The following is a 52,620-nucleotide window of genomic DNA, read 5'->3' as shown; positions in this document are numbered from 1 at the left end:
ATTCACTATCTTGTTCATAACTGTGAGAAAGCTCAATTATGAGAGCAATTTAAGATTTTTAATCAGCATACCCTTCTACTTAGGAAAACTTGCCAACAACACTGATTGTGAGCTTCCAAAGGATGCCGTTTCCACATACTCAACCTACCATTTCATCTGGAGAGCACTCGTTCCGGTAGACATTTTCTTTCCTCACTCTGAGGACTTTTCGAATGCTTCTTTGGCACTCCAAACTCCAGCTTTATTTGAGAATGAAAAAGGAGTCAGTTCTCTCTCTTTACATGCTTCAAGGTAGTCAGCCCACCATTGGAGCATAAGTTTCCTTTCTTCGAGATGTTCTGCTTTGTGGATGTATGCAGCTCGAACGGAGTTTCGTTCTTGATGGCTCATTTGACGCTCAACAGCATCTCTTGACCACAACCCTGACTCAATCAAAGCACTACATGCCATTGTTCGAAAACCATGCCCACACACTTCCTTTTTCGTATCGTAGCCCATAGCGCGAAGTGCCTTGTTAATAGTATTTTCACTGATTGGTTTGTCATCACGACTAAACCCTATGAACATAAGATCTTTATCGCCACTGATACTATGAAGTTTTTCGAGTACGGTTTTGGCTTGTTTGCTCAATGGCACAATGTGAGGTGTTTTCATTTTAGAACCTCTGCCAGAATACTTAACCCCTTCTAATTCTTGACGTTCTCCAGGAATCGTCCATATCCCGTTTTTGAAATTCACTTCGGACCAACGAGCAAATCTTAACTCGCTTGAACGGATGAAAGTCAGCAGAGTCAATTGAACTGCTATTTTAGTGATGCCTTTGCCTTTATAAGATTTAATCCGTTTAAGAAGGTCTGGAAGTTGTTCAAGGGGAAGGGCAGGGCGATGAGTGCTTTTTGCTGTGGTAACAGCTCCAGCAAGGTCATATGCAGGATTTTGGTCGATCAATGCATTGTGGACAGCATACCGCATGATTGCTGTAATTCTTTGTTGTAGTCGGGCTGCAAGCTCGAGGTGTCCTGCTGCCTCGGCTTTTTTTAATGGGAGTAACAAATCGCGGGTTTTGAGTTCAGTGATGTTCCGTTTGCCTATCACAGGAAACAAGTGTGAAATTAAGCTGTTTAGGACAGTTGTCCTGTGACTATCAGACCATGTCCTGTTGCTCGAATGCCACTCTCTGGCAACCGTTTCGAATGTGAGCAAACCTTTTTCTTCAACCTTTTCAGATTTTCGCTTCTCACCAGGATCTATGTTGTTTGCGATTAGTTTTCTTGCTTCGTCTCTTCTAAGGCGTGCAGTGGCAAGAGAGATTTCAGGATAAACACCTAACGCCAACATTTTTTGTTTACCGGCAAAACGGTATTGCAGACGCCAATATTTCGAACCGCTGGGCTGAATCAGAAGGTGCATACCACCACCATCAGTCAGCTTTATCGGCTTCTCAGCAGGTTTAGCGTTCCTGACTTTTACCTCAGTGAGTGCCATAGAAAACCTCCCATACTGATGGTATCTGCATTATCGAACTTACCATACCAACTGTTATACCAACAAAATGTGCAGGATGTTGATAAAAGTTATTGGAATTTGGTAGACGAAGTGATGGGGTTAACTTACTGATTTAGAGAATAAAATTGACTTGAGTGGACGTTTGTAGACATTGAAATGGTGTCCCCTACAGGAATCGAACCTGTAACTAGCCCTTAGGAGGGGCTTGTTATATCCGTTTAACTAAGGAGACACGGGCGCCTGTGGAAAGCGCCCGCGTAGTATACCCATTTTTCTGGTAATAATAAGATACCAAGCTGTCGTTTGGTTGTTTCCTCGCCAGTCAGGGTTTTGCGGCCTCTTTTCTGGCGGTTTCCTGTTCCTCTTTTTTCGCTTCGGCTTTCTTCTGATTACTCATGTCGTTACGGATCTGCGCGTGGCTTATCAGCGCGAAGATAAAGGTGCCGCCGAAGATGTTGCCAGCCAGCGTCGGCAGGGCGAACGGCCAGATAAATTCGTACCAGGGGATGGCGCCGGAGAATACCAGATACAGGATTTCAACCGAGCCGACGACGATGTGCGTCAGGTCGCCGATCGCCACCATATAGGTCATCAGCATGATTACCCACAATTTGGCGGTACCGGCGGAGGGGATCATCCAGACCATGGTGGCAATCAGCCAGCCGGACACCATGCCGCCGACAAACATGCCCTGGGGGTCTTTCTTCATGATCTCCATACTGATGGTGCGAAACGCTTCGTCGGTCGCCGTGTCGAAAAAGGGCACCAGATGAAACACCAGCGCCGCCAGTCCGCCGCCGATGACATTACCTGCCAGCACGATGCCCCATAAACGCAGCAGCAGCAGAATGTTTCTGCCTGTCGGTTTTTGCATAATAGGTAAAACAGCAGTCACCGTGTTTTCGGTGAATAACTGCTGACGCGCCATGATCACGATAATGAACCCGACGGTATAACCGATGTTCTCAATGAAGAAGCGTTCCGGTGTATCGGGCAGACGGGCATGAAGAATACCTTTCGCCATCAGCGAGGCGCTGATCGACAATCCGGCGGCAACCGCTGACCACAGCAATGCCTGTCCGTCGCGCTCAAGCTCTTTTTCTCCTTCCATGCGGATAACTTCGTGAACCGCTGCCGCTTTTGACGGCAGGTTCTCTTCGCCGGTCTCGATTTCTTTTCCCTGCGTATGTTCGTCGCTGTCAACATCCTTGTCATCGTGATGCTGTTTTTCTCCGGCCATTATGATTCCCCAAAACTCAAGCAAAGTAATTGCAGATAGGTTCCTGAGTAAGCATAGGCGAGGCAGAGAAATTATGAGCAGGTATACAAAAAAGTTACAAAGCGTTAACCCATGAACCCTATGGAACATTGAGAAGATGTTTGCTGGATTTCAGGGTTTTCAAGCTTGTAAACTGCGCCTCCCTGAGCTGCGGCTCATCGGGTGCCTGTGATATGATACGCACTTGTGAAAAATAAGAGACATCACCATGTTTGAAGCCTTTAATCTGAGCTGTGTTCGTGATGAAAGAACCCTGTTTAGCGGCTTAAGTTTTACTATCGAACCGGGTGATATGGTGCAGATCGAAGGCCGCAACGGTGCCGGTAAAACCAGTTTACTGCGGATCCTTGCCGGATTGTCCTCTCCGGACGCCGGTGAAGTCCGCTGGCAGGGCGTAAGTACCCGCCGTCAGCGCGATATTTTCCATCAGCAGCTTCTCTATCTCGGTCATCAGCCCGGTGTAAAGTCAGTACTTACTGCGTTTGAAAACCTTGCTTTCTATCTGTCCGTGAATGGCCCGACGGTCAAAGGTAACGCCAGCGCAGAAGCGATTTATCAGGCATTGGAAAACGTCGGATTGCTGGGTTATGAAGATGTGACGGTGGCGCAGATGTCCGCCGGACAGCAACGCCGCGTCGCACTGGCGCGTCTGTGGCTGAGTGATGCGCCGTTATGGATCCTCGATGAGCCGCTGACCGCCATTGATAAACAAGGCGTTGCTACCCTGATTACGCTGTTTGAACAGCATGCGCAGCAGGGCGGGATGGTGTTGCTGACAACGCACCAGGATTTACAGGGTGTTAACCGCCACGTGCGGAAACTTCGTCTGACCAGTGCTGAGCCGGTGTGACGCGAAGGGGATACAAAAGGAATGTTTACGAAAGTCCTGCGCCGCGAGCTGAAAATTGCCTTTCGCAAAAGCGCTGAAATTATTAACCCGCTGTGGTTTTTCCTGATTGTGATTACGCTGTTCCCGTTAGGGATCGGCCCTGAGCCTAAACTGCTGGCGCGTATTGCACCCGGCATTGTCTGGGTCGCCGCGTTGTTGTCCTCCCTGCTGGCGCTGGAGCGATTGTTCCGCGATGACTACCTGGACGGCACGCTCGAACAGCTTCTTTTGTTGCCTTCGCCGCTGGCACTCACGGTTCTGGGGAAAGTATGTGCTCACTGGGTGGTAACAGGATTGCCGTTACTGATCCTCTCGCCGCTGATTGCGCTGCTGCTCTCACTGGATTTTGAAACCTGGCAAGCCGTTGCGCTGACGATTTTACTGGGCACGCCGACGCTGAGCTTTATTGGCGCGATTGGTGTGGCGCTGACCGTCGGGCTGCGCAAAGGCGGTGTTCTGCTCAGTCTGCTGGTATTGCCGCTGTATATTCCGGTGCTGATTTTCGCCACCGGCGCGATTGATGCCGCATCAATGGCGATGCCCGTCGGCGGTTATCTGGCCATTCTCGGTGCGATGCTGGCAGGCAGTGCGACATTAGCGCCTTTTGCGACAGCTGCCGCTTTGAGAGTAAGTATCCACTGACACTTTTTGCCGGTAAAAGGCGATAGCACAGCATTATTTTACGTGTCGTTACAATAGAGAAGAAAAAACGCAACCTTTGACTAACATCACACTTCTCTATAGTGAACAATAGAGAGGCCAATAATAAGTGCGGATGATTTATAACCGACCGCGCAAGAGCCCACCGAGGTTCCACGGCATATCACACAGTGACATTTTAGAGTGAGCAACGATAACAATGTGGAAATGGTTACATCAACTCGCAAGGCCTGAACGGCTTTACCACGTCTGCGGGCGGTTCATCCCCTGGCTTGGGATTTTAGGTCTTGCCTGCCTGCTGATTGGCTGGGTATGGGGTTTTGGCTATGCACCACCGGATTACCAGCAAGGTAACAGTTACCGGATTATGTATATCCATGTCCCGGCGGCTATCTGGTCAATGGGGATTTACAGCGGGATGGCGATCGCGGCGTTTATCGGCCTGGTGTGGCAGATGAAAATGTCCGACCTGGCGGTGGCGGCAATGGCGCCGGTCGGGGCTGTATTCACGTTTATTGCCCTGGTGACCGGCTCGGCATGGGGCAAACCGATGTGGGGCACATGGTGGGTGTGGGATGCGCGCCTGACCTCCGAACTGGTGTTGCTGTTCCTGTATCTGGGTGTCATTGCGCTGTATAACGCCTTTGACGACCGTCGTCTGGCCGGGCGTGCCGCCGGTATTCTGGTCCTGGTCGGCGTGGTGAACATTCCCATTATTCATTACTCCGTAGAGTGGTGGAACACGCTGCATCAGGGGTCCACCGACATGCAGCAAACCATCGACCCGAGTATGCGTTATCCGCTGCGCTGGGCGATTTTCGGTTATCTGTTCTTCTTTATTACCCTGACGTTGATGCGTTTACGTAACCTGATTCTGGTTCAGGAACGCCTGCGTCCGTGGGTGGCTGGCCTGGTGAATAAGGAGCGTCGCGGATGAGCCCTGCATTCTCAAGCTGGCATGATTTTTTTGCGATGGGCGGCTATGCCTTTTATGTCTGGCTGTCGGTCGCCGCGACGCTGCTCTCGCTGATTGTGCTGGTGGCGCATACCTTTATTCAGCACCGGCAAATCCTCGGCGAAGTCCGTCGACGCCAGGCGCGCGAAAAACGCATTAGTCAGTCCCAGTCTAAAAAACAGCCAGGCGCACAGACGTCACCGCTGGAACCGGACGCTTCCGGGGAGAAGTTATTGTGAATCCACGTCGTAAAAAGCGTCTGTCGCTGGCGCTGGTGGTGCTGTTGGGCCTTGGTCTGAGCATTTCACTGGTGATGTATGCGCTTCGCTCCAACATTGATTTGTTTTATACACCCAGTGAAATCTTGCAGGGCAAAGGCGAAGATCACGAGATGCCGACGGTGGGCCAGCGCCTGCGTATCGGCGGTATGGTGATGCCCGGCTCAGTGAAGCGTGACCCGAAAAGTTTGCAGGTTAGCTTTAAAATTTATGACGCACGGGGAGCGATTGCTGTGACCTATAACGGCATCCTTCCCGACCTGTTCCGTGAAGGGCAGGGTGTGGTGGCGCAGGGCGTGATGGAACCGGGGAATGTGGTGAATGCTATCCAGGTGCTGGCGAAACACGATGAAAAATATGTGCCGCCGGAAGTTGCCGACGCCATGAAAGAAAATCACAAAGGGCCTGCTTCGGCCTACGTGGGTAACAATAAAGGAAACGACCGTTCATGATGCCGGAACTGGGAACATTTGCACTCTGTCTGGCATTAGGTCTGGCGGTGTTACTGAGTATTTATCCGCAGTGGGGCGCGGCCCGTCAGGACAGCCGGATGATGGCGATGGCGCGTCCGTTGTCTTACGGCATGTTCGCCTGCATTGCGCTGGCCTTTATTATTCTGGTGCATGCGTTTGTGGTGAACGATTTCACCGTCGCCTATGTTGCCAATAATTCCAATACCCGCCTGCCGGTGTATTACCGCGTGGCAGCTACCTGGGGGGCGCACGAAGGGTCGCTGCTGCTGTGGGTGTTATTACTCAGTTGCTGGACGCTTGCCGTGGCGCTGTTCAGCCGCCGGATGCCGCAGGATGCCGTGGCGCGCGTGCTGGCGGTGATGGGCATGATCACCGGCGGGTTCCTGCTGTTTATTCTGCTGACGTCCAACCCGTTCATCCGCTCGCTGCCGAATTTCCCTGTCGACGGCAGCGACCTGAATCCGGTGCTGCAGGATATCGGGCTGATTTTCCATCCGCCATTGCTGTACATGGGGTATGTCGGTTTCTCCGTGGCGTTTGCTTTCGCGATAGCGTCGCTGATGGCGGGGCGTCTGGATACCGCCTGGGCACGCTGGTCGCGGCCGTGGACACAAGCCGCGTGGGTATTTCTGACCATCGGTATTGTGCTCGGTTCGGCATGGGCGTATTACGAATTAGGCTGGGGCGGCTGGTGGTTCTGGGACCCGGTTGAAAATGCTTCCTTTATGCCGTGGCTGGCAGGTACGGCGCTGATCCACTCGCTCGCCGTTACCGAAAAGCGCGGGACCTTCAAAGCCTGGACGGTGCTGCTGGCCATCACCGCCTTCTCGCTGTGTCTGCTGGGCACATTCCTGGTGCGCTCCGGTGTGTTGGTCTCGGTTCACTCGTTTGCCTCTGATCCGGCACGCGGCATGTTTATCCTGGCTTACTTAGTGATTGTGATCGGTGGCTCGCTGCTGCTGTACGCTTTCAAAGGGAATTCGGTGCGCGCGCCGGGCCGTCACGAACTGCATTCCCGGGAGAGTTATTTGCTCGGCAATAACGTTCTGCTGGTGGCGGCGATGCTGGTGGTGCTGCTCGGTACGCTGCTGCCGCTTATCCACAAACAGCTTGGGCTGGGCAGTATTTCTATCGGCGAACCCTTCTTCAACACCATGTTTACCTGGCTGATGGCACCGCTGGCGCTGCTGTTAGGTATTGGCCCGCTGGTGCGCTGGCGTCGCGATGAGCCGAGCAAACTGTGGCGTCGTCTGGGCGTGGCGCTGGTGGTGACGCTGGTGCTGTCAATTCTTCTGCCGTGGCTGTTGCAGGATAAAATCGTCGGCATGACCGTAGTGGGTATGCTGATGTCGGTGTGGGTCATTGTGCTGACGCTGATGGAACTGCACGAGCGTGCCACGCACCGTCACTCGTTCTGGCGCGGTCTGACCAAACTTTCCCGCAGCCACTGGGGGATGGTGCTCGGGCACCTCGGGGTCGCGGTGACGGTGATCGGCATCGCCTTCAGCCAGAATTACAGCGTTGAACGTGATGTGCGCATGAAGTCCGGTGATACCGTGGATATTCATGATTATCACTTTATTTTCCGCGATGTCCGTGACATCACCGGACCGAACTATACCGGCGGTGAGGCGAACATTGATGTCACGCAGAACGGCAAAAAAATCACTACGCTGCATGCGGAAAAACGCTTCTACAGCGTGGCGCGCAGTATGATGACTGAGGCGGCGATCGACGGCAATCTGGCGCGCGACCTGTATGCGGCGCTCGGCGAAGAACTGGACGACGGTTCGTGGGCGGTACGGTTGTACTACAAACCTTTTGTCCGCTGGATCTGGCTGGGCGGCCTGTTTATGGCGGCCGGTGGGGTGTTGTGTATTCTTGACCCGCGTTATCGCATGAGTAAAAAACTCAGGAAGCAGGGTCTGGCGGAGGCGGAAGAAGCATGAACCGGAAACTTCTCTTTATTCCGTTGATCCTGTTTCTGGCACTGGCTGCGGCTTTTCTGGTGCAACTGACCCGCAATGCAAACGGTGATGATCCGACGCTGCTGGAATCGGCTCTGATCGGCAAACCGGTGCCGGTATTCAAACTGGAATCACTGGCGCAGGCGGGAAAAACCTACGATCAGTCGGTGCTGCGTGACGGTAAACCGATGCTGCTTAACGTCTGGGCGACGTGGTGTCCGACCTGCCGGGCTGAGCATCAATATCTGAATTCGCTGGCAGCAAAAGGTGTACGTGTGGTCGGACTCAATTATAAAGATGACCGGCAGAAAGCGGTAACCTGGCTCAATACGCTGGGGAATCCTTACATGCTCAGCCTGTATGACGGCGACGGCATGCTGGGGTTGGATCTGGGCGTATATGGTGCGCCGGAAACTTTCCTGATCGACGGGCAGGGCATTATCCGCTATCGCCACGCCGGTGACTTAAACGAAAAGGTCTGGCAGACCGAGGTGTTGCCGCTGTACAAAAAATACGGAGGTCACCCATGAAACTGATTTCCTCGCTGCCCGCGTTGCTGCTGGGCATGCTGCTGAGTGTCAGCGCATTCGCTGCCATCGACACGTATCAGTTCAAATCGCCGGAGCAGGAACAGGCTTACCGCGAAATAACGGCGCAGCTGCGTTGCCCGAAATGTCAGAACACTAATATTGCCGCTTCGGATTCGATTATCGCCGCCGATATGCGCACCAAGGTATTTCAGTTACTGAACGAAGGGCAGAACAAACAGCAAATCGTCGCGTATATGGTGGCGCGTTACGGCAATTTCGTCACTTACGAACCGCCGGTCACGCCCTCTACCTTTATTTTGTGGCTCGGGCCGGTGCTGGTCATCGTTATTGGCGCAGGCATGATTTTTATGCGTTCCCGCCGTGGTATTGCGCGCACTGAACACACAACCATATCTATGTCAGAACAAGAGAGACAGCGCCTGGCGCAGTTACTTAAAGACAGTGACGGGAAAGGATCATGAGCATTTTTTGGCTGTGCATTGTGGTGATGCTGGTTATCGCACTGGCGCTGTTTATCGTGCCGGTTATCCGTGGCGACCGCGCAGAACAGACTTCCCGCGATGCGCTGAACAAAGCATTTTACCATCATCGCCTGAGTGAACTGGAAGAAGACGAAGCGCAGGGCGTGGTCGACGAGCGCCCGGCGCATATTCAGGAATTACAGGAAAACTTACTGACGGATATTCCCGCCGGGCAGATGCCCGTCGCCATGCAGCCGATTGGACGCTGGACGCTGGTGCCGGGCGGCATCTTGCTGGTGATCATCACGTTGGGTGTGTATCTGTATGCCGGTGGTCTGGGGCAGGTCAGTGCATGGAATCAGGTGATGCAGCGTATGCCCGATTTGCGTCAGCGGATTGCCGATGATCACGGTGTGCCACTGACCGCCATGGATGTACAGGATTTAGGGCTCGGATTGCGTACTGATTTGCAGGCAAATCCGGATAATATCCGGGACTGGGTGATGCTTGGCCGTGTCGGAATGGCGCTCAATAATGCCGCTACTGCCACACAGGCCTACGCCCATGCCTATCAGCTTGCACCAGACGATATGTCAGTCAAACTCGGTTATGCCGAAGTATTAACCCGTTCGTCTGATCCGCAGGATAACCTTACCGGCGGAAATCTTTTACGCAGTATGCTGGAAAAGTCTCAGGGTGATCTGCGTGTGTTAAGTCTGCTGGCCTATAATGAATATGAACAGGGGCATTATCCGCAAGCCATTGGTGCGTGGGAAGTTATGCAGAAAATCCTGCCTGCCGGTGACAAACGCCTGGAGATGGTTAACGCCAGCATTGCGCAGGCAAAACAGAAAGCCGGTCTGGATCAGGTTAAACTGACGGTAAATGTCACGCTTTCTGCTGAGGCTCAGCAGAAACTTTCGCAAAATGGCACGGTCTTTATTTCAGTGACTGACGGCAGCAGTCCGGTGCCGGTTGCGGTGAAAAAACTGCCGCTCAGCCGCTTCCCGCTGACGGCCACCGTCGATGACAGCAACGCAATGATGCCGGAACGCTTGCTTTCTTCGCTGCATCAATTAAAAGTACGCGTTCGTATTTCACAAGATGGTCTGGCAACGCCAGCCTCAGGTGACTGGTACGGCGACAGCCCGCTGACCGATTTTGCCGGTAAAGGCCAGGTCAGCATCGACATTAATCAGCAGGTTCCATAATAAGGAACCGACGATCAAAAACAGGGAGATATCCATGAACTTACGCCTGACTGGGCTGGCGTTTGCAACAGTTTTACTGGTCGGTTGTGCCGGCACGTCCGGATCATCGGACAGCGAACAGCAGGGACGTTCTGATCCGCTCGAAGGTTTCAACCGGGTGATGTTCGATTTCAACTATAACTATATGGATCCGTACCTGGTGCGGCCTGTGGCGGTAGCCTGGCGTGATTATGTGCCACAACCGGCGCGTAACGGCACCAGTAACTTCCTGAGCAATCTGGATGAACCGGCCAGCATGGTTAACTCCCTGCTGAAAGGTGATCCGTACCGTGCGGCAATCCACTTCAACCGCTTCTTCCTGAACACGATTTTAGGGATGGGCGGTCTGATCGATGTTGCCGGAATGGCGAACCCGAAACTGGCGCGTGAAGAGGCGCAGGGCTTCGGCAGCACACTGGGTCATTACGGCGTCGGCTACGGTCCGTATGTGGTTCTGCCAGGTTACGGCAGCGCGACCGTCCGTGACGAAGGTGGCGACCTGGTTGATGATTTGTATCCGATGCTCAGCTATCTGACCTTCTGGATGTCAGCCGGTAAATGGGTACTGGAAGGGGTGGAAACCCGTGCGGAACTGCTCGATTCTGATGGCCTGATCCGTAACTCTTCGGATCCGTATCTGTTTATACGTGAGGCTTACTTCCAGCGTCATGATTTCCTGGCAAGAGGCGGTCAGCTGACGCCACAGGAAAATCCGAACGCGGCACTGATTCAGGGCGACCTGAAAGATATCGACTCGGAATAACCGTTCCGGACACACAAAAAAAGCGCCTTCCGGCGCTTTTTTCATATCAGGCGTATCACTCAGTTCATCAGAAGCTGTAGTTAAAGTTCGCGCCGTACAGCATGGCGGTCCCTTTGGCCTGGTATTCGTAATTCGGTACACCGTTAGCGACTTTCTCACTGATATTCACGGTCTGACCATGCATATAGGAGACACCCACATCCACAGACGCGTCTTTATTGAAGGCGTAAGTCGTACCGGCGGAAACCCAGAAGCGGTCCTGATCCGGAATAGAAATGGTGCGGTTATCTGCCGGAACCGGGCTGTCATCGAAGGCGATACCGGTACGGAACGTCCAGTTATCGTCGTAGTAATAGGTGGTACCCAACGCGATGCGGTAAGCATCATGATAACCTTCGTCTTTCTGGAACAGCGTCTGGCCGTTAGAACCGGTCGCTTTCAGCTCCTGGAACTGGCTCCAGCTGGTGTAAGCCAGGCTGTAGTGAATCGCCCATTTTGGTGCCACGCGGTTATAACCGGACAATTCCCACATTTCAGGCAAGTTCAGGGTCAGGGATCCCGGCACGGTCTGGCCACCCGTTCCGCCTAACGCTTTCGGAATGCCGTTACGGTATTCGCCGTCGAAGTCAATTTTCACTTCAGAACGGTAGGTGAAGCCGTAGCGGTTATTATCATCCACTTCATACAGGATACCGGCGTTCCAGCCGTAACCCCACTCATTGCCTTTCAGCTTGGCGGCTTCCGTATCCGCAGGCAGCAGACCGCCGGTTTGAATCGGCACCAGTTCACCGGCAGTACGGCGAATTTTCGCTTTCGCGTAAACGGCATCGAAGCCCAGGCCGAAGCTGAAATGCTGGTTCAAACGGTAAGCAACACTTAAGTTAGTGTTAACGGTGGTAAGGTCAGTTTCACCGCCGATCGGGCCAGCCGGATAATTATCGCTGAACTCAGTCGCCAGACCGTAGTTTGACGTAGCCGATGCACCGACCGCCCATTGATCATTGAGTGGCATAATAAAGTGGATATTAGGCACCCACTGATTCGGCGCAATGTTATCCGCATCAGTGCTCCTGCCTGTAACCGGCGAGTTGCCTGTTACTTTGACATCCGGGTCGACATAAATCGCACCCGCTGAGAAAGAGGGACGATCAAACATGGTCATGGTTGCCGGGTTACGGCTGCCGGATGCGGCAGTATCAGCGATGGCACCTTCACCCGAGAAAGAGCGGCCTAACCCCGCAGCGGTATATTCATTTAACTGAAAACCTGCTGCATAAACGTTGGAGGAAACAATTGCCACTGCAGCTGCCAGAGCAGATCTTTTAAACAGGTTTTTCTGGTTCATGACCAAAACCTCAATTTTATGTTTTTTATCAAACAATGTTACATCAAGTAACAATGAGCGCGGGATTGTAGGGTCCGTTATCAGTCTGACAAATCAGACCAGTGAGCGAAGTATAGGTCTGACCTGTGGTGTAGTTGCAATAATGTTTCATAGATATTTCTTATTTGATGCAAGAAATTGGATCCACTTAACAAAAAACAAACAATAAAAGTTCAATTAAGAAACGTTAAAGTGAGAACAGTGACGAAGTTATAAACGATTACTTACATATACGTGATCTGGATCACCTGAAAGGCACATAATAAGTAAGCACTAGTGTGTTGTCAGAACGGTGGCGTAAAATACAGGCTGGAAATAAAACCTTATTCGCAATCAGGCCAGACGGTGGACGTTGCCGCTGATGCCGGGGAGAAAATTATGTCTGACGTAACCATGTCCTCTAAATCCACCCAACCTCTGCATTCCATCAACAAATGTGGTGCGGAAGAAACCGCAGCCTGCTGCTGTGTCGATGTCGGAACCATCATGGACAATACGGATTGCACCGCTTCTTACAGCCGTGTTTTTGAAACCGAAGCTCAGGCGAACGAAACCCTGCAAGCCCTGACCGAACGCGCACGCGGCGTTGAATCTGAGCCATGTGAAATCAACAGCCGTATCGAAAAAGTGGATGGCGGCGTCGAACTGAATATCGATTTCACATTTAGCTGCCAGGCTGAAACGATGATCTTCCAGTTAGGCTTGAGATAATCCCCGTCATACTTTGAGCCGCAGATGCGTTGGCTGCACTCCGTAACCGAATTACTGATGTATATCAGTTCATCGGAATGGCATTGATTGCCGCGTGACTCATTCTGCGACTCAAATTATTGAGAGGAAGTTCTAAGTTGTCATACCGCTTAAATAAGCGGTATTTCTTTGTCTGCTATTTCTGCCTGCCGCCTTTCTTCTCATTCTTATTTCAGAAAAATTTGCTGTTGCTCGCACTTCACTCCCTTTCGCTTTGCCAAATGTAAATACATAGTTAAAACTGAGTTATCAGGTCTGACCTCTTAAGACCCTATTTTTCTCAGGAGCTTGTATGAATAAAGTCGTTCCACTGGTGACGCGTGAGGGCGATCGCATTGCGATTGTCGACGGCTTACGTACGCCGTTTGCTAAACAGGCCACCGCCTATCACGGCATTCCTGCTGTCGATCTCGGTAAAATGGTGGTCAGTGAGCTGCTGGCAAAAAGTGGGATTGACCCGAAGGACATCGACCAGCTGGTTTTCGGTCAGGTGGTCCAGATGCCGGAAGCGCCGAATATCGCCCGCGAAATTGTGCTCGGTACCGGCATGGATGTATCGACCGATGCCTATAGCGTCTCGCGTGCCTGTGCCACCAGTTTTCAGGCGGTTGCTAACGTGGCCGAAAGCATCATGAGCGGGATGGTGCAGGTCGGGATCGCGGGCGGAGCGGATTCTTCTTCGGTATTGCCGATAGGTGTCAGCAAACGACTGGCCCGCGCCCTGGTGGATGTTAATAAAGCACGTACGCTGTCGCAGCGTCTCTCCATTTTCAGCCAACTCAAACTGCGCGATTTGCTGCCGGTGCCGCCTGCTGTGGCTGAATATTCTACCGGTCTGCGCATGGGCGATACCGCAGAGCAGATGGCGAAAAGCCATAACATCAGCCGCGTGCAGCAGGATGAGCTGGCGCACCGTTCTCATACGCTGGCCGCGCAGGCATGGGAGCAGGGGTATTTAACCTCGCAGGTCATGGCCGCACAGGTTCCGCCTTACCGTGAAGTGCTGCAAAAAGATAACAACATCCGCCTGAATTCTGAAATCAGTCAGTATGCCAAATTGCGCCCGGCTTTCGACCGTAAACACGGTACCGTCACCGCCGCCACCAGCACGCCGCTGACGGATGGTGCCGCGGCGGTATTAATGATGAGCGAATCCCGCGCACGTGAACTGGGCCTTGAACCTCTCGGCTATCTGAAAAGTTTTGCGTTTGCCGCTATCGGCGTCTGGGAAGACATGCTTCTCGGGCCTGCCTACGCCACGCCGCTGGCGCTGGATCGCGCAGGGCTGACGCTGGACGATTTGGATCTGATCGATATGCATGAAGCGTTTGCTGCACAGACGCTGGCGAATATCAAAATGTTAGCCAGTGATGAGTTCGCCCGTGAAAAACTTGGCCGTAGTCAGGCTGTAGGCGAAATAGACTGGGATAAATTCAATGTTCTGGGCGGTTCACTGGCCTACGGGCATCCTTTTGCGGCAACCGGCGCACGAATGATTACCCAGACGCTGCATGAATTACGTCGTCGTGGCGGGAAATATGGGCTGACCACTGCCTGTGCCGCTGGCGGCTTAGGCGCAGCAATGATCCTGGAGGCCGCGCAATGAGAGAACCTATGGAAAACCTGAATCCGGCAGACACTCAAGCAACCGAACCGGTCTCTGCTTTTTCACTGATATTTACCACGGAACATGTGGGGATTATCACCATCGATGTTCCCGGCGAAAAAGTGAATACCTTAAAGGCTGAATTTGCTCAGCAAATCAGCGCTATTTTGCACAAAGCACAGCAGTATCCCGGTCTGAAAGGTCTGGTGCTCATTTCGGGCAAAACAGATTCATTCATTGCCGGTGCGGATATCACTATGATTTCGGGCTGTCAGACAGCCGTCCAGGCCAGTGAACTGGCGCAAAAAGGCCAGACGGTGATGGCTCAAATCGCCTCGTTTTCTGTGCCGGTGGTGGCCGCTATTCATGGTGCCTGTCTCGGCGGTGGTCTGGAACTGGCGCTGGCGTGCCATGCCCGTGTGTGTTCGCTGGATGAAAAAACTCAGCTCGGCCTGCCGGAAGTACAGCTGGGTTTACTGCCGGGGTCCGGCGGTACGCAGCGGCTTCCGCGGCTTATCGGCGCGCCGAAAGCGCTGGATATGATGCTGACAGGTCGCAGTATTCGCGCGAAACAGGCGCTGAAAATGGGGCTGGTGGATGACGCAGTGCCCTATTCTATTTTGCTGCAAACGGCGCTGGAACGTGTGGCGAAAGGGCGTAAATCACGTCCGCCATTGCCGTGGCAGGCGCGTCTGGCCGGTGGGCCGGTGGGCAAAAGTTTGCTGTTTCATTTTGTGCGTAAACAGACATGGGCGAAAACACACGGCAATTATCCGGCCACCACAAAAATCATCGATGTGGTAAAAACCGGGCTGGACCAAGGCAGCGGTATCGGCTACCAGGCGGAAGCCAAAGCTTTTGGCGAACTGGTGATGACATCAGAATCGGCGGCATTACGCGGCCTGTTTTTCGCCTCCACCGCGCTGAAAAAAGAAAAGGGCGGTGATGCAGAACCTTTGCCGGTACGCCGTGTGGGCATTCTCGGTGGTGGCCTGATGGGGGGAGGTATCGCTTATGTGACTGCCACCAAAGCCGGACTGCCGGTACGTATTAAAGACATTAATCACGACGGTATCCGCCATGCGCTGAAATACAGCTGGGATTTGCTGGAGAAAAAGCTGCGCAGCCGGAGGCTGACCCGCAGCGAACAGCAACGTCAGATGCTGCTGATTTCCGGTACTACCGGTTACAGCGGTTTTGCGCAGGCTGATATTGTGGTGGAAGCGGTATTTGAGGATTTATCGCTCAAACAGGCGATGGTGGCGGAAATAGAGCAAAACGCCGCACCGCACACGATTTTTGCATCAAACACCTCTTCTTTGCCCATTCAGAAGATTGCAGAGCGGGCTGACCGGCCGGAACAGGTGATCGGGCTGCATTATTTCAGCCCGGTCGATAAAATGCCATTGGTTGAAGTCATCCCGCATGCGGGCACCAGTGCACAGACTATTTCAACCACGGTTTCGCTTGCCAGGAAACAGGGGAAAACGGCCATTGTGGTAGGTGACAGCGCCGGATTCTATGTAAATCGTATTCTTGCGCCTTACATCAATGAAGCTGCGCGTTGCTTACTGGGCGGTGAACCGGTCGATCATATTGATAAAGCGCTGGTGAATTTTGGTTTCCCGGTCGGCCCGATCCAGCTGCTGGATGAGGTCGGTATTGATGTCGGCACGAAAATTGGTCCGATACTGATTGATGCTTTTGGTGAGCGTTTTGCCGCTCCTGCCGGTTTTGATGCGGTGCTTAAAGATGACCGTAAAGGCCGTAAAAATGGCAAAGGTTTCTACCTTTACGGGCAGAAAGGGCGGACGGCGAAGAGAAAACAGGTCGACCCGGCGATTTATCGTCTGCTGAATGTCACGCCAAAAGCGCAGCAGTCAGAAGATGGGATTGCACAACGCTGCGTGATGCTGATGCTCAACGAAGCGGTGCGTTGTCTGGACGAAAAAGTCATCCGCAGTGCGCGCGATGGTGATCTTGGCGCTGTGTTCGGAATAGGTTTTCCGCCCTTCCGGGGGGGACCGTTCCGTTACATAGACCAGCTTGGCAGCGCCACTGTGGTGAAAATACTGGAGCAACTGGCGCAGCAGTACGGCGAGCATTTCACGCCATGCGAAGGGTTAATACGACGGGCGCAGCAGGGTGAACGGTTCTGTTCAGGTAACAGGGCGGGCGAAAAGGTCAGTGAAGTGTGATTGTGATCACTGCTTATTGCTGAGTTTCGCGAGAATCTGGAACAGATCCTGCTTAAAGCCAGGTACATGCCGGGGATCATTTTTATGGTGAGAATAACTTTGTACAGAAACAATCCCAAACGATTGATCTACAACCTGAGTGGTTAAATAATCGCCTGAATGGTTTACAAGCGGTAAGGGTTGGTGTAAAAAACAGCGTTTTATTTACGTGAAGTTTCAGGCAAAATGCCCGACCGCTGATGCTCATCATGCAGGGCATGTGGGCACAGCGTGTTAAGTGGATGTAATGCCTGACAGCTATCTTGTAATGAAAAACTTCAATCTGACAGTGATTGAAATGCTGGGCAATGGGTAATACAGCACGCAAGGCGTTTCTGTATAGCGCTATTTTTGTTAACAAAAGCGGTGCAATATGCAAGTTGTAATTATGCGTCACGGTGATGCGGTTCTCGAAGCTGCCAGCGACTCAGTTCGCCCGTTAAGCGAATGCGGATGTGACGAATCAGTACATATGGCTGCCTGGCTGAATGGCCGTGGCATCAAAATTGACCGCATTCTGGTCAGCCCGTACCTGCGTGCGCAGCAGACGCTCGAAAAAGTGCGCCAGTGTCTGGCGCTGCCCGGAAATGTTGAGATTGATATTCTCAAGGAACTGACACCGGGCGGAGATCCTGCTCTGGTCGCCAGTGAACTGCAGCATCTGGCACTGACCGGCGTCAACGCGGTACTGGTGGTGTCGCATCTGCCGCTGGTCGGTTATCTGGTAGCAGAACTGTGTCCGGGCGTTTGCCCGCCAATGTTCGCCACTTCCGCGATGGCAAGTGTTGAACTGAACGGCGAAACCGGGCAAGGTACCTTTGACTGGCAATTCAGCCCATGCCAGGTGATGGCTAAGGTCTAATCCCGTTTATTCATCATACTTCGAGCCGCAGATGCATTGGCTGCGATAAATTACCCGGATCACTTACCTGAGTAAGCTTATCGGGATAATTTTTCTTGCCGCCTTGCTGCAACTCGAATTATTTAGAGTAAGGCTTCGGTGAACAGCGCCAGACAAAAGAAAGGCACAGCTCCGGCTGTGCCTTTCTCGTTTATGAAGGTGGGGAGGAAGTCAGCTGATTTTATCGTCCAGCTCAACCAGTACCAGCAAAGCGGCGCTGCCACCCAGTTCTTTAGGAGCCTGATGGAAAGCCTCGACGTCCGGATGCTGTGCCAGCCACAACGGGGTTTGTTGCTTGAGGATATGTTTGCCGTGACCGTGCATCACACAGGCGCAATGTACATGTTCACGGCGGCAGGCTGCGATCAGCGCGCCCAGTTCCTGTTTGGCTTCTCTCTGCGTTAAACCGTGTAAATCCAGAAACAGCTCGGGCGAATAATCGCCGCGACGCAATTTTTTCAATTCAAAATGACTGACATCTGGCCGGATATGGCGAACCGGGCCTTCTTCCTGCAACATTGGCTGGAATTCATCAGAAAAGTAATAGCTCGCGTCCACCTGCTCCTGAATCAGCTTTTTAGGCGACAGGGTGACCAGCTTTTTTCGCGGCGGGCGGTGAGTAATCGTATCGTTTTTCAGGCGCTTGATGCCCGGAACAGCCTCGCGGAATAACGCCGCTTCCTCGGGGCTGAGCAGGTGTTTTTTCTTCATCTTTTTATCGTCATTATCGCTCAATACAGACAGTGTACCTTCCGTCACCCTGCGGTTTAAAGAAAACTCAGGGTTAAATTCTTCGGGACATCGCGCAAGTGCGTTGACTAGCTGCTGATTTGTGGCGGGCTTCGTGGCAAACTATGCGGCAAATAATGGGTTAAACGTCTGTTAAAAACCCGTGCACTGCCTGGAGAATAAAATTGGACAAAATTTTCGTCGACGAAGCTGTCAGTGAGCTGCATACCATTCAGGATATGCTGCGCTGGACCGTCAGCCGCCTGAACGCGGCCAATGTCTATTACGGTCACGGCACCGATAACCCGTGGGACGAAGCCGTGCAACTGGTTCTGCCAAGCGTGTTTTTACCGCTGGACATCCCTGAAGATATGCACACCGCACGCCTGACATCCAGCGAGCGCCACCGCATTGTTGAGCGTGTGATCCGCCGCGTCAACGAGCGGGTGCCGGTGGCCTATCTGACCAACAAAGCCTGGTTCTGCGACATGGAATTCTATGTCGATGAACGCGTACTGGTGCCACGTTCGCCTATTGGCGAGCTGATCAGCAACCGTTTCTCCGGCATTCTGAACGAACAGCCGCAGCACATTCTTGATATGTGTACCGGCAGCGGATGCATTGCTATTGCCTGTGCTTATGCGTTCCCTGAAACCGAAGTTGACGCTGTCGACATTTCTGCCGATGCGCTGGCGGTGGCTGAGCGCAATATCGACACACACGGCATTGAAAACTGGGTCACGCCCATCCGCTCCGACCTGTTCCGTGAATTGCCGGCCTTGCAATATGACCTGATTGTCACCAATCCGCCGTACGTGGACGAAGAAGACATGTCTGATCTGCCGCAGGAATACCGCCACGAGCCGGTTCTGGGGCTGGCTTCCGGCAGCGACGGTCTGAAACTGACCCGCCGTATTCTGGCCTGTGCACCCGATTACCTGACCGATAACGGCGTGCTGATCTGCGAAGTGGGCAACAGCATGGTACATCTGATGGATCAGTATCCTGAGATCCCGTTCACCTGGCTGGAGTTTGAAAACGGTGGTGACGGCGTCTTTATGCTGACCAAACAGCAACTTCTCGATTGCGCCGAAGAATTCCGCGCATACAAAGACTAATTCACTTTGACAATAATGACCGGCATTGCGCCGGTCATTGAGCATCCATCAACATAATGGTTAAGGAGCCGTGATGGCAGGGAACAGTATTGGGCAGTTTTTCCGCGTCACCACTTTTGGCGAATCCCACGGTGTGGCACTGGGCTGTATTATTGACGGTGTACCGCCGGGTATTGCCCTGACCGAAGCTGATCTGCAACACGATCTCGACCGTCGTCGTCCGGGCACTTCGCGTTACACCACACAGCGCCGTGAAGCTGATGAAGTAAAAATTCTTTCAGGTGTGTTTGAAGGCGTCACTACCGGCACCAGCATCGGTCTGATTATCCAGAACACCGATCAGCGATCCCAGGATTACAGCGCAATCAAAGATGTGTTCCGCCCGGGACATGCCGATTATACCTACGAGCAAAAATATGGCGTGCGCGATTACCGTGGCGGCGGCCGTTCGTCTGCCCGCGAGACCGCGATGCGTGTGGCCGCTGGCGCGGTGGCTAAGAAATACCTGCTGGAGAAGTTCGGTGTCAAAGTACGCGGTTATATGTCGCAAATGGGTGATATCACCTGCGAGCTGAAAGACTGGGATCTGGTGGACACTAACCCGTTCTTCTGCCCGGATGAAAGCAAGCTGGAAGCGCTGGATGAGCTGATGCGCGCGCTGAAAAAAGAAGGTGATTCGATCGGTGCCAAAATCACTGTGGTGGCGGATCATGTGCCTGTCGGCCTGGGTGAGCCTGTGTTTGATCGTCTGGATGCGGATCTGGCGCATGCACTGATGAGCATTAATGCCGTGAAAGGTGTGGAAATCGGCGATGGTTTTGCGGTTGTCGCCAAACGTGGCAGTGAAAACCGGGACGAAATTACGCCGGGCGGTTTCGAAAGCAACCACGCGGGTGGGATTCTCGGCGGCATCAGCAGCGGCCAGCCGGTTATCGCCCATCTGGCACTGAAACCGACCTCGAGTATCACCGTACCGGGTCGTACGATTAACCGCGACGGTGAGCAGGTCGAGATGATCACCAAAGGGCGTCATGATCCGTGCGTCGGTATCCGTGCGGTACCGATTGCCGAAGCAATGATGGCGATCGTACTGATGGATCATTTACTGCGTCAGCGTGCTCAGAACGGCGACGTCCATTCCACCGTGCCACGCTGGTAATCTGTCCGATGAAACCTTTACGCACGTTCCCGGCGTTTCGTGCTGTTTGCGCCAGTCTTCTGGCGCTTGCACTTTGCGCACCTGCGATGGCGGCAACGCCGTGGCAGAAAATTACTCAGCCGATTTCCGGCACGCCGGAAGCGATTGGCAGTTATGCCAACGGTTGTCAGGTTGGTGCACAGCCCTTGCCGCTGAACTCTCCGGCCTATCAGGTGATGCGTACCGACCAGCGCCGCTATTTCGGCCAGCCTGATTTACTGGCATTTATCACCCGTCTGGGCACGCAGGCTCAACAAAAAGGACTGGGTACCCTGCTGGTCGGTGATATGGCGATGCCGGCTGGCGGGCGCTTCAGCAGTGGTCACGCCAGCCATCAGTCCGGGCTGGATGTGGATATCTGGCTGCAACTGCCGCGTCAGCGCTGGAGCGAACAGATGTTGCTCAGGCCGCAGCCTATCGATCTGGTCAGCGCCAACGGTAAATCCATTGTGCCCTCTCAGTGGCAGCCACGGATCGAAACGCTGATCAAAATGGCAGCACAGGATAAAGATGTGGTGCGGATCTTCGTCAATCCGGCTATCAAACAACAGCTCTGTCTTGATGCAGGAACGGATCGCGAATGGCTGCATAAGGTACGTCCGTGGTTTGGTCATCGCGCGCATATGCACGTTCGTCTGCGTTGCCCGGTAGGTAACCTCGAATGTGAGAATCAGGCACCACCGCCTGCGGGTGATGGTTGTGGCGCAGAGCTGCAAAGCTGGTTCCTGCCACCTAAGCCGGGCAGCGGAAACCCGGTGAAAAAAGAGCCCCCTCCGTTGCCGCCTTCTTGTCAGGCGTTGCTGGATAAACACGTTCTTTAACAGGTTTTACTTACTCTTCGCCACGCATAGCGAGCTGACAGAAAAATGGACTGGTTGATTGTTGCCCCGTGGGTTTTGGTTGTTTTATTTTTCGTTGCACTGTTTGCCGGTTTCATTGATTCCATTGCCGGTGGTGGCGGGCTGATCAGCCTGCCGGCGCTGCTTGCGGCAGGTGTGTCACCGGCACAGGCCATTGCGACCAATAAGCTGTCATCGATAGGCGGATCCTTCTCCGCCAGTCTTTACTTTGTACGGCGTGGTGTGGTGAATCTCAACGATCAAAAACTGAATATTGCCTGTACCTTTACGGGATCAGTGATCGGCGCGATCCTTATCCAGCATCTGCGCGCTGATATGTTACGTCAGGTTTTACCGCTGCTGATCATCTGCATTGGGTTGTATTTTTTGCTGACGCCGCGTCTGGGCGAAAGCGACCGGGCAAGGCGCTTAAATGCACTGCCGTATGCGCTGGTAGGCGGCGGTTGTGTCGGGTTCTACGATGGTTTTTTCGGTCCCGGTGCCGGTTCTTTTTACGCGCTGGCTTTTGTGACGTTATGCGGGTTTAATCTGGCAAAAGCCACGGCACATGCAAAAGTCCTGAATTTCACCTCCAACTTTGGCGGCCTGCTGTTTTTCATACTTGGCGGCAAAGTGGTGTGGGTGCTGGGATTTGTGATGATGACGGGGCAGTTTATCGGTGCACGTCTGGGCGCGCGGATGGTGCTGAGCAAAGGTCAGAAGATCATTCGTCCGATGGTGGTCATCGTTTCCGTGGTGATGAGCTGCAAGCTGATTTATGACAATCATGGCGCTGAAATCCAACAATGGATAAGCCTGCATTTATAATGGCAGGCGCTGCAAAATGCTTGCCTGAGGTCATGAAATCGGGTGTGTAAACAAGGGTATATTGTCGCCTTTCCCACTTACTGAGTTTTACCGTTTTATGTCAGATTCGACTGCAACACATAACTATCATCAACTGATCGACATTTTTGATTCCTGCTTCTTTGAGGAATTTAACGTTCGCCTGGTCAAAGGCGACGACGAGCCGATCTATTTGCCTGCTGATGAGCAGACCCCTTTTAACCGGATTGTGTTTGCACACGGTTATTATGCCAGCGGCATGCATGAAATTTCCCACTGGTGTGTGGCTGGCGCTGAGCGCCGCAAACGGGTGGATTTCGGTTACTGGTACTGCCCGGATGGCCGCGATGCGCAAACGCAAAGTGAATTCGAGAAAGTGGAAATCAAACCACAATCTTACGAATGGCTGTTCTGTGTGGCAGCCGGTTTTCGTTTCAACGTCAGTTGTGACAACCTGAGCGGCGATTGCGAACCTGACCGCGTGGGTTTTCAGAACAAAGTACGCGAAGAAGTGTTGCGTATGCTGGAACAGGGTATTCCTGAAAGACCGGCACGCTTTATTAAAGCGTTACAATCGTTTTACAATACGCCCCCATTGACGCCTGCAGATTTCCCTGCGTTGCAGCCGATCGAATAAGACCCCGAATACCTGTTACGAGAGGAAGAGTAATGATCGCAGAATTTGAAACGCGGATTTTAACGCTGATCGACGATATGGTCGAAAGCGCCAGTGACGACGAATTGTTTGCCAGTGGCTATCTGCGGGGCCATCTGACGGTCGCCGTGGCAGAAGCGGAAGAAAACGGTGAACACACTGCTGAAGCACTGAAAATCCGTGTTCAGGATGGCCTGGACAAAGCCATCAAAGCCGGTGAGTTGTCACCACGCGATCAGGCTTTAGTGCAGGGCATGTGGGAAAATCTGTATCAGGCTTCCCTGCCTCAGTTTTAGGGGACGCTATTTTGTGAAAAAGCGCAGCGACGGATTAACCGGCTGCGCTTTTTTATTGCCTCAGTGGCCGGTTAATGTGATTCGACCGGGCGGCCTTTCAGCAGTTTTCTGACCCACATCCGGTTTGGATTCAGCGCCGCCAGTGTATCGCTGTCGAGCGGCAATGGTTCACCGGCAATCTGTGCAGCCAGTATTTCTGCTCCCAGGGGGGCGGAGCTGAGGCCACGGGAGCCGAGCGCGCCAAACAGAAACAGGTTTTCATACACCGGCGCGTCTACAATCGGGCGATGGCGCTGAATATCCAGATCCAGTTTTTTATAGCTTTCCAGCAACGCGTCGTAATCGGACACCGAACCGATCATCGGCAGATGATCCCGCGTTGCACAACGCACGCCGTTCCTCGCCTCACCCTGACTGACATCCACCTCATGTGGCCATGGTTGTTCCGGCAGGCAGTTCAGCAGCCGCTGGCGATTTTCCTGCTGATCGTCTTCACGGTAATCCGTGCATTTATCCGCACGGTGATAGCTTGCGCCAATGCAATGATGCTGATTTTGCGGACTGACCGGGGTCATATAACCGTCATAACACAAGACCTGTTTAAGTTTGCTCAGTACAGGTGTGGTCGGAATATGCGAAACCTGACCGCTGACCGCGTAAACCGGCAGTTTTTCGGTCTGGCTGAAATCAGTGATGTCCGCGCCGTTGGCCAGGACAACGCCCTGATGACGGGCAACATGGCCATCGGCAAAGGTCAGCACCCACTGTGAATCTGCATCATAATTTAATGCGGTTGCGCGCTGGCGATAATGCACGGTTAAGCCCCGGGTTTCGGCAAGCGAAATCAGGGACGCGGTCAGTTCAGCCGGACACAGCCAGGCACCGAGCGGATAAGTTACGCCGCCGCTGCCGCACGGCAATCCGCATAGTGCTTCCACGTCTTCTTCACTCAATCCTGTTGCCAGTTCTCCCGGCCAGCCACCGTTAATGATGCCGTCAATTTTGCCCTGACTTTTTTCGTCATACCCGAGTTGCGTGACGCCACTCCAGCCGTGATCGAAAGATACATCCGCCTTTTCAAGTTGCGCATACTGGCGGCGGGCGAAAGTGAAAGCATGGGCAAAGAAGTTCTCCAGTGTATCGCCGCGGCCGTTGAGCAACGGATAAACCGCCCCCTGACGGTTGCCGGAAGCACCGAGTGCCGGTTTTTCATCGGCGCAATACAGCGTGACCGCAAAACCACGTCGAAGTAATGCCAGCGATAACACAGCACTGGCGACGCCGCCGCCGAGAAGGGCAAATTCAGTGACATTTTTCGCCGCCGGACGCACATACCACGGTGCGGGATGAGGTACGTCAATTCCTGCGGGCAGCACACCGGCTAACATATGTCGCTTTTCGCCGAACCCCGGTACCTTACTGATGTCAAAACCTGCGCTTTGCAATCCGCGGCGGACAAAACCCGCCACGGTGAAGGTGGCGAATGTACCCTGCGGTCGGGTCATTTTCGCCATTGAACGGAATAAATCCTCTGTCCACATGTCCGGATTTTTGGACGGGGCAAATCCGTCGAGAAACCAGGCGTCGATCTGTTGATTCATACTGGTGTCACATGCCGGAAGCAGGGTAGTGACATCGCCGAACCACAGGTCAAGCGTGATACGCCCGTCTGCGAGCAGCAGGCGGTGACAGCCGGGAAAGGGCATTGGCCATTGTTCGCAAAGTTGTGCCGAATACGCGGCCAGCTCGGGCCATTGTGTGTGTGCTGTCGCCAGATCACGGGCGGACAACGGAAATTTCTCGTAGCTGATGAAATGCAGACGTTGCAGCGTAGCGTCGGGCTGCGCTTCGCGGAATGTCCCGAAGGCTTGCCACAGCGACATAAAGTTCAGACCGGTGCCAAAACCGGTTTCGGCGATAATGCACAGCGGGCGAGGGTGACCGGCAAAACGTGCCGGAAAATGATTGCCATTGAGAAAAACATGTCGTGTTTCCAGCAGGCCGTTCTGATTGGAAAAATAGACGTCATCAAAATGTCGGGAAACAGGTGTACCCTGTTCGTTCCAGCTTAATTCTGCGGGCGTGATCGGGTTGTGGCTCACGTGAAACTCTCTCAGTTCAAGGCGATGCCGAAGTTTAACGCTGCCTTAGAACCCGCGCAAATTTACCACGATTTACACAAGGAATTGCTGATCGGACTTGTTCGGCGTACAACTGTACGCTAGAGTGCGTGACGAAATCCCAAATGGTGAATAGTACAAGAGGTATTAAATGAAACGTGCAGTGATTACTGGCCTGGGTATCATCTCGAGCATCGGTAACAACAAGCAGGAAGTTCTTGCATCTCTGCAGGAAGGTCGCTCTGGGATCACCTTCTCGCAAGAGCTGAAAGATGCCGGGATGCGTAGTCACGTCTGGGGTGATGTCAAATTAGACACCGCAGGCCTTATCGATCGTAAGATTGTGCGTTTCATGAGTGATGCCTCGATCTACGCTTACTTATCCATGCAACAGGCGATTGAAGACTCCGGTCTGACCCCTGAAATGGTATCCAACGAACGTACCGGCCTGATCGCAGGTTCCGGCGGCGGTTCTCCGCGCAATCAGGTCGCGGGCTCCGATGGTATGCGTGCCAAAGGCCTGCGCGGCGTAGGCCCTTACATGGTGACCAAAGCGATGGCTTCCGGCGTGTCTGCCTGCCTCGCAACACCGTTCAAAATTCGCGGCGTTAACTATTCCATCAGTTCTGCCTGCGCCACCTCTGCACACTGCATCGGTAACGCGGTAGAAATGATTCAGCTGGGCAAACAGGATGTGGTGTTTGCCGGTGGCGGTGAAGAACTGTGCTGGGAAATGGCGTGTGAATTTGACGCGATGGGCGCACTGTCCACCAGCTACAACGAAACGCCGGACAAAGCATCCCGTACCTACGACAAAGCGCGTGACGGTTTCGTTATCGCAGGTGGCGGCGGTATGGTTGTTGTCGAAGAGCTGGAACACGCTCTGGCACGTGGCGCGCATATCTATGCAGAAATCGTTGGCTACGGCGCAACATCTGACGGCGCAGATATGGTGGCTCCTTCTGGCGAAGGCGCAGTGCGTTGCATGAAAATGGCAATGAACGGTGTAGATACTCCAATCGATTACGTTAACGTTCATGGGACTTCTACCCCGGTCGGCGACGTTAAAGAACTGGGCGCTATCCGTGAAGTGTTCGGTGACAAAACGCCGGCGCTGTCTTCGACCAAAGCCATGACCGGTCACTCTCTGGGTGCCGCAGGCGTTCAGGAAGCGATCTACACCTTGCTGATGGCTGAATACGGCTTCATCGCGCCAAGCATCAACATCGAAAACCTTGATGAGCAGGCCGAAGGTATGGATATCATCACTCAGCCAACGCAGCGTGAACTGACGACGGTGATGTCTAACAGCTTCGGTTTCGGTGGCACCAACGCCACGCTGGTGATGCGTAAGCTGAAAAACGACAAATAATACTGTCCGTTAATGTCTGTATAAAAGCCTGCTTCCGAGCGGGCTTTTTTGTCTCCGCCATCCTTCAGGCCGCCTCTGCGTTGGCGTGCCGGGTTTCTGAGGAATTATTCGCCCGCGGCCGTGATAGAACCTGAATGATTTCGGGTGTATATCTCAACAATTCAGGTACAATTTCGCCGCTTCTTATTTTCACCTTGTTGACATAATGCTCTCACTCCGACACATCCATCATCGACATTTGCACTTCCCGGCCTGGCTCGGGATGGTGGCGATACTGATGTTGTTTATTGCGCCCGTGGTGTCTAAATCGCTGGTGGCAGAGGGTGTGCAGCATAGGATGATGCCCGGCATGATGATGTCCGGGATGGACATGTCGGACGGGGAAATGGCTGACATGGATATGTCAGTGCATTCTGTATCATCGGAGGAGCATTGCCAGACGCCTGCCTGTCAGTCTGCGCCGCAGGATACCGTGAAAGCTATGCTTTCTGGCGACATGAGCGATGCCGCGTGCGGTTATTGCGTGTTGCTGGTGCATTTACCCCTGCTCGATTTGCAGGCTATGCCCATGCAGTGGTCGCTGGATGTTTCCAGCCGTGCTCCACCGTGCGCTGCCATACCGCATCTTATTCCTTCGCTGATATTCACGGATTCCCAACCCCGCGCACCGCCTGTTTTTCTGTAACTGCCTCTGAATAATTTCTTTCAAGTTAACCGCGATTTTTATCGCTGTTGACAGCGTGTTATTTGAAATTCAGGAAACCAGATTTATGAATCAACCTGCAAACCTGCCTTCCAGCGCGGGTAAAAAAATGCCTGCGCAAGCGGCCTTTATGGCGTTGCTGCGCCGTGTGCATTTTTACATTGGCCTGTTCGTCGGACCCTTTATTTTTGTCGCTGCGCTGACCGGTACACTGTATGTGCTGACACCTCAGTTGGAAAATTATCTCTATGCCGGCGCATTATTTACCGCCTCAAAAGGAGAGGCGCAGCCGCTCTCCCGTCAGATAGATGCGGCGCTACAGGTTGCCGGTCAGGATAAAAAAATCTACGCCGTCAGACCGGCCCCCTCTGCGGGGGAAACGACGCGGGTGATGTTTTCTGATCCGCAACTCGGAGCATCTAAGAGCCGTGCAATTTTCATCGACCCCATCACGCTGGCGGTGAAAGGCGACATGACGGTGTACGGCACCAGCGGCATTTTGCCTTTCCGCACCTGGCTGGATGATTTACATCGCGGCTTATTGCTGGGCGATACAGGCCGGATATACAGCGAGCTGGCTGCCTCCTGGTTGTGGGTGGCAGCATCGGGTGGCGTCGTGCTCTGGTTCAGCGGTCGCCGGAAACCCCGACCACTGCGTAAGGTCAGTGGCAAGGTACAACAGCAGCAAAACAGCCGTCGCTGGCACAGCTCGCTCGGCCTGGTTTTGCTCGCCGGTTTACTGTTTTTCTCCGCCACCGGCCTGACCTGGTCACAATGGGCGGGGGACAATATCGGCGTGTTACGTGCCCATATGGGCTGGATGACGCCCGGCGTGAAAACCAGTCTGGATCCACAGACGGTCGCCGGACCGGTCAGTGAACATGCCGGGCATCAAGCGCCGATGGCTGATATGCCTGATATGCCGGGAATGAACATGTCGGCACACAGCATGCCTGCTGCATCACCAGCCGCCGTTGTTTCTGCACAGACTTTTGATGCGGTAGTACAGGCAGCGCGTGAGGCGGGTATTGCGGCGAACAAGATTGAAATCCGTCCGGCGTATAACACGGGGAAAGCCTGGACAGTGACCGAAGTTGATCGCAGCTGGCCAACGCAGGTGGATGCGGTATCGGTCAATCCCCGTTCCCTGCAAATCGTCGATCACGTGCGGTTTGCTGATTTCCCGCTGCTTGCCAAACTCACCCGCTGGGGTGTGGATGCGCATATGGGCATTCTGTTTGGCATCTGGAATCAGGCCATTCTGGTGATTTTTGGTGCCGGGCTTTGTGTGATGATTGCCTGGGGATATCGTCTGTGGTGGCTGCGCCGCAGCGTCAACAGTACCGACAGTCATCCGGCCACGACATTGCTACAAACCTGGCGGTCTGTGCCGTTCAGGCTGCAATGCCCGATTTTGGTGATCACGATCGGTCTGGCAATTTCATTGCCCGTGATGGGCGCGAGCTTACTTATTTTCCTGCTGATTGATGTTATCCGCTGGCAGCGGCGCAATTCTTCGCGTAACGTCAGCGAATTCTGAACAGTGAAGAAAAGACATGTTGATGGCGGCGTTCGGCTCTGTATTTAAGCCTTTTTTACGTGACAGATTTTTGCATCTGTTAATTCTGCTTGGTGTCATTCTGACCCTGTTTCAGCCTGAGGAAATCAGCCGGTTTCCGCAGTTTGTGGACTGGGACACGATCGTCACGTTGCTGGGTTTACTGATGCTGACCAAGGGCGTTGAGGTCAGCGGTTACTTTGATTTTGTAGGCCGTAAGATGATTAACGCCATCGACAATGAGCGGTGGCTGGCGCTGTTTCTGGTCACTGCTGCAGCACTGTTGTCCACGTTTATGACCAATGACGTCGCGTTATTTATCATCATCCCGCTGACGATCACGCTGAAGAAACTGACGTCGTTACCGGTGACGCGGCTGATTATCTTTGAAGCACTGGCGGTGAATGCCGGTTCACTGCTTACGCCGATCGGTAACCCGCAAAATATTCTGTTATGGAATAAATCCGGTCAGTCCTTCCTGCATTTTATCGGACAGATGACACCGCTGGCGCTGGTCACTCTGGCTGCCTTATTGCTGGTGACCTGGTTTTGTTTTCCGTCGCACAGCCTGAAAAAAATTGAGAACAATCAGGGATATCCTTTTCTAAAAGGTCTGCTGGTGAGCTGTGTTGTGCTCTACGCGGTATTTATCGCCTGTGTTGATCTGGGGCTAGCCCTGTATGGTTTGCTGGCGGTGATCCTGTGTTTTTTACTGCTGGCGCGAAATGTCCTGCTGCGCATCGACTGGCCGCTGATCCTGGTGTTTATCGTGATGTTTATCGATGTGCGTTTACTGGTCGGGATGAATGCCCTGCAGCCAGCGTTTACGCATATTCACGGGCTGCCGGATTACGGTCATTATCTGCTGAGCATCGGGCTTTCTCAGGTCATCAGTAATGTGCCCGCGACAATCCTGATGATTAATTATTTACCCTCCGGACCGTTGCTGGCCTACGCCGTCAATGCCGGCGGTTTCGGGCTGGCGATAGGATCGCTGGCCAATCTTATTGCGCTGCGCATGGCGAATGACAAGAAGATCTGGCTGCGGTTTCACTATTATTCTTTCCCGTTCCTGTTGTTCAGCGGCGGCGCGGGCTGGTTGTTATTGACGCTGTTTGTTAAATGACTGGCACCTTCAGCGACGCCAGACGGTTTACTGCGGTGGTGATTTCAGCCGGGGTTAATGCCGAGAAACCGAGCAGCCAGCCGTCCTGATGTTGGGTCACTAAACCGGCGCTGGCGGTAAACAGAGGTGAAAGCCGTGGCGTTTCGACACCGGCCTGGGCGGCAAGCGCGCTGAAATGCTGTTCCTGTCCGGCAGGCAGACGGGCGGCGAGTTGTAACCCCCCGGCGGCAACCTGAGGGCTCAGCCATTCAATTTTTTGCTTAATTTGCGTCAGCAGATGGTCACGTCGGCTGTGGTAAAGCTGACGCGAAAAGCGCAGATGTGAAGCGAAATGCCCGGCCTGCATAAATTCCGCCGTGACGGCCTGCATCAGCTGTGAAGAATGACCGTCATTCACGGTGCGCAGCGTCACCATCGGTGCCACCAGCGCAGGCGGTAAGACGGCATAGGCCAGCCGCAAAGACGGGAATAAAACTTTCGAGAAGGTTCCCAGATAAATGACCTGCTGATGTTTATCCAGCCCTTGCATAGCCGGAAGCGGCCGCCCGTCGTAATGCAGTTCACTATCGTAATCATCTTCGATGATCCAACTGCCGTGACGTTTCGCATAGCCGAGCAGATGTAAACGGCGTGACAAACTCAGGCTGACACCGGTCGGATAATGGTGCGACGGCGTCAGGTATATCAGGCGCGGCACAGGTGAATCAGCGCCCGGCACCATTCCCTGTTCATCAACCTCAATGGCGCAAATATCGGCTCCGGCGCTGGCAAACGCGTTGCGTGCCCCCGGATAACCCGGCTGCTCAAGCCACACCGTATCTGCGGGATCAATCAGGAGCATCGCCAGCAATTGCAGTGCCTGTTGCGAACTGGTGGTGATAAGGATTTGTCCGGCGCTGCAAATGACCCCGCGTGACTGCTGAAGATAGCTGGCAAGCGCCTCGCGCAAGGGCAAATACCCCTGCGGGTCGCCATATCCCAGCAGGCGTTCGCCCTGAGTCCGCAGCTGTCTGGCGGTTATTTGCTTCCAGATTTTCAGCGGGAAGGCGCGCAGATCAGGCGAACCGGCTGCAAAGGCGACGGGCGCTTGCGGGTCACGACAGCCGCCGTTGGCGATAATTTTCTCACCCCGCGCTGACAAGCGCGCAAACCCAGGCGATAAGACCTGGCTGTTTCGGGAGGACAGGGCGGTGGGCAGTGAGCGGCTGACAAAAGTCCCCTTGCCGGTATGGCGCTGAAGATAACCCTCTGCTTCTATCTGTGCGTAGGCGGCTTCTACGGTGACCCGTGAGAGTTTCAGATCAGAGGCCAGAATACGCGAAGACGGCAGGCGTTCTCCTCCGGTCAGCGCACCGGTATGAATAGCCTTGCGCAACGCTGAACACAGCCGGTCACGCAAACCTGCCGCAGCGTCTGAACCGGTGATGGCTGTGTTTTCGAAAAGCGTAATCAGTGCAGAGGGCTGAGACAAGATGCGCATAATGGGTCTTATGATTGGCTTGAAATTGGCATTAATCATAAGACCAAAAACGGCGATGATGGAACTGTTTTCAGTCATATCATTTAACGAGGAAGTGTTTATGCAACCAGAGTCTTATGTTTTAGGATTTGCACCACCATCACCTGAAATCAGTGCTGCATATCTGTTGTCGAAACTGAGCTTTTATACCGATGCCGCCGATGTCGCTGCGGATTTACAAAACGGTGTGAACACAATCGTGGTGATTGATACCCGTTCTGCTGAACATTATGCAGGTGGCCATGTGCCGGGCGCGGTCAGTTTTCCGCATAAACTGATGACGGCAGAAAGTACCTGCGAACTCAGTAAAGACGTGGTTTACGTAACCTATTGTGACGGAATCGGATGCAACGGTTCGACGCAGGGCGCGTATAAACTGGCCCGGCTTGGATTCAGGGTGAAGGAAATGATTGGCGGACTGGATTTCTGGAACCGCGATCAACACCCGCTTGCGGTGGGTGAAGAACGCGGACAGTATTCACGGAAACAGGCACCGCCAGATTGCAGTTGCTGAAAAGAGGTTAACGGCGTGCTTAAAACAGTAACCACAGCAGAAGCAGAACCACCACGAACGCAATAAATACCAGCGGCTTGCCGCCCATCGCCTGCATGGAAGGGGGCAACATCGCGATAAACGGGTTCATGATCGGTTGCGGATCGGTACGTGTCACCGTGGTGAAGGTATCGTCTATGTCTTCTGTGCGCGCAGAGCGGTCAACCCGCTGGCTGAACAGAACGCCAATCAGATCACTGACCTGAACCTGCGTCAGCGGCGTGGACAGCGTCGCGCTGAAACGATTTTCGGCATATTCCGTCAGTTGATGAATTTCATGGGTGCTGGCCGGCTGCTTGAGCACGCTCAGCAACGTGGTCAGCGTCGGTGCGGTGGTCTGCTGGCTGAGCGACGCTTTCACCTGCATAAACTGGCTGAGCACCTGAAAATGCTTCGCCGGTATCGGTTCGCCCACTTTCACACCAACCAGCGTAAACAGTTCCTGCCAGACTTTCACAGGGGCTTCGCCGGTAGCAGCGCTGAGACGGGTTACCAGTTGTTGCAGGCTGTTATGCTCGGCAGGCAGCAACGGACGATCGGTGACCGGTGTCTGCTGGGGCTGCGGAATATTCATCTGACGGGTCTGGATCAGATCCAGCACCTGTTGCAGTTGCGGATGTGTCAGCTGACTCAGTACGGTATGACCAAAATTCTGGCGGATAAAATCGCTCACCGCCTGACGGTTGTTACCCTGCGGCAGCAGCTCGGTCAGTTGCAGCATCAGCTGGCGTGAGGCAAGGCTGTCCTGGGCCTGTGTAAGTTTTCCCTGTAACAGCGCTTCGGCCTGCGGGAATTGCTGAGAGGTGATTTCCGCACCGTTTGGCAACGCAAGTTCGTGGCGCAGATTGGCCCAGATCTCAGCAGATTTGATGGGCGTCAGCGCCATCAGTTTGACGATCAGTTTTTCCAGCGTGGTGCGCTGTACCGGCGTTAAGGGCAGTTCAGCGCCCGTTTTAGCCGGAACGGTCTGACCCTGCGGTTGTGTTCTGTTGTCGCCAACCGGCATGCCCGGGCCGCTCAAAGGTTGCATATCACCGTCCTTCGCTGGAAATTTAAAACGTCGCTTAAACTCAATGATAAGTCAAAAGCACGGCGCAGAGCGCGGAAGCGCCTCATCATACCTGCAAAGTGTTTTAATCGACACCGTGAATAGCAGGCTGAGAAAGATTCTTCAGAATATTGTTTCCTAAAACAGCAGAGAAAAACGTCTGGCGGGGCGCGAAAGCAGAAAGTGGGGGAGGTGCCACCCTCTTATTAAGGATGGCATACCCTTTAGCGAATTTTGTTTTGTTCCGCAGGCGCGGCGCGGGTGAACAGCGGTTTACGCAAACGCTGCGCCAGAATGACCCCGACAAGCGTGATACCGCCGCCAATCAGATGGTAGCTGTGCAGGTGCTCGTGCAGGAACAGCACGGCGATCACTGCCGTGAAAATCGGCGACAGGTTCATGAAAATAGACGCTTTGTTGGCACCCAAACGGATCACACCCTGGATCCACAAAAACGGCGCGATGATCGACGCCGGGATCCCCGCGAAAAGCACCAGCGGAATATTATGTGCGGTCAGGCTGACATCCTTCGCGAGCAGAAAGTTTGGCAGCAATAATAAAACGCCGAAAATGATCTGCACATATAACGATTGCCAGTTCGGCAGCGGGATCGCCCAGCGCTTGGTCAGCACCCCATACAGCGCATAGGAGGCCGAAGCCGCAAACATCATCAGCTCACCGGTGCCGATACCGTGTTGCAGCAGCTGCGCCGGCGAACCGGCACTGACCAGCCAGACTAAACCGCCGAGTGAAATAATACTGCCCAGTGCGACGCCCACTGTTGGCACTACGCTCAGCACAAACAGGCCAATCAGCACGGTCAGCAGCGGGATCAGCGAATTCAGGATGCCCATAAACAGCGCACTGACGCTGTGTGCGGCGTAGTATGCCAGACTCTGATACAGCACCATGCCCAGCAAGCCCAGTATCAGCAGTTTCCACCCGTATTGTTTCACCGCCCGGAGGTTACGCAGCACACCGGGCAGCACGAAAGGTGTCAGCGTCAGCAGTGCCAGAAGCCAGCGGTAGAACGAAATGGCAGCAGGATCAATTGCGCTGGCCGAGGCTTTACTGACCACAGCATTCAGTGACCAGATCAGGACGGCAAGCAGGGGAAAGAGCACATTCATTGAGTCGTATTCCTGAATAAATCGTCACGCCAGTGTACGGTTGTCTTGTTTGTTATATATAACGATAATCAGACAACACATTGCGTAATTCAGACAATCCCCGTTTGGCGCACAGATAAAAGGTTTTTATGCCCGCACCGCGTCCTTCTTTACCCCGATATTACCCGCCGTTACCTGAGAAGATACCGGTTACTCTGCTTTTTCGGGGTGAAATTGTGGAGGGGAATTCTGAGTATGTTGAGCATTCCCATCCGTGGAGCCAGATTATCTGCGTAAAATCCGGCGTTCTTGCCATGCGCGTGGCCGGACAGCGCTATCTTGCCCCGCGCGAATTCGCCATCTGGATACCTGCCGGGGTTGAGCATTCAAGCTATAACCGCAAAACCACACGTTTTTGCGTCATTGATATCGCCCCCGAACTGGATATCCATCTGCCTGTTGAGCCTTGCCTGCTGACGCCGACAGCCATTTTTAACGCCATTGCTGATGACTGCTTCTCACGAAATATGACTGAACCGCAGAGTGAAACGGATCTGCGTATGTGTCGCGTTTTGCTGGATCAAATCAGTCTGGCACCCCGTCAGAACACTTATTTACCCACATCGGAAAATAAATTACTGTCCCCCGTGCTGAGCGCACTGGAAAAGAATCCGGCGGATAACACGTCGCTGGCACAATGGGCGAAGCAGGTGTATACCACCGAACGAACCCTGTCGCGGCGTTGCCAGCAGGAACTGGGGATGAGTTTTGCCCAATGGCGTCAGCGGCTGCGCTTCCTGCATGCTGTCTCTTTGCTGGAGCAGGGGAAAACGGTACAGGAGGTCTCACTCGAACTGGGTTACAGCTCGTCTTCGGCCTTTATCGCCATGTTCCAGCAGGTGTCGGGCACCACACCGCAGCGTTTTCGTAACGACAGGTAAACCCGTGCCCTGAAAGTTGGGATCTGACCCTGTATCGTGGCAAAATCAATGCCCTCTTTATTTTCTATTCTTTCTTTAGGCCATGCTGCCGGAGACAAACGTGAAAATCCTGGTTGATGAAAATATGCCGTATGCCGTCGAGCTTTTTAGCCGGCTGGGCAACGTGCAGGCCGTTCCTGGCCGTCCTATCCCGCAAGATGCGCTCAATGATGCCGATGCGCTGATGGTGCGGTCTGTGACCAAAGTGAACGAGAGTTTGCTGGCGGGAAAACCGGTGAAATTCGTGGGGACTGCCACGGCGGGCACCGATCATGTCGATGATGCATGGCTTGCCAGCGCAGGGATTGGTTTCTCGGCCGCGCCTGGCTGTAATGCGATTGCCGTGGTGGAATATGTCTTTTCTTCATTGCTGATCCTCGCACAGCGCGATGGTTTCCAGCTGCGCGATAAAACGGTCGGGATCATTGGTGTCGGTAACGTCGGGTCACGCCTGCATGCCCGCCTCGAGGCACTGGGGGTCCGCACGCTGCTGTGCGATCCGCCGCGTGCCGATCGGGGTGATGCCGGTGAATTCTGGCCGCTTGAGAAACTGGTCGCCGAAGCCGATATCCTGACATTCCATACGCCACTGAATATGTCCGGCCCTTATGCCACATATCATCTGGTGGATGCGGATTTACTGGCGCGTCTGCCTGCTGAGCGCATCCTCATCAACGCCTGTCGTGGCGAAGTGGTGGATAACGCTGCGCTGCTCGGCGCACTGAACGGCAGCAAAAAGCTGACCGCTGTGCTGGATGTCTGGGAACCGGAACCCGATTTGTCGCTGGCGTTGCTGGATAAAGTTGCCATCGGCACGGCACATATCGCCGGTTACAGCCTGGAAGGGAAGGCACGCGGCACCACGCAGGTGTTCGAAGCATTCAGCCAGTTTATCGGTCAGCCACAAACGGTGCCGCTGGAATCGTTACTGCCCGCGCCTGAATTTGCCGAAGTGACACTGAGTGGCGCGCTGAGCGAAGCCAAACTGCTGCGTCTTATTCACTTAGTGTATGATGTGCGCCGCGATGACCGGCCTTTGCGCCGTGTAGCCGGAAAACCGGGCGAATTCGACAAGCTGCGTAAGTTCTATGAAGAACGTCGTGAATGGTCATCTTTACGGGTGATTTGCGACGATGCAGCGACCGCCGGTGTGCTGAAAAAACTGGGTTTTAACAGCCAGTTAGCCACGGCGTAAATCATTGAGTTCCTGCCCTGATATTTCACGTTGAAATATGACGGGTAAAACGCGTTAAAACAGGGCGGTGATGTTCATCGCCCCTTTGTATTTTGTACTTTATATTTTCTGGAGAATACCAACATGTCTGATGGCTGGAATATTGCGCTGCTTGGCGCAACGGGCGCAGTCGGTGATGCGTTACTGGAATTATTGGCTGATCGTCAGTTCCCGGTTGGTGAGCTCTTCCCGCTGGCCAGTGAACGCAGTGCCGGTCAGACCGTGCGCTTTAATGGCAAAAGCCTGCGCGTACAACAGGCATCTGAGTTCGACTGGTCTCAGGTTCAGCTGGCATTCTTTGTTGCAGGCTCTGAAGCCTCTGCCTTGTATGCCGAGGAAGCTGCAAATCAGGGATGTCTGGTGATTGACAGCAGTGGCCTGTTCTCGCTTGAACATGACATTCCTCTGGTGGTGCCGGGCGTGAACCCTGATGCGCTTTCTCATTACCGCAATCGTAATATCGTGGCCGTGGCTGACAGCCTGACCAGCCAGTTGCTGACTGCCATCAAACCACTGACCGAACAGGCGGGTTTGTCCCGTCTGCACGTGACCTCTTTGCTGTCTGTTTCTGCGCTGGGCAAAGCCGCTGTTGACGATCTGGCCGGGCAAAGTGCCCGTCTGCTTAACGGAATTCCGGCAGAAGAGGGTATCTTCAGTAAACAGCTGGCGTTTAACCTTTTGCCGCTGGTCAGCGATGAAGAGGGCAGTGTGCGTCAGGAACGCCGTCTGGTGGATCAGGTTCGCAAAGTGTTGCAGGACGATGGCCTGCCGGTTTCCGTCAGCTGCGTGCAGTCGCCGGTGTTCTACGGTCATGCGCAGGTGGTACATATGGAAGGTCTGCGTCCGCTGTCAGCAGAAGAAGCACGCGCTGAACTTGAACGCATTGATGATATCAATCTGAGCGATGAAGATGATTTCCCGACGCAGGTCAGCGATGCATCCGGCAATGCCAATCTGAGCATCGGGTGTATCCGTAATGACTACGGCATTCCTGAGTTACTGCAATTCTGGTCAGTGGCTGACAACGTTCGTTTTGGCGGCGCACTGATGGCGGTGGAAACCGCAGAGAAGCTGATTAATGAGTACTGGTACTGATTATGTCCGATGAAGTGATCGCTGACGTCAGCACCGCACCGGTTGCCGGGCGTGTGGCGTTAGGCATTGAATATGACGGCAGTGCTTATTTTGGCTGGCAGCGTCAGCAGGGTGTTGCCAGTGTGCAGGAGTGTCTGGAAAAGGCACTGAGCCGGGTGGCCAATTCACCGATCGTGGTGTTTTGCGCCGGACGGACAGACGCAGGCGTCAGCGCGACGGGGCAGGTGGTGCATTTTGACACGCCGGTGCTGCGCAAAGACGCGGCGTGGACGATGGGGGTGAATACCCATTTACCCAAAGATATTGCTGTGCGCTGGTGCGCGAATGTGGGCGAAGATTTTCACGCCCGTTTCAGCGCCACTGCCCGCCGCTATCGCTACGTTATTTACAATAACCGTTACCGTTCAGCAATTTTGCATGCCGGCGTGACGCATGTTCACATGCCACTCGACGTCGGAAAAATGCAGATTGCCGGCCAGGCGCTACTGGGCGAGAACGATTTCACGTCTTTTCGTGCATCTCAGTGCCAGTCGCGTACACCGTGGCGTTATGTGATGCATGTGAATGTGAGCCGTCACGGCAGTTATGTGGTGGTGGATATCAAGGCTAATGCATTTGTTCATCATATGGTGCGCAATATCGTGGGCAGTCTGGTGGAAATCGGTGCCGGTAACCAGCCTGTTGGCTGGATGGGAGAACTGCTGGCAGCGAAAGATCGCAATCTTGCGGCAGCCACCGGCAAGCCGGAAGGGTTGTATCTGGTTGCAGTCGATTACCCTGAGAAGTTTGCGCTGCCTCAGGTGAATATGGGACCCCTGTTCCTCGAAGACTAAGGAACGGATAAAGCGATTGTTTAAATGAGCTGTTAAACCGAAAAAGGGGGAGTAAATCAAATGGGTTTTATTCACTTTGTCATTGATTTTATTTTGCATATTGACGTGCATTTAGCGGAGCTGGTTGCGCAGTATGGCATCTGGGTTTACGGCATTTTATTCCTGATTTTGTTTTGCGAAACCGGTCTGGTGGTGACACCTTTCCTGCCAGGGGACTCATTATTGTTTGTGGCAGGCGCGCTGGCGGCGTTGCCGGGCAATGACATTAACGTCCATCTGATGGCATTCCTGATGGCCATTGCGGCGATCCTGGGCGATGCGGTGAACTACACTATCGGACGGGTATTTGGTGAACGTCTGTTCAGTAATCCTGATTCAAAGATTTTCCGTCGCAGTTATTTGGACAAGACGCATAAGTTTTACGAGAAACATGGCGGTAAAACGATTATTCTTGCGCGCTTCGTGCCGATCGTCCGCACGTTTGCACCGTTTGTGGCCGGTATGGGACATATGTCTTACCGCCATTTTGCTGCGTATAACGTGATTGGTGCACTGGTTTGGGTACTGTTATTTACCTATGCTGGCTACCTTTTCGGTGATCTGCCGATTGTTCAGGAAAATCTGAAATTACTGATCGTGGCGATCATTGTGGTTTCCATCCTGCCGGGTGTGGTTGAAATCTGGCGGCACAAACGCGCAGCGGCCAAAGAAAAGCGTCAGCAGGATTAATTCCGCACGTTTTTTACGCAAGCGCTTTAAAATTTAAGGCATTAAACCTGAGGGTAAGACCAGTTTTTTATCCACAGTGTCTGGCCGTTATGGTTTAATGAGCGACAATTTATGGTCTGTTCCTGCGAACAACCCTTCTGTGGCGCGGTGTGTGAGGTTTTTTATCACCCCGCACACAGGTGATTTTGGGTAGGTTTCAGGGGACTTGTTACAGCATGAACAGCGGACTGGCTTCGGCCGGGTTCAAACAGAAAGGTTATCGATGAGCTGGATTGAACGAATTCTTAGTAAGAGCACTGACTCGCAGACCCGTAAGGCAAGTATTCCTGAGGGCGTCTGGACTAAATGTGATAGCTGCGGGCAGGTTCTTTACCGCGCCGAGCTTGAGCGCAACCTCATGGTGTGCCCTAAGTGTGACCACCATATGCGCCTTAGTGCGCGTATGCGTCTGTCCACTTTCATGGACGAGGGCAGTGAGGTTGAATTAGGCAGCGAGCTTGAGCCTAAAGATGTTCTGAAGTTTAAAGATTCCAAAAAATACAAAGATCGTCTGGTTGCAGCACAAAAAGAAACCAACGAAAAAGACGCCATGGTCGTCATGAAAGGTACGCTGTTTGGCATGCCAATCGTGGTCGCGTCCTTTGAGTTTGCCTTCATGGGCGGATCAATGGCGTCTGTGGTGGGGGCCCGTTTTGTACGTGCCGTTGAGCAGGCGCTGGAAGATAATTGCCCGCTGGTCTGTTTCTCTGCCAGTGGCGGCGCCCGTATGCAGGAAGCGCTGATGTCGCTGATGCAGATGGCGAAAACCAGTGCAGCACTGGCGAAATTACAGGAACGCGGCTTGCCGTACATTTCTGTACTGACTGACCCGACCATGGGCGGTGTTTCTGCCAGTCTGGCAATGCTGGGCGACATTAACGTCGCTGAGCCGAAAGCGCTGATCGGTTTTGCCGGTCCACGCGTTATCGAGCAAACCGTGCGTGAAAAACTGCCGCCGGGCTTCCAGCGCAGTGAATTCCTGATCGAAAAAGGTGCGATTGATATGATCGTACGCCGTCCGGAAATGCGAGCTAAACTGGGCAGCGTTCTGGCGAAATTAACCGGGCAACCGGAGCCGAACGTGGCTGACGTCCATGTTGCTGTCAACGGTTCTGCCGCTGACAATCAGGATGCCTGATCGAACAGGGTAAACGCCGGTCAGTTATTCGGGCGGCCATCGTGTGTTGTGCCGCCCACACTGTTTTTCTGCAAAACTGTTTTTCTGCAAAAAAGACAGCCGTGCTTTTACTCTGTTGGTATGATCTGACAAAGAGGGCATTGCCTGCTGTCACAGTCTGGTGATGTAGCGTCGAAGTGAACCTGACAAGGTTGAACGGGACTCATGCAAAATCAACTTATTCCCCAAGCCACGTCGCCTTTGGCCACGTGGCTTTATTATCTCGAACATCTTCACTCTCAGGCGATTGAGCTTGGTCTTGATCGGGTTAAAGCGGTAGCCGCGAAACTCGATTTACTGACGCCTGCGCCACAAGTTTTCACTGTGGCCGGAACCAACGGTAAAGGCACCACCTGTGCAACGCTGGAATCCATCCTGATGGCAGCGGGCTACCGTGTGGGCGTTTACAGTTCCCCGCATCTGGTGCGCTACACCGAACGTGTCCGTATCCAGGGTGAAGAATTAGCAGAATCTGCGCATTGCGAATCTTTTGCGCTGCTGGAAGCTGGCCGTGGTGATATTTCGCTGACCTATTTTGAATACGGCACATTGTCGGCGTTGCAGCTGTTTAAACAGGCTAAGCTGGATGTGGTGATCCTTGAAGTCGGGCTGGGCGGGCGTCTGGACGCGACCAATATTGTCGATGCCAGTGTGGCAGTCGTGACCAGTATTGCGCTGGACCATACTGACTGGCTGGGATCTGACCGCGAAAGCATTGGCCGTGAAAAAGCCGGTATTTTCCGCGCCGGTAAACCGGCCGTGGTCGGTGAACCGGATATGCCGCAATCTATTGCTGCCGTTGCGCAGGAAAAACACGCGGATTTATACCGCCGTGAGGTGAACTGGCATTTTTCTGCGGATGCCGGTCACTGGCGCTGGGCAGCACTGGAAGAAGGCCATGAGGTTAACGTGCTGGAAGGTTTACCGTTGCCGAATGTGCCGCTCGCCAACGCCGCGACCGCGCTGGCCGCGCTGCATTATTCCACTCTGGATATTCCTGAAGCCGCGTTGTACAGCGGTTTACAACGTGCGGCACTGCCGGGACGTTTCCAGACGGTGAGTGAATCACCTCGTCTGATCCTGGATGTCGCGCACAACCCGCATGCGGCGGCGTATCTGGCCGGACGTCTGGCGGAACAGCCACGAAATGGCGGTAAAGTGCGTGCTGTCGTCGGAATGTTGAAAGACAAAGATATTGCCGGTACGCTGGCTTGCCTGTCGCCTCAGGTGGACGAATGGTATTGCGCGCCGCTGGAAGGTCCGCGCGGGGCCAGTGTTGAAGAGCTGACGGCACACCTGCCGCAGGCGCACCAGTTTGACGATGTGGAGTCTGCCTGGAAACAGGCTATGCAGGAGGCTGCTCCTCAGGATATTGTGATTGTCTGCGGCTCGTTCCATACCGTAGCTCACGTAATGGATGCTATAGACACGGGGAAAACCAGTGGCAAGTAAGTTTCAAAATCGTCTGGTCGGGACGGTCATTCTGGTGGCGCTGGGCGTCATTATTTTGCCCGGTTTACTCGACGGCAAGAAAAAGCATTATGAAGACGAATTTGCGTCTATTCCATTGGTGCCAAAACCGGGTGATGTTGAGGAACAGGACTCGGTGCCACCGGTCACGCAATCTTTGCCGGCTCAGCCACCGGAAGGTGCGGATCAGGCGATGAACGGTGCTGCGCAGGAGTCGGAAGGTTCGGCGAATAACACGAATGCCGCGAATAAGGGCAATGTTGCACCGGGCAATACCACGATAGAAGCACCGCCGGTCACCACATTGCCTGAGCAGAAAAAAACGGTGCAGACTGCACCGGTAAAACCTGCGGCGCAGAAACCTAAAGTCATCGAACCTAAACCGATGGTGGAAGCGAAGCCAACGGTGAAACCGAAGGTCGTCGAGCAACCAAAACCGGTCGAGCAGCCGAAGGCCGTGGCTGAACAGCCAAAACCGGCAGAACAGCCGAAGCCTGCGCCGGAAGAAAAAGCGCCGGCAGGGCAGTCCTACGTAGTGCAGCTTGGCGCACTGAAAAATGCTGCTAAAGCCAATGAGATTGTGGCGAATCTGCGTTTGTCTGGTTTCCGCGCTTATACGGTTCCGTCAACGCCGGTACAGGGGCAGATTACGCGCCTGTACGTCGGGCCGGATGCGTCGAAGCAGAAGCTTGAGGCTTCACTTCCGCAACTGCAACAGCTGAGTGGATTAGGCGGGCAGGTTCGCGCCTATTCTGCTCACTGACTTTGCACCTCCTCCTGCGAAGGGGGAGGTGGCCGTTAAAACATAAAAAATACCACGGAGGGCACAAGCGATTGGTGCCCTTTTTCTATAAGATCCTCTGGTTGAGTTTTTATAGGTTTATGCTGCGATTGAGGTTTTTTTAATCGCTATTATTAATTTGTCTGACCGGCTGATTTCCCCTACGCAAACGTTTTCTTTTTCTGTTAGAATTCGCCGCGAACGGGATGCCGGGGCAGATGTGACTGGATTAGACACTGGAATAGTTAATGGTCTGGATTGATTACGTCATTATTGCGGTTATCGGATTTTCTGCTTTAGTCAGTTTAATCCGTGGCTTTGTTCGTGAGGCTTTATCGCTGGTAACCTGGGCTTGCGCCTTTTTTGTTGCCAGCCATTATTACCCTTACCTCGCCATCTACTTCACACGTTTCGAAGATGAATTAGTTCGAAACGGGATCGCAATTGCCATCTTGTTCATCGCGACGTTGATCGTAGGTGCAATTGTCAACTATGTGATTGGTTCACTGGTTGAAAGAACCGGGTTGTCCGGCACTGACAGGGTGTTAGGTGTGTGCTTCGGCGCACTGCGTGGGGTGTTAATCGTTTCCGCGATGCTGTTCTTCCTCGATACTTTTACCGGTTTTTCGCAAAGTGAAGACTGGAAACAATCCCAGTTGATCCCACAATTCAGTTATATCATCAGGTGGTTCTTTGACTACCTGCAGAGCACGTCGAGTTTCTTGCCAAAACATATTTAGTTCTGGCAGCGCTGAAGAGGAAAAGACAACATGTGCGGTATTGTCGGTATCGCCGGTTTCATGCCGGTAAACCAGTCGATTTATGACGCGTTAACGGTGTTACAACACCGTGGTCAGGATGCCGCAGGCATCACCACCATCGACGCGAATAATAACTTCCGTTTACGTAAAGCCAATGGCCTGGTGAAGGATGTTTTCGAAGCCCGCCATATGCAACGCTTACAGGGCAACATGGGTATAGGCCATGTGCGCTACCCAACGGCTGGCAGTTCCAGCGCTTCAGAAGCTCAACCTTTTTACGTCAACTCTCCGTTCGGCATCACCCTTGCCCATAACGGTAACCTGACCAATGCTCACGAATTGCGAAGCAATCTGTTCGAAGGCCAACGCCGTCATGTGAACACCACTTCCGATTCTGAGATTTTGCTGAATATCCTGGCGAGTGAGTTGGATCGTTTCCAGCACTACCCGCTGGAAGCTGACAACATTTTTGCTGCGGTTGCTGCAGTGAATCTGAAGATCCGCGGTGCTTACGCTTGTGTGGCGATGATCATCGGTCATGGCATGCTGGCGTTTCGTGACCCGCATGGCATTCGTCCGCTGGTGATTGGTAAACGTACGCTGGCAGATGGTCGTAATGAGTACATGGTGGCCTCTGAGAGCGTGGCACTTGATACGCTGGGCTTTGAATTCCTGCGTGACGTTGCGCCGGGCGAAGCGGTGTACATCACTGAAAAAGGTCAGCTGTTCACCCGTATGTGTGCTGAGAACCCGCAGTACAATCCTTGCCTGTTCGAATACGTCTATTTTGCACGTCCGGATTCCTTCATCGACAAAATTTCCGTCTACAGCGCCCGTGTACGTATGGGTGAAAAGCTGGGCGCGAAAATTGCCCGTGAATGGGAAGACATGGATATCGACGTGGTGATCCCGATCCCGGAAACTTCCTGCGATATCGCGCTGGAAATTGCCCGTATTTTGGATAAACCGTACCGTCAGGGGTTTGTAAAAAACCGCTATGTGGGCCGTACCTTCATCATGCCGGGTCAGCAGGAGCGCCGTAAATCAGTACGACGTAAACTGAACGCTAACCGCGCTGAGTTCCGTGATAAAAATGTCTTACTGGTCGATGATTCCATCGTGCGTGGTACCACCTCTCAGCAGATTGTTGAGATGGCGCGTGAAGCCGGGGCAAAACGCGTTTATCTGGCCTCTGCGGCACCGGAAATCCGCTTCCCGAATGTTTACGGTATCGATATGCCAAGCGCGAACGAGCTGATTGCCCATGGCCGTGAAGTCAGTGAAATCAATCAGATGATTGGGGCTGATGCGTTAATCTTCCAGGATCTGAGCGACCTTATCGCCGCAGTGAAAGAAGACAATATGGATATCGAGAAATTCGAATGTTCAGTCTTCGACGGTGTTTACGTCACCAAAGATGTGGACCAGAACTATCTGGAATATCTTGAAGCGCTGCGCAACGACGATGCTCAGGCATTGCGTGGCCAGCAGGAAGCTGAAAATCTCGAGATGCACAACGAAGGCTGATCAGCCGGTTGCTGACATTCTCTCTGGCGCGCCCCTCCGGTGAACACCGGGCGGGCGCGTTTTTTTATGCCTGAATTTATGTCAGTATTGGCACCACCGGATCCGGGTTTATTTTTTCTAAGGCAGTGTTGATGAAACGACTTATTGTCGGTATTTCCGGCGCCAGCGGCGCAATATATGGTGTCAGGCTCTTGCAGGTATTGCAGAGTGTGCCTGATATTGAAACTCATCTGGTGATGAGCAATGCAGCCCGTCAGACACTGACACTGGAAACGGATCTCACCCTGCGTGATGTTCAGGCACTGGCAGATGTGGTGCATGATTCCCGCGATATCGCGGCCAGCATCTCCTCCGGTTCTTTTAAAACTGCCGGCATGGTGATTTTGCCTTGCTCGATCAAAACGCTCTCGGGCATCGTGAACAGTTATACCGACGGTTTGCTGACCCGTGCGGCTGACGTAGTGATGAAAGAACGCCGCCGTCTGGTGTTATGTGTGCGCGAAACGCCGTTGCATCTGGGCCATTTACGACTGATGACACAGGCGGCTGAACTGGGCGCAATCATCATGCCGCCGGTTCCGGCGTTTTATCACCGCCCTGTTTCTGTGGAAGATATTATTGATCAGACGGTAAACCGGGTGATCGATCAGTTTGATATCGAGCTGCCGGAAGACTTATTTGTTCGATGGCAGGGCAGTCGTTAAACTTTCACGTCCCAATACGCACTTATTTCGCGCACTTTCGTTACATTGCACCAACAATGATCACAATTTGATTCATTGGGGTGCAGTGTCCAACCTTGCTTCGGCTATCCTTCCTTCAGACCTTTGAAAACTTTGATTATCCCGATGCTTTTTTGACCGGTTTTCACTCTCTCGCTGTGCAAAAAGGCTATGCAGAGAAACGGCACGAAAAGTGCATGAGAAAATCTGGCAAAAAGCCATTTGCATCGTTCAGCAAACTATAAAAAGACGTTCATTCACGCACACGCAACCACAACAGATGAATAATCACTGAGGCTAATGTATGAAAAAGTTGTTCAAGGTTCTTCCGCTGGTTCTGGTTTTAGCCAGCGCAGGTAGTGCATTTGCTGCCGCGCCTAAAGCAATTAACATCGGTACTGATCCGACTTACGCCCCATTTGAATCGAAAGACTCCAGCGGTAAGCTGGTGGGTTTTGATATCGACCTGGCAAACGAGATGTGTAAACGTGCAGCCATTAAATGTACCTACGTTGAAAGCGATTTTGATGCGCTGATCCCGTCCCTGAAAGCGAAAAAGATTGATGCGATTATTTCCTCATTATCCATCACTGAAAAACGTCAGCAGGAGATTGATTTCACAGAGAAACTTTACGCTGCTAACGCCCGTCTGATTGCGCCTAAAGGCTCTAAAGTTCTGCCCACTCTGGATGCGCTGAAAGGCAAAAACGTCGGTGTTCTGCAGGGGTCCACTCAGGAAGCTTATGCGAATGCCATGTGGCAGCCAAAAGGCATCAATGTGGTGGCTTACCAGAACCAGGATCTGATTTATGCGGATCTGGCTTCCGGTCGTCTTGACGCAGCATTCCAGGACGAAGTGGCAGGCAGCGAAGGCTTCCTGAAACAGGCAGCGGGTAAAGATTATGCGTTTGCGGGGCCGTCGGTTAAAGATGATAAGTTCTTCGGCGTAGGTACCGGCATGGGCCTGCGTAAGAATGAAACGGACCTGAAAGATGCGCTGAACAAGGCATTTGACAGCATGCGTAAAGACGGCACTTACGACAAACTGGCGAAAAAATACTTCGACTTTGATGTTTACGGCGGCTGATATTCGTCGTGAGACATGCCAAAGGGGGCGGTACGCCGCTCCCTGCGGTTCTGACGCCGGTGGTCGTGTTGCCTGCGCAGGGATCCACTAAAGACAGGAAAAAACCATGCTGTATGGGTATTCCCAGGTAATTATCCAGGGCACGTTAGTGACACTGGAGCTGGCGATTTCGTCAGTCATTCTGGCGCTGGTGATAGGGTTAATCGGCGCGGGCGGGAAACTGTCAAAGAACCGGATCGTTTCTGGTTTTTTTGGTTGCTACACCACGCTCATTCGCGGCGTACCTGATCTGGTATTGATGTTATTGATTTTCTACGGTTTGCAGATTGCGCTTAACAGCATTACAGAATCACTGGGGCTGACACAAATTGATATCGACCCGATGAGCGCCGGTATTATCACCCTGGGCTTTATCTACGGGGCATATTTCACTGAAACGTTCCGCGGTGCGTTTATGGCGGTCCCGCGTGGACAAATCGAAGCTGCGACGGCTTTCGGGTTCAGCGGTTCACAAATCTTTCGTCGAATTTTATTCCCGGCCATGATGCGTTTTGCGCTGCCGGGCATTGCCAATAACTGGCAGGTTATTCTCAAAGCCACCGCACTGGTGTCGTTGCTGGGTCTCAATGATGTGGTGAAAGCCACGCAACTGGCCGGGAAGGGGACATATCAGCCGTTCTATTTTGCGATTGTGGCCGGTGTGGTTTATCTGATTTTCACCACGCTGTCGAACGGCGTGCTGGTGTGGCTTGATCGCCGTTATTCGCTGGGTGTGAAGAGGGCTGATCTATGATCGAAATTTTACAACAGTACGGTATGTCCCTGCTTTACAGCGACGGCTACCGTTTCACCGGTCTGGCTATCACCTTATGGTTACTGATCAGTTCCGTTGTGATAGGCGGATTACTGGCTGTGCCGATGGCGGTGGGGCGTGTGTCTTCCAACAAATTCCTTCGCTATCCGATCTGGCTGTATACCTATGTTTTCCGCGGGACGCCGTTGTATGTGCAGTTACTGGTGTTTTATTCCGGCATGTACAGCCTGGAGATCGTGCGTGGCACCGACTTCCTGAATGCTTTTTTCCGCAGCGGGCTCAATTGTACGATTCTGGCACTGACGCTCAACACCTGTGCATACACCACCGAAATTTTTGCGGGTGCGATCCGCGCGGTGCCGCACGGCGAAATTGAAGCGGCCAACGCTTACGGGTTTTCACGTTTTAAATTGTATACCTGCATTATTTTACCGTCTGCATTACGCACGGCACTGCCTGCGTACAGTAATGAAGTCATTCTGATGTTGCACTCCACCGCGCTGGCGTTTACCGCCACAGTACCGGACGTGCTGAAAATAGCCCGCGACATTAACTCGGCAACGTATCAGCCGTTTTATGCCTTCGGGATTGCTGCGGTTATTTATCTTTGCATCTCTTTTATATTGATTGGGCTGTTCCGCATGGCGGAAAAACGCTGGCTGGCACATGTAAAGCCTCAAACTCACTAATAAGAATTATTTTTGCGGAATCACGTTATGCCAGAAAACAAATTAGCGGTTCTCGATCTCCACAAACGCTATGGCGACCATGAGGTGTTGAAAGGCGTTTCATTGTCGGCGAATGCGGGTGATGTGATCAGTATTATCGGTTCATCAGGATCCGGTAAAAGTACCTTCCTGCGCTGCATTAACTTCCTTGAGAAACCAAGCGAAGGCTCGATCAGTGTCAATAATCAGGATATCCGGATGGTGCGCGACACCGATGGTCAGCTGAAAGTGTTTGATAAAAAGCAGCTGCAACTGTTACGTACCAAACTGACGATGGTGTTTCAGCACTTCAACCTGTGGAGCCACATGACGGTGCTGGAAAATGTCATGGAAGCACCGGTTCAGGTGCTGGGGTTGAGCAAGGCAGAAGCGCGGGAACGCGCGGTGAAATACCTCGATAAAGTGGGTATTGATGCCCGCGCACAAGGAAAATATCCGGTGAATTTGTCCGGTGGCCAGCAGCAGCGCGTGTCCATTGCCCGTGCGCTGGCGATGGAACCGGAAGTGTTACTGTTTGACGAACCGACCTCCGCCCTTGACCCTGAACTGGTCGGCGAAGTACTGCGCATCATGCAAAAGCTGGCGGAAGAGGGGAAAACCATGGTGGTAGTGACACATGAAATGGAGTTTGCCCGTCACGTCTCCAGCCACGTCATTTTCCTGCATCAGGGGGTGATTGAAGAGCAGGGCGAGCCTTCCGAGGTGTTCGGTAACCCGAAAAGTGCGCGGCTGCAACAATTCCTCTCAGGTGCTTTGAAGTGATTTCCGTACTCCTTCCCCTCTCACGAGGGGAAGGCTGGGATGGGGTGTGGGTTTTGCTCAGCTAAAATAGCATCAGCCTTTCGCGGCCAGCAGGCACAGCTGAACGGTCAGCTCGTAGGATTTCACAAACGAATTCACCGGCAGGAACTCAAATTTTGAGTGGAAATTATGCGCGCCGGTAAAGTAGTTCGGCGTCAGCAATCCTTTGGCCGACAATGCCGCACCATCGGTGCCGCCGCGCATCGGGATCACTTTGGGCTCCACGCCAATTTCTTTCAGTCCTGCAAAAATCAGGTCGATCGCCCGGCGATCTTCGCCGATGGCACTGCTGATATTGCTGTAGGTGTCGCTGATCTCCACCGAGACTTTTGCGCTAGGATACTGCGCGGCAATCTCTTGTGCCACGTCCTGAATTTTCTGCTTACGGGCGGCAAAACTGACGTTGTCAAAATCACGGATTGAGGCTTTCAGTTCTGCTCCCTGCTGGGATGCGCTCATGCCGTTGAACCAGATATAACCTTCCCGGCCTTCGGTGTTTTCAGGGGTTTCAGCACGGTCAAAATGGCTGATGAAATCCTGTGCCATCAACAGCGGATTCACCAGTACGCCTTTGGCCGACATCGGATGCGCTGTCACGCCGGTGAAGGTAATTTCTGCCGCCGCCGCATTGAAGTTTTCATACACCACTTCGCCCAGTTCGCAGCAATCGATGGTATAAGCAAAGTCCACATCGAAGCGGGCGAGATCCAACGCCTTGGCACCGCGCAGGCCGATTTCTTCGTCTGGCACGAACGCCACCACGATATCGCCGTATTCCTGCTCAGTCGTCAGGTTTTCCAACAGTGTCATCACTACCGTGACCGCCGCTTTATTGTCCGCGCCCAGCACGCTGGTGCCGTCGCTGAAAATAATGTCCTCACCTTTATACGGCAGGATTTCCGGGCGTTCGGAAGGGCGCAGCCAGATATCCAGTTCTTTGTTCAGACACACATCCTCACCGGTAAAACGCAACGTCTGGGGATGAATATCCGGACGCAGGCCGACATCGACCGTATCTATATGCGTAATGAACCCGATGCGCGGACCGCCTTTTTTGGTGCCGGGTTTTACTGCCGTCACGGTCGCCTGTTCGTCGATCTGAATATTTTTCAGGCCCAGCTGATGCAGTTCCTCAGCCAGTAGCCGCGCCATATCATGCTGGCCTGGCGTGCTTGGCAGGGTGGTCGCGCTGGCATCACTCTGTGATGTTACGCTGAGATAACGGTAGAAACGTTCGGTAAGCTGTTTTGCGATTGTTGTCGACATCTTGACCTCTGAATGTGCGCAAATATTGTTCCCTGTTATAAGATTTTCATATATAACAAAGTATTACTACGTGTTATCCAGATGTTAATCTGTTTTTGCTTTAGGTTCCACGATGAAGAAGATTTAAACACTCTCCGGACAGGGAAAATAGGGAAAAGAATGAAACACAACATCTTAAAAATAAGCACAGGCTTACTGGCGTTAACTCTCACTGGCGGCGTTTGTGCTAAAACGCTGGTTTACTGTTCCGAAGGTTCGCCTGAGCAATTCAACCCGCAGCTTTATACGTCGGGCACCTCTGTGGATGCCAGCGCCGCGCCAATTTATAACCGTCTGGTGGATTTCAAAATCGGTACCACTGAACTGGTGCCGGGTCTGGCAGAAAGCTGGGAGGTCAGTGCGGACGGTAAAACCTATACCTTCCACCTGCGCAAGGGCGTGAAATTTCAGAGCAGCAAGCTGTTCAAACCGACCCGTGATTTCAACGCTGACGACGTGATCTTCTCGTTCATGCGCCAGAAAGACGAAAATAATCCTTATCATAAAATTTCCGGCGGTACTTACCTTAACTTCGACAGCCTGAAAATGGGTGACCTGATCGGCAGTATTGATAAGGTGGATGATTACACCGTGCGCTTCAACCTGACGCGCCCTGAAGCGCCGTTCGTGGCCGATCTGGCATGGTATTTTGCTTCCATCCTCTCGGCGGAATATGCCGATCAGATGCTCAAAGCCGGCACGCCGGAAAAAGTCGATCAGGATCCGATTGGTACCGGGCCGTTTGAACTGGTGCAATACCAGAAAGACACGCGTCTGCTGTACAAAGCTTTCCCGGACTACTGGCAGGGTAAATCCAAAATTGACCGTCTGGTGTATACCATTACGCCTGATGCCTCAATGCGTCTGGCCAAACTCGAGAAGAATGAATGTCAGGTGATGCCATTCCCGAATCCGGCTGATCTGGAGCGTATGCGTGCTAATAAAGACATCAATCTGATGAGTAAGGCTGGCCTGAACACCGGTTTCCTGTCCTTCAACACTCAGAAACCCCCGCTGGATAATGTGAAAGTGCGTCAGGCGCTGACCATGGCGATCAACAAACCGCAAATCATAGAAGCCGTATTCCATGGTACGGGAACCGTGGCGAAAACACTGCTGCCGACCGGTGTATGGAGCTATAACGACAAACTGGTGGATTACGATTATTCACCGGAGAAAGCCAAAGCCCTGCTGGCCGAAGCGGGTATGCCGAATGGTTTTGATATCGATTTGTGGGCGATGCCGGTTCAGCGTCCGTATAACCCGAACGCCCGGCGTATGGCGGAAATGATCCAGGCTGACTGGGCCAAAATCGGCGTGAAGGCGCATATCGTCAGTTACGAATGGGGCGAGTATCAGACCCGTATCCGTAACGGTGAACACATGGCGGCGCTGATGGGCTGGACGACGGCGAACGGCGATCCGGATAACTTCTTCGGCCCGCTGTTTACCTGTAATGCCGCGAAGGGCGGTTCAAACTCAGCTAAATGGTGTTACGCGCCGTTTGATAAGCTGATCACCGAAGCCAAAGAAACGACCGATCATGCAAAACGTGTAGCGCTTTACGAGCAGGCCCAGCAAATGATGCACGATCAGGCACCGGCGGTAATGATTGCTCACTCGACCATTTTCGAACCGGTACGTAAAGAAGTGACCGGCTATGAAGTGGATCCGTTTGGGAAACATGTGTTTTATCAGGCTGATATTAAGGAGTAAATCCTGAGCGGGATTAGAACGGATGAAAATTGAAACTGTGAAAGTTTCGGTTTCTCAATAGCAGTTCTCATACGAGATATTTTGCCGAAACCGAGCAGAGGGGAAAGGCTTTTCCCCTCTGC

50 protein-coding genes and 1 tRNA gene are annotated in these 52,620 nt (G+C 53.1%); 41 read left to right on the top strand and 10 right to left on the bottom strand.

Going from position 1 to position 52,620, the window contains the following annotated elements; translation table 11 throughout:
* Positions 1-192: 192 nt before the first annotated feature.
* The 3 genes from J1785_RS25510 to J1785_RS25500 all read right to left on the bottom strand — a co-directional run bounded on the left by J1785_RS25510 (position 193) and on the right by J1785_RS25500 (position 2,746).
* Positions 193-1,485: a tyrosine-type recombinase/integrase gene (locus J1785_RS25510; RefSeq protein WP_217220998.1), complete on the bottom strand. Its 1,293-nt coding sequence runs from the start codon at positions 1,483-1,485 to the stop codon at positions 193-195.
* A 178-nt stretch (positions 1,486-1,663) separates the two neighbouring features.
* Positions 1,664-1,738: transfer RNA gene (locus J1785_RS25505), tRNA-Arg, on the bottom strand.
* A 90-nt stretch (positions 1,739-1,828) separates the two neighbouring features.
* A complete protein-coding gene (locus J1785_RS25500; RefSeq protein WP_129952270.1) occupies positions 1,829-2,746 on the bottom strand; it encodes a formate/nitrite transporter family protein in 918 nt (305 codons plus the stop codon).
* 247 nt (positions 2,747-2,993) lie between these two features.
* Between J1785_RS25500 and ccmA the strand changes: the two genes are divergently transcribed.
* The 10 genes from ccmA to mlaA all read left to right on the top strand — a co-directional run bounded on the left by ccmA (position 2,994) and on the right by mlaA (position 11,032).
* On the top strand, positions 2,994-3,635 hold the full coding sequence (gene ccmA / locus J1785_RS25495; protein ID WP_217139010.1) for a cytochrome c biogenesis heme-transporting ATPase CcmA: 642 nt from the start codon (positions 2,994-2,996) through the stop codon (positions 3,633-3,635).
* A gap of 21 nt (positions 3,636-3,656) precedes the next feature.
* Positions 3,657-4,316: a heme exporter protein CcmB gene (gene ccmB / locus J1785_RS25490; protein ID WP_129952272.1), complete on the top strand. Its 660-nt coding sequence runs from the start codon at positions 3,657-3,659 to the stop codon at positions 4,314-4,316.
* A gap of 217 nt (positions 4,317-4,533) precedes the next feature.
* The gene (locus tag J1785_RS25485) at positions 4,534-5,271 is read left to right on the top strand and encodes a heme ABC transporter permease (RefSeq protein ID WP_129952273.1); all 738 of its coding nucleotides are present in this window, start codon (positions 4,534-4,536) and stop codon (positions 5,269-5,271) included.
* Entirely contained in the window at positions 5,268-5,528 is a 261-nt protein-coding gene (ccmD, locus tag J1785_RS25480; protein ID WP_129952274.1) for a heme exporter protein CcmD, read from the top strand. Before J1785_RS25485 ends, ccmD begins: the two co-directional genes overlap by 4 nt.
* Positions 5,525-6,019 (top strand): cytochrome c maturation protein CcmE, encoded by a 495-nt coding sequence (ccmE, locus tag J1785_RS25475; protein ID WP_217220997.1) that lies wholly within the window; start codon positions 5,525-5,527, stop codon positions 6,017-6,019. Before ccmD ends, ccmE begins: the two co-directional genes overlap by 4 nt.
* Positions 6,016-7,989 carry a heme lyase CcmF/NrfE family subunit gene (locus J1785_RS25470; protein WP_129952276.1) on the top strand — a complete coding sequence of 658 codons (1,974 nt, stop codon included), beginning with the start codon at positions 6,016-6,018 and terminating at the stop codon, positions 7,987-7,989. The genes ccmE and J1785_RS25470 overlap by 4 nt, the downstream gene beginning before the upstream one ends.
* Positions 7,986-8,537: a DsbE family thiol:disulfide interchange protein gene (locus J1785_RS25465; protein WP_217220996.1), complete on the top strand. Its 552-nt coding sequence runs from the start codon at positions 7,986-7,988 to the stop codon at positions 8,535-8,537. The genes J1785_RS25470 and J1785_RS25465 overlap by 4 nt, the downstream gene beginning before the upstream one ends.
* A complete protein-coding gene (locus J1785_RS25460; RefSeq protein WP_129952278.1) occupies positions 8,534-9,019 on the top strand; it encodes a cytochrome c-type biogenesis protein in 486 nt (161 codons plus the stop codon). Before J1785_RS25465 ends, J1785_RS25460 begins: the two co-directional genes overlap by 4 nt.
* A complete protein-coding gene (gene ccmI, locus J1785_RS25455; RefSeq protein ID WP_217220995.1) occupies positions 9,016-10,230 on the top strand; it encodes a c-type cytochrome biogenesis protein CcmI in 1,215 nt (404 codons plus the stop codon). The genes J1785_RS25460 and ccmI overlap by 4 nt, the downstream gene beginning before the upstream one ends.
* A 34-nt stretch (positions 10,231-10,264) precedes the next feature.
* Positions 10,265-11,032 (top strand): phospholipid-binding lipoprotein MlaA, encoded by a 768-nt coding sequence (gene mlaA / locus J1785_RS25450; protein ID WP_129952280.1) that lies wholly within the window; start codon positions 10,265-10,267, stop codon positions 11,030-11,032.
* A gap of 67 nt (positions 11,033-11,099) precedes the next feature.
* Here the strand turns inward: mlaA and fadL are convergent, their stop codons facing one another.
* Positions 11,100-12,377: a long-chain fatty acid transporter FadL gene (fadL, locus tag J1785_RS25445; RefSeq protein ID WP_129952281.1), complete on the bottom strand. Its 1,278-nt coding sequence runs from the start codon at positions 12,375-12,377 to the stop codon at positions 11,100-11,102.
* Between the two features lie 417 nt (positions 12,378-12,794).
* Between fadL and J1785_RS25440 the strand changes: the two genes are divergently transcribed.
* The 4 genes from J1785_RS25440 to sixA all read left to right on the top strand — a co-directional run bounded on the left by J1785_RS25440 (position 12,795) and on the right by sixA (position 17,871).
* Positions 12,795-13,127, top strand: coding sequence for a YfcZ/YiiS family protein (locus J1785_RS25440; RefSeq protein WP_129952282.1), 333 nt, complete (start codon positions 12,795-12,797; stop codon positions 13,125-13,127).
* A gap of 331 nt (positions 13,128-13,458) precedes the next feature.
* Positions 13,459-14,772: an acetyl-CoA C-acyltransferase FadI gene (fadI, locus tag J1785_RS25435; RefSeq protein WP_217220994.1), complete on the top strand. Its 1,314-nt coding sequence runs from the start codon at positions 13,459-13,461 to the stop codon at positions 14,770-14,772.
* The gene (gene fadJ, locus J1785_RS25430; RefSeq protein WP_217220993.1) at positions 14,769-16,970 is read left to right on the top strand and encodes a fatty acid oxidation complex subunit alpha FadJ; all 2,202 of its coding nucleotides are present in this window, start codon (positions 14,769-14,771) and stop codon (positions 16,968-16,970) included. The genes fadI and fadJ overlap by 4 nt, the downstream gene beginning before the upstream one ends.
* A 412-nt stretch (positions 16,971-17,382) precedes the next feature.
* Positions 17,383-17,871 (top strand): phosphohistidine phosphatase SixA, encoded by a 489-nt coding sequence (gene sixA / locus J1785_RS25425; RefSeq protein ID WP_129991746.1) that lies wholly within the window; start codon positions 17,383-17,385, stop codon positions 17,869-17,871.
* A 210-nt stretch (positions 17,872-18,081) separates the two neighbouring features.
* On the opposite strand, the gene smrB is transcribed toward sixA, so the two are convergent.
* Entirely contained in the window at positions 18,082-18,621 is a 540-nt protein-coding gene (smrB, locus tag J1785_RS25420; protein WP_129952776.1) for an endonuclease SmrB, read from the bottom strand.
* Between the two features lie 203 nt (positions 18,622-18,824).
* On the opposite strand from smrB, the gene prmB reads away from it, so the two are divergent.
* The 6 genes from prmB (at position 18,825) to J1785_RS25390 (ending at position 23,591) form a co-directional block, all read left to right on the top strand.
* On the top strand, positions 18,825-19,757 hold the full coding sequence (prmB, locus tag J1785_RS25415) for a 50S ribosomal protein L3 N(5)-glutamine methyltransferase (RefSeq protein WP_129991747.1): 933 nt from the start codon (positions 18,825-18,827) through the stop codon (positions 19,755-19,757).
* Positions 19,758-19,830: 73 nt separating this feature from the next.
* Complete coding sequence (gene aroC, locus J1785_RS25410; protein ID WP_217139014.1) at positions 19,831-20,916, top strand: chorismate synthase; 1,086 nt, start codon at positions 19,831-19,833, stop codon at positions 20,914-20,916.
* An 8-nt stretch (positions 20,917-20,924) separates the two neighbouring features.
* Positions 20,925-21,776, top strand: a complete 852-nt coding sequence (mepA, locus tag J1785_RS25405) for a penicillin-insensitive murein endopeptidase (protein WP_165383708.1) — start codon at positions 20,925-20,927, stop codon at positions 21,774-21,776.
* 45 nt (positions 21,777-21,821) lie between these two features.
* Positions 21,822-22,622, top strand: coding sequence for a sulfite exporter TauE/SafE family protein (locus tag J1785_RS25400; protein WP_217220992.1), 801 nt, complete (start codon positions 21,822-21,824; stop codon positions 22,620-22,622).
* Positions 22,623-22,719: 97 nt separating this feature from the next.
* A complete protein-coding gene (locus tag J1785_RS25395) occupies positions 22,720-23,277 on the top strand; it encodes an elongation factor P hydroxylase (protein ID WP_129952289.1) in 558 nt (185 codons plus the stop codon).
* 32 nt (positions 23,278-23,309) lie between these two features.
* Positions 23,310-23,591, top strand: coding sequence for a YfcL family protein (locus tag J1785_RS25390; protein WP_129952290.1), 282 nt, complete (start codon positions 23,310-23,312; stop codon positions 23,589-23,591).
* Between the two features lie 71 nt (positions 23,592-23,662).
* Here the strand turns inward: J1785_RS25390 and mnmC are convergent, their stop codons facing one another.
* A complete protein-coding gene (gene mnmC, locus J1785_RS25385) occupies positions 23,663-25,693 on the bottom strand; it encodes a bifunctional tRNA (5-methylaminomethyl-2-thiouridine)(34)-methyltransferase MnmC2/FAD-dependent 5-carboxymethylaminomethyl-2-thiouridine(34) oxidoreductase MnmC1 (RefSeq protein WP_217220991.1) in 2,031 nt (676 codons plus the stop codon).
* Positions 25,694-25,862: 169 nt separating this feature from the next.
* Here mnmC and fabB point away from each other — a divergent pair, with 169 nt between their 5' ends.
* The 4 genes from fabB to J1785_RS25365 all read left to right on the top strand — a co-directional run bounded on the left by fabB (position 25,863) and on the right by J1785_RS25365 (position 30,470).
* On the top strand, positions 25,863-27,083 hold the full coding sequence (gene fabB / locus J1785_RS25380; protein WP_129952292.1) for a beta-ketoacyl-ACP synthase I: 1,221 nt from the start codon (positions 25,863-25,865) through the stop codon (positions 27,081-27,083).
* 205 nt (positions 27,084-27,288) lie between these two features.
* Positions 27,289-27,768 (top strand): DUF2946 domain-containing protein, encoded by a 480-nt coding sequence (locus J1785_RS25375; RefSeq protein WP_129952293.1) that lies wholly within the window; start codon positions 27,289-27,291, stop codon positions 27,766-27,768.
* 85 nt (positions 27,769-27,853) lie between these two features.
* Entirely contained in the window at positions 27,854-29,326 is a 1,473-nt protein-coding gene (locus J1785_RS25370) for a PepSY-associated TM helix domain-containing protein (RefSeq protein ID WP_129952294.1), read from the top strand.
* Positions 29,327-29,342: 16 nt separating this feature from the next.
* Positions 29,343-30,470: an SLC13 family permease gene (locus J1785_RS25365; protein WP_217220990.1), complete on the top strand. Its 1,128-nt coding sequence runs from the start codon at positions 29,343-29,345 to the stop codon at positions 30,468-30,470.
* Here the strand turns inward: J1785_RS25365 and pdxR are convergent.
* Positions 30,463-31,950 (bottom strand): MocR-like pyridoxine biosynthesis transcription factor PdxR, encoded by a 1,488-nt coding sequence (gene pdxR / locus J1785_RS25360; protein WP_238483379.1) that lies wholly within the window; start codon positions 31,948-31,950, stop codon positions 30,463-30,465. The genes J1785_RS25365 and pdxR overlap by 8 nt on opposite strands.
* Positions 31,951-32,050: 100 nt before the next feature.
* On the opposite strand from pdxR, the gene J1785_RS25355 reads away from it, so the two are divergent.
* Positions 32,051-32,503, top strand: a complete 453-nt coding sequence (locus J1785_RS25355) for a rhodanese-like domain-containing protein (protein ID WP_217220988.1) — start codon at positions 32,051-32,053, stop codon at positions 32,501-32,503.
* Between the two features lie 19 nt (positions 32,504-32,522).
* Here J1785_RS25355 and flk read toward each other — a convergent pair whose 3' ends face one another.
* A complete protein-coding gene (flk, locus tag J1785_RS25350) occupies positions 32,523-33,572 on the bottom strand; it encodes a flagella biosynthesis regulator Flk (RefSeq protein WP_129952298.1) in 1,050 nt (349 codons plus the stop codon).
* 242 nt (positions 33,573-33,814) lie between these two features.
* Positions 33,815-34,720, bottom strand: coding sequence for a DMT family transporter (locus J1785_RS25345; protein ID WP_129952299.1), 906 nt, complete (start codon positions 34,718-34,720; stop codon positions 33,815-33,817).
* Positions 34,721-34,848: 128 nt separating this feature from the next.
* Here J1785_RS25345 and J1785_RS25340 point away from each other — a divergent pair, with 128 nt between their 5' ends.
* The 15 genes from J1785_RS25340 to hisP all read left to right on the top strand — a co-directional run bounded on the left by J1785_RS25340 (position 34,849) and on the right by hisP (position 49,438).
* Complete coding sequence (locus J1785_RS25340) at positions 34,849-35,640, top strand: AraC family transcriptional regulator (protein ID WP_217220987.1); 792 nt, start codon at positions 34,849-34,851, stop codon at positions 35,638-35,640.
* 100 nt (positions 35,641-35,740) lie between these two features.
* The gene (pdxB, locus tag J1785_RS25335; RefSeq protein ID WP_217220986.1) at positions 35,741-36,874 is read left to right on the top strand and encodes a 4-phosphoerythronate dehydrogenase PdxB; all 1,134 of its coding nucleotides are present in this window, start codon (positions 35,741-35,743) and stop codon (positions 36,872-36,874) included.
* Positions 36,875-36,997: 123 nt separating this feature from the next.
* Positions 36,998-38,008, top strand: a complete 1,011-nt coding sequence (locus J1785_RS25330) for an aspartate-semialdehyde dehydrogenase (RefSeq protein WP_129952302.1) — start codon at positions 36,998-37,000, stop codon at positions 38,006-38,008.
* A gap of 2 nt (positions 38,009-38,010) precedes the next feature.
* The gene (gene truA, locus J1785_RS25325; protein ID WP_217139020.1) at positions 38,011-38,841 is read left to right on the top strand and encodes a tRNA pseudouridine(38-40) synthase TruA; all 831 of its coding nucleotides are present in this window, start codon (positions 38,011-38,013) and stop codon (positions 38,839-38,841) included.
* A gap of 60 nt (positions 38,842-38,901) precedes the next feature.
* Positions 38,902-39,570: a DedA family protein gene (locus tag J1785_RS25320; protein ID WP_129952304.1), complete on the top strand. Its 669-nt coding sequence runs from the start codon at positions 38,902-38,904 to the stop codon at positions 39,568-39,570.
* 262 nt (positions 39,571-39,832) lie between these two features.
* Positions 39,833-40,747 (top strand): acetyl-CoA carboxylase, carboxyltransferase subunit beta, encoded by a 915-nt coding sequence (gene accD, locus J1785_RS25315; RefSeq protein WP_129952305.1) that lies wholly within the window; start codon positions 39,833-39,835, stop codon positions 40,745-40,747.
* A 204-nt stretch (positions 40,748-40,951) separates the two neighbouring features.
* Positions 40,952-42,238, top strand: a complete 1,287-nt coding sequence (folC, locus tag J1785_RS25310) for a bifunctional tetrahydrofolate synthase/dihydrofolate synthase (RefSeq protein ID WP_217220985.1) — start codon at positions 40,952-40,954, stop codon at positions 42,236-42,238.
* The gene (gene dedD / locus J1785_RS25305) at positions 42,228-43,019 is read left to right on the top strand and encodes a cell division protein DedD (protein ID WP_129952307.1); all 792 of its coding nucleotides are present in this window, start codon (positions 42,228-42,230) and stop codon (positions 43,017-43,019) included. Before folC ends, dedD begins: the two co-directional genes overlap by 11 nt.
* Before the next feature lie 266 nt (positions 43,020-43,285).
* Positions 43,286-43,777 carry a colicin V production protein gene (cvpA, locus tag J1785_RS25300; protein WP_013574561.1) on the top strand — a complete coding sequence of 164 codons (492 nt, stop codon included), beginning with the start codon at positions 43,286-43,288 and terminating at the stop codon, positions 43,775-43,777.
* A 30-nt stretch (positions 43,778-43,807) separates the two neighbouring features.
* On the top strand, positions 43,808-45,325 hold the full coding sequence (gene purF / locus J1785_RS25295) for an amidophosphoribosyltransferase (protein ID WP_129952308.1): 1,518 nt from the start codon (positions 43,808-43,810) through the stop codon (positions 45,323-45,325).
* Positions 45,326-45,456: 131 nt separating this feature from the next.
* Entirely contained in the window at positions 45,457-46,029 is a 573-nt protein-coding gene (locus tag J1785_RS25290; protein WP_129952309.1) for a UbiX family flavin prenyltransferase, read from the top strand.
* Positions 46,030-46,351: 322 nt separating this feature from the next.
* The gene (gene argT, locus J1785_RS25285) at positions 46,352-47,134 is read left to right on the top strand and encodes a lysine/arginine/ornithine ABC transporter substrate-binding protein ArgT (protein ID WP_129952310.1); all 783 of its coding nucleotides are present in this window, start codon (positions 46,352-46,354) and stop codon (positions 47,132-47,134) included.
* A gap of 106 nt (positions 47,135-47,240) precedes the next feature.
* Positions 47,241-47,927, top strand: coding sequence for a histidine ABC transporter permease HisQ (locus tag J1785_RS25280; protein ID WP_129952311.1), 687 nt, complete (start codon positions 47,241-47,243; stop codon positions 47,925-47,927).
* Positions 47,924-48,637, top strand: coding sequence for an ABC transporter permease (locus tag J1785_RS25275; RefSeq protein WP_129952312.1), 714 nt, complete (start codon positions 47,924-47,926; stop codon positions 48,635-48,637). Before J1785_RS25280 ends, J1785_RS25275 begins: the two co-directional genes overlap by 4 nt.
* Before the next feature lie 27 nt (positions 48,638-48,664).
* Entirely contained in the window at positions 48,665-49,438 is a 774-nt protein-coding gene (gene hisP, locus J1785_RS25270; RefSeq protein ID WP_129952313.1) for a histidine ABC transporter ATP-binding protein HisP, read from the top strand.
* Positions 49,439-49,510: 72 nt separating this feature from the next.
* On the opposite strand, the gene pepT is transcribed toward hisP, so the two are convergent.
* Entirely contained in the window at positions 49,511-50,743 is a 1,233-nt protein-coding gene (gene pepT / locus J1785_RS25265) for a peptidase T (protein WP_129991758.1), read from the bottom strand.
* Positions 50,744-50,902: 159 nt separating this feature from the next.
* Between pepT and J1785_RS25260 the strand changes: the two genes are divergently transcribed.
* A complete protein-coding gene (locus tag J1785_RS25260) occupies positions 50,903-52,498 on the top strand; it encodes an ABC transporter substrate-binding protein (protein ID WP_217139025.1) in 1,596 nt (531 codons plus the stop codon).
* The last annotated feature ends 122 nt before the right edge of the window (positions 52,499-52,620 follow it).

This window comes from Rahnella perminowiae (genome assembly GCF_019049755.1).
Taxonomy (GTDB): Bacteria; Pseudomonadota; Gammaproteobacteria; order Enterobacterales; family Enterobacteriaceae; genus Rahnella; species Rahnella perminowiae.
The sequence above is the reverse complement of the archived record's forward strand: the minus strand, read 5'-3'. Positions and strand labels throughout refer to the sequence as shown.

Excerpts from the sequence above, each read along its gene's own strand:
- J1785_RS25510 (WP_217220998.1), bottom strand. The coding sequence starts at position 1,485 with ATGGCACTCACTGAGGTAAAAGTCAGGAACGCTAAACCTGCTGAGAAG.
- J1785_RS25500 (WP_129952270.1), bottom strand. The coding sequence starts at position 2,746 with ATGGCCGGAGAAAAACAGCATCACGATGACAAGGATGTTGACAGCGAC.
- ccmA (WP_217139010.1), top strand. The coding sequence starts at position 2,994 with ATGTTTGAAGCCTTTAATCTGAGCTGTGTTCGTGATGAAAGAACCCTG.
- ccmB (WP_129952272.1), top strand. The coding sequence starts at position 3,657 with ATGTTTACGAAAGTCCTGCGCCGCGAGCTGAAAATTGCCTTTCGCAAA.
- J1785_RS25485 (WP_129952273.1), top strand. The coding sequence starts at position 4,534 with ATGTGGAAATGGTTACATCAACTCGCAAGGCCTGAACGGCTTTACCAC.
- ccmD (WP_129952274.1), top strand. The coding sequence starts at position 5,268 with ATGAGCCCTGCATTCTCAAGCTGGCATGATTTTTTTGCGATGGGCGGC.
- J1785_RS25470 (WP_129952276.1), top strand. The coding sequence starts at position 6,016 with ATGATGCCGGAACTGGGAACATTTGCACTCTGTCTGGCATTAGGTCTG.
- J1785_RS25465 (WP_217220996.1), top strand. The coding sequence starts at position 7,986 with ATGAACCGGAAACTTCTCTTTATTCCGTTGATCCTGTTTCTGGCACTG.
- J1785_RS25460 (WP_129952278.1), top strand. The coding sequence starts at position 8,534 with ATGAAACTGATTTCCTCGCTGCCCGCGTTGCTGCTGGGCATGCTGCTG.
- ccmI (WP_217220995.1), top strand. The coding sequence starts at position 9,016 with ATGAGCATTTTTTGGCTGTGCATTGTGGTGATGCTGGTTATCGCACTG.
- mlaA (WP_129952280.1), top strand. The coding sequence starts at position 10,265 with ATGAACTTACGCCTGACTGGGCTGGCGTTTGCAACAGTTTTACTGGTC.
- fadL (WP_129952281.1), bottom strand. The coding sequence starts at position 12,377 with ATGAACCAGAAAAACCTGTTTAAAAGATCTGCTCTGGCAGCTGCAGTG.
- J1785_RS25440 (WP_129952282.1), top strand. The coding sequence starts at position 12,795 with ATGTCTGACGTAACCATGTCCTCTAAATCCACCCAACCTCTGCATTCC.
- fadI (WP_217220994.1), top strand. The coding sequence starts at position 13,459 with ATGAATAAAGTCGTTCCACTGGTGACGCGTGAGGGCGATCGCATTGCG.
- fadJ (WP_217220993.1), top strand. The coding sequence starts at position 14,769 with ATGAGAGAACCTATGGAAAACCTGAATCCGGCAGACACTCAAGCAACC.
- sixA (WP_129991746.1), top strand. The coding sequence starts at position 17,383 with ATGCAAGTTGTAATTATGCGTCACGGTGATGCGGTTCTCGAAGCTGCC.
- smrB (WP_129952776.1), bottom strand. The coding sequence starts at position 18,621 with ATGAAGAAAAAACACCTGCTCAGCCCCGAGGAAGCGGCGTTATTCCGC.
- aroC (WP_217139014.1), top strand. The coding sequence starts at position 19,831 with ATGGCAGGGAACAGTATTGGGCAGTTTTTCCGCGTCACCACTTTTGGC.
- mepA (WP_165383708.1), top strand. The coding sequence starts at position 20,925 with ATGAAACCTTTACGCACGTTCCCGGCGTTTCGTGCTGTTTGCGCCAGT.
- J1785_RS25400 (WP_217220992.1), top strand. The coding sequence starts at position 21,822 with ATGGACTGGTTGATTGTTGCCCCGTGGGTTTTGGTTGTTTTATTTTTC.
- J1785_RS25395 (WP_129952289.1), top strand. The coding sequence starts at position 22,720 with ATGTCAGATTCGACTGCAACACATAACTATCATCAACTGATCGACATT.
- J1785_RS25390 (WP_129952290.1), top strand. The coding sequence starts at position 23,310 with ATGATCGCAGAATTTGAAACGCGGATTTTAACGCTGATCGACGATATG.
- fabB (WP_129952292.1), top strand. The coding sequence starts at position 25,863 with ATGAAACGTGCAGTGATTACTGGCCTGGGTATCATCTCGAGCATCGGT.
- J1785_RS25375 (WP_129952293.1), top strand. The coding sequence starts at position 27,289 with ATGCTCTCACTCCGACACATCCATCATCGACATTTGCACTTCCCGGCC.
- J1785_RS25370 (WP_129952294.1), top strand. The coding sequence starts at position 27,854 with ATGAATCAACCTGCAAACCTGCCTTCCAGCGCGGGTAAAAAAATGCCT.
- J1785_RS25365 (WP_217220990.1), top strand. The coding sequence starts at position 29,343 with ATGTTGATGGCGGCGTTCGGCTCTGTATTTAAGCCTTTTTTACGTGAC.
- pdxR (WP_238483379.1), bottom strand. The coding sequence starts at position 31,950 with ATGCGCATCTTGTCTCAGCCCTCTGCACTGATTACGCTTTTCGAAAAC.
- J1785_RS25355 (WP_217220988.1), top strand. The coding sequence starts at position 32,051 with ATGCAACCAGAGTCTTATGTTTTAGGATTTGCACCACCATCACCTGAA.
- flk (WP_129952298.1), bottom strand. The coding sequence starts at position 33,572 with ATGCAACCTTTGAGCGGCCCGGGCATGCCGGTTGGCGACAACAGAACA.
- J1785_RS25345 (WP_129952299.1), bottom strand. The coding sequence starts at position 34,720 with ATGAATGTGCTCTTTCCCCTGCTTGCCGTCCTGATCTGGTCACTGAAT.
- J1785_RS25340 (WP_217220987.1), top strand. The coding sequence starts at position 34,849 with ATGCCCGCACCGCGTCCTTCTTTACCCCGATATTACCCGCCGTTACCT.
- J1785_RS25330 (WP_129952302.1), top strand. The coding sequence starts at position 36,998 with ATGTCTGATGGCTGGAATATTGCGCTGCTTGGCGCAACGGGCGCAGTC.
- truA (WP_217139020.1), top strand. The coding sequence starts at position 38,011 with ATGTCCGATGAAGTGATCGCTGACGTCAGCACCGCACCGGTTGCCGGG.
- J1785_RS25320 (WP_129952304.1), top strand. The coding sequence starts at position 38,902 with ATGGGTTTTATTCACTTTGTCATTGATTTTATTTTGCATATTGACGTG.
- accD (WP_129952305.1), top strand. The coding sequence starts at position 39,833 with ATGAGCTGGATTGAACGAATTCTTAGTAAGAGCACTGACTCGCAGACC.
- folC (WP_217220985.1), top strand. The coding sequence starts at position 40,952 with ATGCAAAATCAACTTATTCCCCAAGCCACGTCGCCTTTGGCCACGTGG.
- cvpA (WP_013574561.1), top strand. The coding sequence starts at position 43,286 with ATGGTCTGGATTGATTACGTCATTATTGCGGTTATCGGATTTTCTGCT.
- purF (WP_129952308.1), top strand. The coding sequence starts at position 43,808 with ATGTGCGGTATTGTCGGTATCGCCGGTTTCATGCCGGTAAACCAGTCG.
- J1785_RS25290 (WP_129952309.1), top strand. The coding sequence starts at position 45,457 with ATGAAACGACTTATTGTCGGTATTTCCGGCGCCAGCGGCGCAATATAT.
- argT (WP_129952310.1), top strand. The coding sequence starts at position 46,352 with ATGAAAAAGTTGTTCAAGGTTCTTCCGCTGGTTCTGGTTTTAGCCAGC.
- J1785_RS25280 (WP_129952311.1), top strand. The coding sequence starts at position 47,241 with ATGCTGTATGGGTATTCCCAGGTAATTATCCAGGGCACGTTAGTGACA.
- J1785_RS25275 (WP_129952312.1), top strand. The coding sequence starts at position 47,924 with ATGATCGAAATTTTACAACAGTACGGTATGTCCCTGCTTTACAGCGAC.
- hisP (WP_129952313.1), top strand. The coding sequence starts at position 48,665 with ATGCCAGAAAACAAATTAGCGGTTCTCGATCTCCACAAACGCTATGGC.
- pepT (WP_129991758.1), bottom strand. The coding sequence starts at position 50,743 with ATGTCGACAACAATCGCAAAACAGCTTACCGAACGTTTCTACCGTTAT.
- J1785_RS25260 (WP_217139025.1), top strand. The coding sequence starts at position 50,903 with ATGAAACACAACATCTTAAAAATAAGCACAGGCTTACTGGCGTTAACT.